Annotated in this window: 55 protein-coding genes and 1 pseudogene (1 of these 56 only partly in view); 28 read left to right on the top strand and 28 right to left on the bottom strand. The window is 66.2% G+C overall.

Annotated elements, in window-relative coordinates; all coding sequences use genetic code 11:
- Nucleotides 1–62 precede the first annotated feature (62 nt).
- Nucleotides 63–2,345, top strand: a complete 2,283-nt coding sequence (locus tag ACHMWQ_RS03385; RefSeq protein WP_354553018.1) for an NADP-dependent malic enzyme — start codon at nt 63–65, stop codon at nt 2,343–2,345.
- Nucleotides 2,346–2,408: 63 nt separating this feature from the next.
- On the opposite strand, the gene pncA is transcribed toward ACHMWQ_RS03385, so the two are convergent.
- On the bottom strand, nt 2,409–3,035 hold the full coding sequence (pncA, locus tag ACHMWQ_RS03380) for a bifunctional nicotinamidase/pyrazinamidase (protein ID WP_396306397.1): 627 nt from the start codon (nt 3,033–3,035) through the stop codon (nt 2,409–2,411).
- A 41-nt stretch (nt 3,036–3,076) separates the two neighbouring features.
- Nucleotides 3,077–3,740 (bottom strand): annotated as a pseudogene (locus tag ACHMWQ_RS03375) (alpha-ketoglutarate-dependent dioxygenase AlkB family protein).
- A gap of 224 nt (nt 3,741–3,964) precedes the next feature.
- Between ACHMWQ_RS03375 and dnaK the strand changes: the two are divergent.
- The 6 genes from dnaK to ACHMWQ_RS03345 all read left to right on the top strand — a co-directional run bounded on the left by dnaK (nt 3,965) and on the right by ACHMWQ_RS03345 (nt 10,216).
- On the top strand, nt 3,965–5,866 hold the full coding sequence (dnaK, locus tag ACHMWQ_RS03370; RefSeq protein ID WP_396306396.1) for a molecular chaperone DnaK: 1,902 nt from the start codon (nt 3,965–3,967) through the stop codon (nt 5,864–5,866).
- A gap of 140 nt (nt 5,867–6,006) precedes the next feature.
- Nucleotides 6,007–7,149 carry a molecular chaperone DnaJ gene (gene dnaJ, locus ACHMWQ_RS03365; RefSeq protein ID WP_396306395.1) on the top strand — a complete coding sequence of 381 codons (1,143 nt, stop codon included), beginning with the start codon at nt 6,007–6,009 and terminating at the stop codon, nt 7,147–7,149.
- Nucleotides 7,150–7,219: 70 nt separating this feature from the next.
- The gene (locus ACHMWQ_RS03360) at nt 7,220–7,816 is read left to right on the top strand and encodes a class I SAM-dependent methyltransferase (protein WP_396306394.1); all 597 of its coding nucleotides are present in this window, start codon (nt 7,220–7,222) and stop codon (nt 7,814–7,816) included.
- 181 nt (nt 7,817–7,997) lie between these two features.
- Nucleotides 7,998–8,705 carry an orotidine-5'-phosphate decarboxylase gene (gene pyrF / locus ACHMWQ_RS03355; RefSeq protein ID WP_266333813.1) on the top strand — a complete coding sequence of 236 codons (708 nt, stop codon included), beginning with the start codon at nt 7,998–8,000 and terminating at the stop codon, nt 8,703–8,705.
- A gap of 57 nt (nt 8,706–8,762) precedes the next feature.
- Nucleotides 8,763–9,575 (top strand): 4-hydroxy-tetrahydrodipicolinate reductase, encoded by an 813-nt coding sequence (gene dapB / locus ACHMWQ_RS03350; RefSeq protein WP_354553009.1) that lies wholly within the window; start codon nt 8,763–8,765, stop codon nt 9,573–9,575.
- Nucleotides 9,576–9,595: 20 nt separating this feature from the next.
- Complete coding sequence (locus ACHMWQ_RS03345) at nt 9,596–10,216, top strand: 2,3-bisphosphoglycerate-dependent phosphoglycerate mutase (RefSeq protein ID WP_396306393.1); 621 nt, start codon at nt 9,596–9,598, stop codon at nt 10,214–10,216.
- A 496-nt stretch (nt 10,217–10,712) separates the two neighbouring features.
- On the opposite strand, the gene queG is transcribed toward ACHMWQ_RS03345, so the two are convergent.
- Together queG and ACHMWQ_RS03335 are read right to left on the bottom strand one after the other, a co-directional pair.
- Nucleotides 10,713–11,846: a tRNA epoxyqueuosine(34) reductase QueG gene (gene queG / locus ACHMWQ_RS03340; protein ID WP_396306392.1), complete on the bottom strand. Its 1,134-nt coding sequence runs from the start codon at nt 11,844–11,846 to the stop codon at nt 10,713–10,715.
- An 11-nt stretch (nt 11,847–11,857) separates the two neighbouring features.
- On the bottom strand, nt 11,858–12,550 hold the full coding sequence (locus ACHMWQ_RS03335) for a glutathione S-transferase family protein (RefSeq protein ID WP_354553004.1): 693 nt from the start codon (nt 12,548–12,550) through the stop codon (nt 11,858–11,860).
- A 155-nt stretch (nt 12,551–12,705) separates the two neighbouring features.
- Here ACHMWQ_RS03335 and ACHMWQ_RS03330 point away from each other — a divergent pair, with 155 nt between their 5' ends.
- The gene (locus ACHMWQ_RS03330) at nt 12,706–13,512 is read left to right on the top strand and encodes an undecaprenyl-diphosphate phosphatase (RefSeq protein WP_396306391.1); all 807 of its coding nucleotides are present in this window, start codon (nt 12,706–12,708) and stop codon (nt 13,510–13,512) included.
- 76 nt (nt 13,513–13,588) lie between these two features.
- On the opposite strand, the gene ACHMWQ_RS03325 is transcribed toward ACHMWQ_RS03330, so the two are convergent.
- Both ACHMWQ_RS03325 and hrcA read right to left on the bottom strand, forming a co-directional pair.
- Nucleotides 13,589–14,560, bottom strand: a complete 972-nt coding sequence (locus ACHMWQ_RS03325; RefSeq protein WP_396306390.1) for a complex I NDUFA9 subunit family protein — start codon at nt 14,558–14,560, stop codon at nt 13,589–13,591.
- Nucleotides 14,561–14,637: 77 nt separating this feature from the next.
- The gene (hrcA, locus tag ACHMWQ_RS03320; protein ID WP_396306389.1) at nt 14,638–15,723 is read right to left on the bottom strand and encodes a heat-inducible transcriptional repressor HrcA; all 1,086 of its coding nucleotides are present in this window, start codon (nt 15,721–15,723) and stop codon (nt 14,638–14,640) included.
- A gap of 134 nt (nt 15,724–15,857) precedes the next feature.
- Here hrcA and rph point away from each other — a divergent pair, with 134 nt between their 5' ends.
- From rph to hemW, 3 genes are read left to right on the top strand one after another with little or no spacing between them, the layout of a single operon-like run.
- Complete coding sequence (gene rph / locus ACHMWQ_RS03315) at nt 15,858–16,574, top strand: ribonuclease PH (protein WP_266333829.1); 717 nt, start codon at nt 15,858–15,860, stop codon at nt 16,572–16,574.
- Nucleotides 16,571–17,221, top strand: coding sequence for a non-canonical purine NTP pyrophosphatase (locus ACHMWQ_RS03310; RefSeq protein ID WP_396306388.1), 651 nt, complete (start codon nt 16,571–16,573; stop codon nt 17,219–17,221). The genes rph and ACHMWQ_RS03310 overlap by 4 nt, the downstream gene beginning before the upstream one ends.
- A gap of 5 nt (nt 17,222–17,226) precedes the next feature.
- On the top strand, nt 17,227–18,384 hold the full coding sequence (gene hemW, locus ACHMWQ_RS03305; protein ID WP_396306387.1) for a radical SAM family heme chaperone HemW: 1,158 nt from the start codon (nt 17,227–17,229) through the stop codon (nt 18,382–18,384).
- A 1,464-nt stretch (nt 18,385–19,848) separates the two neighbouring features.
- On the opposite strand, the gene ACHMWQ_RS03300 is transcribed toward hemW, so the two are convergent.
- Nucleotides 19,849–21,072 (bottom strand): penicillin-binding protein activator, encoded by a 1,224-nt coding sequence (locus tag ACHMWQ_RS03300; protein WP_396306386.1) that lies wholly within the window; start codon nt 21,070–21,072, stop codon nt 19,849–19,851.
- Between the two features lie 130 nt (nt 21,073–21,202).
- Here ACHMWQ_RS03300 and rsmI point away from each other — a divergent pair, with 130 nt between their 5' ends.
- From rsmI to ACHMWQ_RS03275, 5 genes are all read left to right on the top strand, one after another.
- Nucleotides 21,203–22,192: a 16S rRNA (cytidine(1402)-2'-O)-methyltransferase gene (gene rsmI, locus ACHMWQ_RS03295; protein WP_396306385.1), complete on the top strand. Its 990-nt coding sequence runs from the start codon at nt 21,203–21,205 to the stop codon at nt 22,190–22,192.
- The gene (locus ACHMWQ_RS03290; RefSeq protein WP_396306384.1) at nt 22,179–22,547 is read left to right on the top strand and encodes a YraN family protein; all 369 of its coding nucleotides are present in this window, start codon (nt 22,179–22,181) and stop codon (nt 22,545–22,547) included. Before rsmI ends, ACHMWQ_RS03290 begins: the two co-directional genes overlap by 14 nt.
- A 64-nt stretch (nt 22,548–22,611) precedes the next feature.
- Nucleotides 22,612–23,553, top strand: coding sequence for a glutathione synthase (gene gshB / locus ACHMWQ_RS03285; RefSeq protein WP_354552987.1), 942 nt, complete (start codon nt 22,612–22,614; stop codon nt 23,551–23,553).
- Nucleotides 23,554–23,658: 105 nt separating this feature from the next.
- A complete protein-coding gene (locus ACHMWQ_RS03280; RefSeq protein ID WP_396306383.1) occupies nt 23,659–25,191 on the top strand; it encodes a YifB family Mg chelatase-like AAA ATPase in 1,533 nt (510 codons plus the stop codon).
- Between the two features lie 482 nt (nt 25,192–25,673).
- A complete protein-coding gene (locus tag ACHMWQ_RS03275; protein WP_396306382.1) occupies nt 25,674–26,510 on the top strand; it encodes a GNAT family N-acetyltransferase in 837 nt (278 codons plus the stop codon).
- Between the two features lie 96 nt (nt 26,511–26,606).
- Here the strand turns inward: ACHMWQ_RS03275 and ACHMWQ_RS03270 are convergent, their stop codons facing one another.
- The 10 genes from ACHMWQ_RS03270 to hisB form a co-directional block, all read right to left on the bottom strand.
- Complete coding sequence (locus ACHMWQ_RS03270) at nt 26,607–27,245, bottom strand: trimeric intracellular cation channel family protein (protein ID WP_354552981.1); 639 nt, start codon at nt 27,243–27,245, stop codon at nt 26,607–26,609.
- Between the two features lie 13 nt (nt 27,246–27,258).
- Entirely contained in the window at nt 27,259–27,864 is a 606-nt protein-coding gene (grpE, locus tag ACHMWQ_RS03265; RefSeq protein WP_354552979.1) for a nucleotide exchange factor GrpE, read from the bottom strand.
- Between the two features lie 122 nt (nt 27,865–27,986).
- On the bottom strand, nt 27,987–28,886 hold the full coding sequence (locus ACHMWQ_RS03260; RefSeq protein ID WP_354552978.1) for a cation diffusion facilitator family transporter: 900 nt from the start codon (nt 28,884–28,886) through the stop codon (nt 27,987–27,989).
- 120 nt (nt 28,887–29,006) lie between these two features.
- Nucleotides 29,007–29,960, bottom strand: a complete 954-nt coding sequence (gene coaA, locus ACHMWQ_RS03255) for a type I pantothenate kinase (RefSeq protein WP_354552976.1) — start codon at nt 29,958–29,960, stop codon at nt 29,007–29,009.
- A gap of 22 nt (nt 29,961–29,982) precedes the next feature.
- Nucleotides 29,983–30,306 (bottom strand): phosphoribosyl-ATP diphosphatase, encoded by a 324-nt coding sequence (locus ACHMWQ_RS03250; protein WP_354552974.1) that lies wholly within the window; start codon nt 30,304–30,306, stop codon nt 29,983–29,985.
- A 12-nt stretch (nt 30,307–30,318) separates the two neighbouring features.
- Complete coding sequence (gene hisF, locus ACHMWQ_RS03245; protein WP_354552972.1) at nt 30,319–31,107, bottom strand: imidazole glycerol phosphate synthase subunit HisF; 789 nt, start codon at nt 31,105–31,107, stop codon at nt 30,319–30,321.
- Nucleotides 31,107–31,847, bottom strand: coding sequence for a 1-(5-phosphoribosyl)-5-[(5-phosphoribosylamino)methylideneamino]imidazole-4-carboxamide isomerase (gene hisA / locus ACHMWQ_RS03240; protein WP_396306381.1), 741 nt, complete (start codon nt 31,845–31,847; stop codon nt 31,107–31,109). Before hisA ends, hisF begins: the two co-directional genes overlap by 1 nt.
- The gene (hisH, locus tag ACHMWQ_RS03235; RefSeq protein ID WP_396306380.1) at nt 31,847–32,497 is read right to left on the bottom strand and encodes an imidazole glycerol phosphate synthase subunit HisH; all 651 of its coding nucleotides are present in this window, start codon (nt 32,495–32,497) and stop codon (nt 31,847–31,849) included. Before hisH ends, hisA begins: the two co-directional genes overlap by 1 nt.
- Nucleotides 32,494–32,982 carry a DUF2628 domain-containing protein gene (locus tag ACHMWQ_RS03230; RefSeq protein ID WP_396306379.1) on the bottom strand — a complete coding sequence of 163 codons (489 nt, stop codon included), beginning with the start codon at nt 32,980–32,982 and terminating at the stop codon, nt 32,494–32,496. The genes hisH and ACHMWQ_RS03230 overlap by 4 nt, the downstream gene beginning before the upstream one ends.
- A gap of 9 nt (nt 32,983–32,991) precedes the next feature.
- On the bottom strand, nt 32,992–33,585 hold the full coding sequence (gene hisB / locus ACHMWQ_RS03225; protein ID WP_266346186.1) for an imidazoleglycerol-phosphate dehydratase HisB: 594 nt from the start codon (nt 33,583–33,585) through the stop codon (nt 32,992–32,994).
- Between the two features lie 196 nt (nt 33,586–33,781).
- Between hisB and hslV the strand changes: the two genes are divergently transcribed.
- The 3 genes from hslV to ACHMWQ_RS03210 all read left to right on the top strand — a co-directional run bounded on the left by hslV (nt 33,782) and on the right by ACHMWQ_RS03210 (nt 36,810).
- On the top strand, nt 33,782–34,348 hold the full coding sequence (hslV, locus tag ACHMWQ_RS03220) for an ATP-dependent protease subunit HslV (RefSeq protein ID WP_354552965.1): 567 nt from the start codon (nt 33,782–33,784) through the stop codon (nt 34,346–34,348).
- Nucleotides 34,349–34,365: 17 nt separating this feature from the next.
- Nucleotides 34,366–35,670, top strand: coding sequence for an ATP-dependent protease ATPase subunit HslU (gene hslU, locus ACHMWQ_RS03215; RefSeq protein WP_354552963.1), 1,305 nt, complete (start codon nt 34,366–34,368; stop codon nt 35,668–35,670).
- A gap of 192 nt (nt 35,671–35,862) precedes the next feature.
- A complete protein-coding gene (locus ACHMWQ_RS03210; RefSeq protein ID WP_396306378.1) occupies nt 35,863–36,810 on the top strand; it encodes a DUF1402 family protein in 948 nt (315 codons plus the stop codon).
- Between the two features lie 7 nt (nt 36,811–36,817).
- Here ACHMWQ_RS03210 and ACHMWQ_RS03205 read toward each other — a convergent pair whose 3' ends face one another.
- The 4 genes from ACHMWQ_RS03205 to ACHMWQ_RS03190 are packed head-to-tail and all read right to left on the bottom strand — an operon-like array spanning nt 36,818 to nt 39,617.
- Nucleotides 36,818–37,198 (bottom strand): helix-turn-helix domain-containing protein, encoded by a 381-nt coding sequence (locus ACHMWQ_RS03205; RefSeq protein ID WP_354552960.1) that lies wholly within the window; start codon nt 37,196–37,198, stop codon nt 36,818–36,820.
- Nucleotides 37,195–37,785 (bottom strand): Smr/MutS family protein, encoded by a 591-nt coding sequence (locus ACHMWQ_RS03200; protein ID WP_396306377.1) that lies wholly within the window; start codon nt 37,783–37,785, stop codon nt 37,195–37,197. The genes ACHMWQ_RS03205 and ACHMWQ_RS03200 overlap by 4 nt, the downstream gene beginning before the upstream one ends.
- Nucleotides 37,782–38,879, bottom strand: coding sequence for a murein transglycosylase A (locus ACHMWQ_RS03195; RefSeq protein ID WP_396306376.1), 1,098 nt, complete (start codon nt 38,877–38,879; stop codon nt 37,782–37,784). Before ACHMWQ_RS03195 ends, ACHMWQ_RS03200 begins: the two co-directional genes overlap by 4 nt.
- A gap of 15 nt (nt 38,880–38,894) precedes the next feature.
- Nucleotides 38,895–39,617, bottom strand: a complete 723-nt coding sequence (locus ACHMWQ_RS03190; RefSeq protein WP_396306375.1) for a Tim44/TimA family putative adaptor protein — start codon at nt 39,615–39,617, stop codon at nt 38,895–38,897.
- Between the two features lie 247 nt (nt 39,618–39,864).
- Here ACHMWQ_RS03190 and secB point away from each other — a divergent pair, with 247 nt between their 5' ends.
- Nucleotides 39,865–40,350: a protein-export chaperone SecB gene (secB, locus tag ACHMWQ_RS03185; RefSeq protein WP_266333873.1), complete on the top strand. Its 486-nt coding sequence runs from the start codon at nt 39,865–39,867 to the stop codon at nt 40,348–40,350.
- Nucleotides 40,351–40,436: 86 nt separating this feature from the next.
- On the opposite strand, the gene dnaQ is transcribed toward secB, so the two are convergent.
- From dnaQ to ACHMWQ_RS03160, 5 genes are all read right to left on the bottom strand, one after another.
- Nucleotides 40,437–41,156 carry a DNA polymerase III subunit epsilon gene (gene dnaQ / locus ACHMWQ_RS03180; protein ID WP_396306374.1) on the bottom strand — a complete coding sequence of 240 codons (720 nt, stop codon included), beginning with the start codon at nt 41,154–41,156 and terminating at the stop codon, nt 40,437–40,439.
- A 72-nt stretch (nt 41,157–41,228) separates the two neighbouring features.
- Entirely contained in the window at nt 41,229–41,822 is a 594-nt protein-coding gene (gene coaE / locus ACHMWQ_RS03175; RefSeq protein ID WP_396306373.1) for a dephospho-CoA kinase, read from the bottom strand.
- Nucleotides 41,819–42,697 (bottom strand): shikimate dehydrogenase, encoded by an 879-nt coding sequence (locus ACHMWQ_RS03170; RefSeq protein ID WP_396306372.1) that lies wholly within the window; start codon nt 42,695–42,697, stop codon nt 41,819–41,821. Before ACHMWQ_RS03170 ends, coaE begins: the two co-directional genes overlap by 4 nt.
- Before the next feature lie 9 nt (nt 42,698–42,706).
- Nucleotides 42,707–43,294, bottom strand: a complete 588-nt coding sequence (locus ACHMWQ_RS03165; protein WP_396309375.1) for a Maf family protein — start codon at nt 43,292–43,294, stop codon at nt 42,707–42,709.
- On the bottom strand, nt 43,294–44,163 hold the full coding sequence (locus ACHMWQ_RS03160; protein WP_396306371.1) for a pyruvate, water dikinase regulatory protein: 870 nt from the start codon (nt 44,161–44,163) through the stop codon (nt 43,294–43,296). Before ACHMWQ_RS03160 ends, ACHMWQ_RS03165 begins: the two co-directional genes overlap by 1 nt.
- A gap of 434 nt (nt 44,164–44,597) precedes the next feature.
- On the opposite strand from ACHMWQ_RS03160, the gene hemE reads away from it, so the two are divergent.
- The 3 genes from hemE to rho all read left to right on the top strand — a co-directional run bounded on the left by hemE (nt 44,598) and on the right by rho (nt 47,551).
- Complete coding sequence (gene hemE / locus ACHMWQ_RS03155) at nt 44,598–45,620, top strand: uroporphyrinogen decarboxylase (protein ID WP_396306370.1); 1,023 nt, start codon at nt 44,598–44,600, stop codon at nt 45,618–45,620.
- Nucleotides 45,621–45,634: 14 nt separating this feature from the next.
- On the top strand, nt 45,635–46,063 hold the full coding sequence (gene hemJ, locus ACHMWQ_RS03150) for a protoporphyrinogen oxidase HemJ (protein ID WP_396306369.1): 429 nt from the start codon (nt 45,635–45,637) through the stop codon (nt 46,061–46,063).
- Nucleotides 46,064–46,285: 222 nt separating this feature from the next.
- Complete coding sequence (gene rho, locus ACHMWQ_RS03145; RefSeq protein WP_354552940.1) at nt 46,286–47,551, top strand: transcription termination factor Rho; 1,266 nt, start codon at nt 46,286–46,288, stop codon at nt 47,549–47,551.
- A 103-nt stretch (nt 47,552–47,654) separates the two neighbouring features.
- Here rho and ACHMWQ_RS03140 read toward each other — a convergent pair whose 3' ends face one another.
- Nucleotides 47,655–49,673, bottom strand: coding sequence for a thioredoxin domain-containing protein (locus ACHMWQ_RS03140; protein ID WP_396306368.1), 2,019 nt, complete (start codon nt 49,671–49,673; stop codon nt 47,655–47,657).
- Between the two features lie 84 nt (nt 49,674–49,757).
- On the opposite strand from ACHMWQ_RS03140, the gene mnmE reads away from it, so the two are divergent.
- The 5 genes from mnmE (at nt 49,758) to ACHMWQ_RS03115 (ending at nt 55,498) form a co-directional block, all read left to right on the top strand.
- Entirely contained in the window at nt 49,758–51,086 is a 1,329-nt protein-coding gene (mnmE, locus tag ACHMWQ_RS03135) for a tRNA uridine-5-carboxymethylaminomethyl(34) synthesis GTPase MnmE (protein WP_396309374.1), read from the top strand.
- A gap of 95 nt (nt 51,087–51,181) precedes the next feature.
- Nucleotides 51,182–53,062 (top strand): tRNA uridine-5-carboxymethylaminomethyl(34) synthesis enzyme MnmG, encoded by a 1,881-nt coding sequence (gene mnmG, locus ACHMWQ_RS03130; protein ID WP_396306367.1) that lies wholly within the window; start codon nt 51,182–51,184, stop codon nt 53,060–53,062.
- On the top strand, nt 53,059–53,694 hold the full coding sequence (gene rsmG, locus ACHMWQ_RS03125) for a 16S rRNA (guanine(527)-N(7))-methyltransferase RsmG (RefSeq protein WP_396306366.1): 636 nt from the start codon (nt 53,059–53,061) through the stop codon (nt 53,692–53,694). Before mnmG ends, rsmG begins: the two co-directional genes overlap by 4 nt.
- Before the next feature lie 27 nt (nt 53,695–53,721).
- A complete protein-coding gene (locus ACHMWQ_RS03120) occupies nt 53,722–54,570 on the top strand; it encodes a ParA family protein (RefSeq protein ID WP_354552931.1) in 849 nt (282 codons plus the stop codon).
- A gap of 43 nt (nt 54,571–54,613) precedes the next feature.
- Nucleotides 54,614–55,498: a ParB/RepB/Spo0J family partition protein gene (locus ACHMWQ_RS03115; RefSeq protein WP_354552930.1), complete on the top strand. Its 885-nt coding sequence runs from the start codon at nt 54,614–54,616 to the stop codon at nt 55,496–55,498.
- A gap of 40 nt (nt 55,499–55,538) precedes the next feature.
- Here ACHMWQ_RS03115 and holA read toward each other — a convergent pair whose 3' ends face one another.
- On the bottom strand, nt 55,539–55,829 hold the final stretch of the coding sequence (holA, locus tag ACHMWQ_RS03110) for a DNA polymerase III subunit delta (RefSeq protein ID WP_396306365.1). Its footprint extends 741 nt past the window's final position; 291 of the gene's 1,032 nt are visible here — the last part of the coding sequence; the start codon falls outside the window, past its right edge — the gene reads right to left on this strand; its stop codon occupies nt 55,539–55,541.

Below are 55,829 nucleotides of genomic sequence, written 5' to 3'. Positions count from 1 at the left end.
TCCGCATTTTTGAGACGGCGAATGCCGTCCGCCCCGGAAACGCCTGACGCCGAGCCCTCTCCATGACCGAAACCAAACGCCCCGCCAAGAGCGGCCCTGTGCTGACCGACAAGGAGGCGCTGGACTTCCACGCCCAAGGGCGGCCCGGCAAGCTGGAAATCACGCCGACCAAGCCGATGGCGACCCAGCGCGACCTGTCGCTCGCCTATTCGCCCGGCGTCGCCGTGCCGGTGCACGCCATCGCCGCGGATCCCTCCAAGGCGTTCGACTACACGACGCGCGGCAACATGGTCGCCGTCATCTCCAACGGCACCGCCATCCTCGGCCTCGGCAATCTGGGCCCGCTGGCCTCCAAGCCGGTGATGGAAGGCAAGGCGGTGCTGTTCAAGCGCTTCGCCGACGTCGATTCGATCGATCTCGAGATCGATACCGAGGACGTCGACGCCTTCGTCAATTCCGTGCGCTATCTCGGCCCCTCCTTCGGCGGCATCAACCTCGAAGACATCAAGGCGCCGGACTGCTTCATCATCGAAAGCCGCCTGCGCGAGCTGATGGACATCCCGGTCTTCCATGACGACCAGCATGGCACGGCGATCATCGCCGCCGCCGGCATGATCAACGCGCTGCACCTGACCGGCCGCGACATCAAGACGACCAAGCTGGTCTGCAATGGCGCCGGCGCCGCCGGCATCGCCTGCATCGAGCTGGTCAAGGCGATGGGCATGCCGTCGGAAAACGTGCTGCTCTGCGACACCAAGGGCGTCGTCTACCAGGGCCGCACCGAGGGCATGAACCAGTGGAAGACGGCGCATGCCTCGCCGACCGATGCGCGCACGCTGGAAGACGCGATGCAGGGCGCCGACATCTTCTTCGGCGTTTCCGCCAAGGGCGCGCTGACCGCCGACATGGTGCGCGCCATGGCGCCGCGGCCGATCATCTTCGCGATGGCCAATCCCGATCCGGAGATCACGCCGGAGGAAGCGGCCGAAGTCCGCGATGACGTCATCATCGCCACCGGACGCTCGGACTATCCCAACCAGGTCAACAACGTCCTCGGCTTCCCCTACATCTTCCGCGGCGCGCTCGACGTGCGCGCCACCACGATCAACGAAGAGATGAAGATCGCCGCCGCGCAGGCGCTGGCCGCGCTCGCCCGCAAGGACGTGCCGGACGAGGTCGCCGCCGCCTATCAGGGCGTGCGTCCCCGCTTCGGGCCGCATTACATCATCCCGGTGCCATTCGATCCGCGCCTGCTGTCGGAGATCCCGGCGGCTGTCGCCCAGGCGGCGATGGATACCGGCGTCGCGCGCAAGCCGATCGAGGACATGGCGGCCTATAAGATCGAGCTGTCGGCCCGCCGCGACCCGATCGTCGGCACGCTGGCGCGCATCTACGAACGCGTCCGCCGCAATCCGAAGCGCGTCGTCTTCGCCGAGGGCGAGGAGGAGCAGGTGATCCGCGCCGCCGCCAGCTTCGTCGCCCAGGAGCTGGGCACGGCGATCCTGATCGGCCGCGAGGACATCATCCGCGAGACGGCGGCGAATGCCGGCATCGACCTGGTCCCCGGCATGGAGATCCACAATGCGCGGCTCTCCAAGCGCAATCCTGCCTATATCGACTTCCTCTACGCCCGCCTGCAGCGGCAGGGCTATCTGCACCGCGACAGCCAGCGCCTGATCAACACCGACCGCAACTATTTCGGCGCCACCATGGTGGCGCTGGGCGATGCGGACGCGATGGTTTCGGGCGTGACGCGCAACTATTCGACCGTGCTCAGCGATGTGCGCAAGGTCATCGACACCAAGCCCGGCCACCGGGTCATCGGCGTCTCGATCACGCTGGTGCGCGGCCGCACCGTCGTGGTCGCCGACACCGCCGTGCACGACATGCCCTCGGGCGAGGAACTGGCCGACATCGCCGTCGAGGCGGCCGGCGTCGCCAAGCGGCTCGGCTATGAGCCGCGCGTCGCGATGCTCGCCTATTCTACCTTCGGCCAGCCGGAGAGCGAGCGCTCGCGCCATGTGCGCGAGGCGGTGCAGATCCTGGAGAAGCGCCGCGTCAGCTTCGAGTTCGATGGCGAGATGGCGGCCGATGTGGCGCTGAACCCGAAGGCGATGGCGGCCTATCCGTTCTGCCGCCTGTCGGGCCCGGCCAACGTGCTGGTGATGCCGGCGTTCCACTCGGCCTCGATCTCGACCAAGATGCTGCAGGAACTGGGCGGCGCCACGGTGATCGGCCCGCTGCTGGTCGGCCTCGACAAGCCGGTGCAGATCCTGTCGCTCAGCGCGCGCGACAGCGACATCGTCAACATGGCGGCGCTCGCCGCCTTCAATGTCGGCGGCTGAACCTCATCATCGAGGATAGTCCAAACGGCGCGGAGGCCTGAGGGTTTCCGCGCCGTTTTCGTGTCATGCCGCGAGGGCTTCCGAGCGGACCCGGCGCACGCCGGCGCGGTCCATCACGGCGATCGCCTCGGCGAGCGACCCTTCGGTGTCGATGGCGCGGCAGGCATCCTCGATCACCGTCGTCTTGAAGCCATGGGCGCGCGCATCCTGCGCCGTCCAGGACACGCAGAAATCGGTGGCAAGACCGACCACGAAGACTTCCTCGATGCTGCGCTCGAACAGATAGCCGGTGAGGCCGGTCGGCGTCTTGCGGTCGGCCTCGAAGAAGGCCGAATAGCTGTCGGCATGGGCGTGGTAGCCCTTGCGCAGGATCAACTGGGCATGGGGAATGTCGAGGCCCGAGGCGAGCGCCGCGCCCTGCGTGCCCTGGATGCAATGGTCTGGCCAGAGCACCTGCGGGCCGTAGCGCAGGCTGATCGTCTCGAAGGGCTTGCGGCCGGCATGGGCCGAGGCAAACGAGATATGGCCGGCCGTATGCCAATCCTGCGTGATCACAACGTTCTTGAAACGCCGGGCCAGGTCGTTGACCAGCGGGAGGATCGCGTCGCCGTCCGTCACTGCCAGGGCACCGCCCGGCAGAAAGTCGTTCTGGATATCCGTGACGATCAGGACGCTGTTTGAATCAGGCAAGACGTTTCCTTTATTGGCGCAAGAACGTTTGACGGCCTTAGTTAACGAAGAAATCCCGAAGCGGGAATAGCGCCGACCGGTTTCGTGATGCGGCGCAACGTCAGATTGATTCTCCCGCCTTGTGCAAGCAACGTCGAGGTGGCGGGATAGATCCGGTCGACGCCATGAAAGGCGAGCCTTGCCTCGCCGCCCAGCAGCACCACATCTCCGGAAGCGAGACGGATCGACCGGGTCGGATCGCTTCGCCTGGTTCCGCCGATGCGGAACAGGCAGGTGTCCCCGAGCGAGACGGAAAGCACGGGGGCGGCGAACTCTTCTTCGTCGGCATCCTGGTGGAGGCCCAGGCGGGCGTCCGCATCGTAGAAATTGATCAGGCAGGCTTCCGGCGGTTCGGGATAATTGGCCAGTTCCCGCCAGAGGTCGAGCAGCATCGGCGGGATGGCGGGCCAGGGCTCGCCCGTCACCGGATGGGTCGGCTGGTAGCGGTAGCCGGTCTGGTCGGAGACCCAGCCGAGAACGCCGCAATTGGTCATCCGCACCGAAAACGGCTTGCCGGTTCGCGGGCATGCTCGGCCGGTAGAGCGGGGCGGCGACGACGATGGCCCGGATCGCGTCGCGCAGGGCTTCCTGGGCGGAACGATCGAACCTTCCCGGCACGAGCCGGAACCCTTGCAAAGGCGGCGTATGCCGCTCACCTGTGACCATTGCTGGAGAATGTACCTCTGGAACGAAAGATGGGCCTCAATCGCAATGAGAGCCGCCTTGCGGCGGTTTAGGCATCTTCTTATATACGCGCAGAACCTGCGTAGGCCGGCATGCTTTGCCGATACCGCGCAAATCACAGTGTTCATGGGGGCCGTACGGGCACCTGCCCGGCACGGCGGAAGCCTCGAAGAGGGTCCGCACGGCCCGCCAAAAGGAGAGAGAATATGGCTAAGGTCATCGGCATCGACCTCGGAACGACGAATTCCTGCCTCGCCGTCATGGACGGCAAGACGCCCAAGGTCATCGAGAACGCAGAAGGCGCGCGCACGACGCCGTCCATGGTCGCGTTCACGGATGACGGCGAGAAACTGGTCGGCCAGCCGGCGAAGCGCCAGGCGGTCACCAATCCCGAACATACCTTCTTCGCGGTGAAGCGACTGATCGGTCGCCGCTACGACGACCCGATGGTCGAGAAGGACAAGCACCTCGTCCCCTACAACATCGTCAAGGGACCGAACGGCGACGCGTGGGTCGAAGTCGACGGCGAGAAGTACTCGCCGGCGCAGATCTCCGCCTTCATCCTGCAGAAGATGAAGGAAACCGCCGAAGCCTTCCTCGGCACGCCGGTCGAGCAGGCCGTCATCACGGTTCCCGCCTACTTCAACGACGCCCAGCGTCAGGCTACCAAGGACGCCGGCAAGATCGCCGGCCTCGAAGTGCTGCGCATCATCAACGAGCCGACGGCGGCAGCGCTGGCCTACGGCCTCGACAAGAACGACGGCAAGACGATCGCTGTCTATGACCTTGGCGGCGGCACGTTCGACATCTCGATCCTCGAGATCGGCGACGGCGTCTTCGAGGTGAAGTCGACCAATGGCGACACGTTCCTCGGCGGTGAAGACTTCGACATGCGCCTGGTCGGCTACCTCGCCGACGAGTTCAAGCGCGAGCAGGGCATCGACCTGCGTGGCGACAAGCTGGCGCTGCAGCGCCTGAAGGAAGCCGCGGAGAAGGCCAAGATCGAGCTTTCCTCGGCGCAGCAGACCGAAATCAACCTGCCCTTCATCACGGCCGACGCCAAGGGTCCGAAGCACCTTGCGATCAAGCTGACCCGCTCGAAGTTCGAAGCGCTGGTCGACGATCTGGTGCAGCGCACCGTGGCGCCCTGCAAGGCGGCGCTCAAGGATGCCGGCCTTTCGGCAGCCGAGATCGACGAAGTGGTCCTGGTCGGCGGCATGACCCGCATGCCCAAGATCCAGGAGATCGTGAAGCAGTTCTTCGGCAAGGACCCGCACAAGGGCGTCAACCCGGATGAAGTCGTCGCCATGGGCGCCGCGATCCAGGCCGGCGTGCTGCAGGGCGACGTCAAGGACGTTCTGCTGCTCGACGTGACCCCGCTTTCGCTCGGCATCGAGACGCTGGGCGGCGTGTTCACGCGCCTGATCGAACGCAACACGACGATCCCGACGAAGAAGAGCCAGGTGTTCTCGACGGCTGAGGATTCCCAGTCCGCCGTGACCATCCGCGTCTTCCAGGGCGAGCGCGAGATGGCCGCCGACAACAAGATGCTCGGCCAGTTCGACCTGGTTGGCCTGCCGCCGGCGCCGCGGGGCGTGCCGCAGATCGAGGTCACCTTTGACATCGACGCCAACGGCATCGTCAACGTGTCGGCCAAGGACAAGGGCACGGGCAAGGAGCAGCAGATCCGCATCCAGGCCTCGGGCGGCCTTTCCGACGCCGACATCGAGCAGATGGTCAAGGACGCCGAGAGCCACGCGGCCGAAGACAAGAAGCGTCGCGCTGTCGTCGAGGCGAAGAACCAGGGCGAAGCGCTGGTCCATTCGACTGAGAAATCGCTCGGCGAATACGGCTCCAAGATCTCGGCTGCCGACAAGTCGACGATCGAGACGGCCATCGCCGATCTGAAGACCGCGCTCGAGGGCGACGATCCGGAAGCGATCCAGCAGAAGACCAATACGCTGGCCCAGGCTTCGATGAAGCTCGGCGAGGCGATGTATGCCGACGCCGAGAGCCAGAAGAGCGAAGGCAACCCCGAAGCGACCGGCTCCGACGACGTCGTCGACGCCGACTTCGAGGAAGTGGACGACACCAAGAAGTCGTCCTAATCACGCGTCTCGCATGAACCAGGAGGCCCGGCGCAGCGCGCCGGGCCTCTATCCTATCCAGGCACGGCCCCCGCTTGTGCCGTCCACCCTTGAGTTTCGGCTCCGAATTTGAGTTCCGACTCGTTTGCACCACGGGCACCATGGCAAAAGTCGATTATTATGAGTTGCTGGGCGTCGCGCGCGATTGCGACGACAAGGGCCTGAAGGTCGCCTTCCGCAAGCTCGCGATGCAGTATCACCCGGACAAGAACCCGGGCGATCACACCGCCGAGGCCAAGTTCAAGGAAATCAACGAAGCCTACGAGATGCTCAAGGACCCGCAGAAGCGCGCGGCCTATGATCGTTTCGGCCATGCCGCGTTCGAGAATGGCGGCGGCGGTGGTCCGGGCTTCTCCGGCGATTTCTCCTCGTCCATGTCCGATATCTTCGACGACATCTTCGGCGAGTTCATGGGCGGCGGACGTCGCGGCGGCGGCAGTGGCCAGCGTTCTGGCGGCCGCGAGCGCGGCGCCGACCTGCGCTACAACATGGAAATCACGCTCGAGGAAGCCTTCTCCGGCAAGACCGCGGAAGTGCATGTCCCGACCAAGGTCGCCTGCGACGCCTGCAACGGCACCGGCGCCAAGCCGGGCTCGCACCCCAAGGTCTGCACGACCTGCGAGGGCCATGGCCGCGTCCGTGCGGCGCAGGGCTTCTTCTCGATCGAGCGCACCTGCCCGACCTGCCAGGGCCGCGGCGAGATCATCTCCGACCCCTGCGACAAATGCGCCGGTTCCGGCCGCAAGACGCAGGAGCGCACGCTCTCCGTCAACATCCCGGCCGGCATCGAGGACGGCACACGCATCCGCCTGTCCGGCGAGGGCGAGGCCGGCCTGCGCGGCGGCCCGACCGGCGATCTCTACCTGTTCCTGTCGGTCAAGCCGCACAGCCTGTTCCAGCGCGAAGGCGCGGACATCTTCTGCCGCGTGCCGATTTCGCTGACCACGGCGGCCCTTGGCGGCCAGTTCGACGTGCCGACCGTCGATGGCGGCAAGACCCGGGTCAAGGTTCCGGACGGCACCCAGACCGGCAAGCAGTTCCGCCTGAAGAGCAAGGGCATGCCCGTGCTGCGCTCCAGCCAGATGGGCGACATGTACATCCAGGTCGTCGTCGAGACGCCGCGGAACCTGTCGCGCCGGCAGCGAGAGCTGCTCGAGGAATTCGAGAAGGCCTCGTCGGAAGAGACCAATCCCGAATCAGCCGGATTCTTTGCCCGGATCCGAGACTTCTTTGGCGGCACCTGACGCGATAGAGTGCCACAGGATTGCCGCGAACTCTCGCGCATAGTCCGCTCATCAACGATTCGGGTGCTGAATGTCCTCAATCCAGAAGCGGAAGTTCAAGGCGCTTGTGGCGGACGAAGTCCGCTTCTTTCGGAGCTGGATGGGCAAGCCTCTGTCCATGGGCGCGGTCAGTCCTTCCGGCAAGGCGCTGACCAAGCTGATGGCGAGCTTCATCGATCCCGAGGATACCCTGCCCATCATCGAGCTCGGGCCCGGCACCGGGGTCGTCACCAAGGCGCTGCTGGAACGGGGCGTGGCCGCCGATCGGATCACCTCGATCGAATACAGCGCCGATTTCTGCCGGCTGCTGGAAAAGCGGTTCCAGGGCGTGCGGATCATCCAGGGCGACGCCTATGCCTTCGACGAGTCGCTCGCCGGCTGCGTCGATGGCCCGGTCGGCGCGGTGATCTCCAGCCTGCCGCTTTTGACCCAGCCGCCAAACCGCCGCAGCGCGCTGATCAGCGCCGCCTTCGCCCGTCTGCAGCCGGGCCAACCCTTCATCCAGTTCTCCTACGGACTGAACTCCCCCATCCCGCCCGATCCGGATCTGTTCTCCACCTCGCATACCGGCTGGGTGATGAAGAACGTTCCGCCCGCCCGCGTCTGGGTCTATCGGCGCACCCACTGATCCCGCGACATCCGTTTGCCCGCCCTGGATGCCCTGCCCCTTGCCCGAGCCGCCCCGCGGCTTCCGCGTCGCGCGAACGTGCGCAGCGTGACGTGGATCCGAGACTTGCCAACCGGACGTTGCCGCGCGAATTGATCCCGACACGCCGCCGGAAGCGCGGCGGAACCAGAAGGCCCAACCCATGCCCCTGCTCGATATTCGCGACCGCCTGATCGTCGGCCTCGACGTCCCCACCGTGGACGCGGCGCAGGAGATGGTCGCCACCCTTGGCGATACCGTGACCTTCTACAAGGTCGGCCTGCAGCTCTGCTTCGCGGGCGGCCTGACCTTCGCCGAGCGGCTGGTCGACCAGGGCAAGAAGGTATTCCTCGACGTCAAGCTGCTCGACATCGACAACACGGTCGAGCACGCCGTCCAGAACATCGCCAAGCTCGGCATGCATTTCTGCACCATCCACGCCTATCCCAAGGCGATGCGTGCGGCCGTCCAGGGCAAGGGCGATAGCGACCTGCGCCTGCTCGCGGTGACGGTGCTGACCTCGATGGATGAGAGCGACCTCGCCGCCGCCGGCTATGCCGTGGGCCCGGCGGAACTGGTGGCCCGCCGCGCCGCCGACGCCCGCGCCGCCGGCATGAACGGCATCGTCTGCTCGCCGGAAGAAGCCGGAGCCATGCGCGCGGTCGTTGGCGCCGGCATGGCGATCGTCACGCCCGGCATCCGCCCGGCCGGCTCGATCGTCGGCGACCAGAAGCGGATCGCGACGCCCGCCGCCGCCATCCGCGCCGGCGCTGACCACCTGGTGGTCGCCCGCCCGATCCTGGAAGCCGCCGATCCGCGCGCCGCCGCCAAGGCCATTCTCTCCGAAATCGAGGTCGCCTCGGCGATCTAGTCTCCCGCATCGGCCACCGGCCTGCTATATGCGCTCACCAACCGGGGGAAACTCGCCATGACCGATATGGGTCTCGTCATCGTCGGTGCCGCCGGCCGCATGGGCCGGACGCTGATCCGTCTCGTCACCGAGACCGAGGGCGTCACCGTCGCTGGCGCCATCGAACGCGAGGGTTCGCCCTTTGTCGGCCAGGATGCGGGCGTCGTCGCCGGCCTGCCGGCGCTCGGCATCGCCATCTCCGATGATCCGCTGCCGGTCTTCGCCCAGGCGCAGGGCGTGCTCGACTTCACCTCGCCCGCCGCGACGCTGGGCTTTGCCGAAATCGCCGCCCAGGCCCGCATCGTCCATGTCATCGGCACCACCGGCCTGTCGGCCGAGGACCATGCCGCCATCGACGCGGCCGCCCGCCATGCCGCCATCGTGCAGTCCGGCAATATGAGCCTCGGCGTCAACCTGCTCGCCCAGCTGGTGCGCCAGGCCGCGCGCGCGCTGGACGAGGATTTCGACATCGAGGTGCTCGAGATGCACCATCGCCACAAGGTCGATGCGCCGTCCGGCACCGCGCTGCTGCTCGGCCAGGCCGCGGCCGAGGGCCGCGAGATCGACCTCGCCGAGCACGCCGTCCGCGTGCGCGACGGCATCACCGGCCCGCGCCCGCGCGGCGCGATCGGTTTTGCCGCCTTGCGCGGCGGCAGCGTCATCGGCGACCATTCCGTGATGCTCGCCGGCGAGGGCGAGATGATCACGCTGTCGCATCACGCGTCGGATCGCGCCCTTTTCGCCCGTGGCGCCATCAAGGCGGCGCTGTGGGCCCATGGCCGCAAGCCCGGCCGCTATTCCATGGCCGACGTGCTCGGCTTCACCGACTGACCCCAAAAGGAGCCTTCCGTATGGATCGCCTTCTCGTGCTCGTGCGCCATGGCCAGAGTGACTGGAACCTGAAGAACCTCTTCACCGGCTGGCGCGACCCCGAACTGACGGAACAGGGCATCGCCGAGGCGACCGCCGCCGGCAAGCGCCTGAAGGCGCTCGACCTCTCCTTCGGCCTCGCCTTCACCTCCGAGCTCAGCCGCGCCCAGAACACGCTGAAGCTCATTCTCGGCGAGCTCGGCCAGCCCGACCTGCCGACGATCCGCGACCTCGCCCTGAACGAGCGGGACTATGGTGATCTCTCCGGCCTCAACAAGGACGACGCCCGGGCCAAATGGGGCGAGGAGCAGGTCAAGATCTGGCGCCGTTCCTATGACGTGCCGCCGCCCGGCGGCGAGTCGCTCAAGGACACCGGCGCGCGCGTCTGGCCCTATTACATCTTCAACATCCTGCCGCCGGTGATGCGCGGCGAAAAGGTGATCGTGGCCGCGCATGGCAATTCGCTGCGCGCCCTGATCATGGCGCTGGAAGGCCTGACGCCGGCCGAGATCCTCGAACGCGAGCTCGAGACCGGCGTGCCGATCGTCTACCGCCTGAACGCCGACACCACCGTTGCCGAAAAGAAGGTCCTCAAGGGCTGAACCGACGAGCCGGCGGCTGGAACGCATGCGCGAAAATCCGGCCGCCGACGGGGCCCTGGCGGACGTCGGCGCGCTTTGCCGCGAGTTCGACATCCCTTGCGCCCCGCCACGCGGCGGCGGCTCGATGTTCCCGAGTGCAATTTCACTCAACGCCTGTATCCGGAAGGATCTCCAGCTCGACCATCATCCTGAGGTGCCCGGCGCAGCCGGGCCTCGAAGGAGGGTTCAGTAGGCTCCTCTGGCGCTGCAGGCGCCCCAGCGCGAGGATCCGGGCCGTGCTAAAGTTCACTGGACCCTCCTTCGAGGCCTCGCTGCGCGAAGCACCTCAGGATGATGGTCGAGGCGGCGGCGGGTTCGTGGCGACCGTGCCTGACCTTCCGGCTGCATGAGCGACGGCAACACGCCGGAAGAAGCCGTCTCGAACGTCCACGATGCGATCCTCAGCGGGATCGAAGCGGCGGAAGACATGGGCCATGCGGTTCCCGCCCCGCCGTCTTCAGCTCGCCGACGGACAGGCCCATTCGGCCCGCACGCTCTCGTCCGTTTCCGCCGCCATCGCGGCCGAGCGGGACGCCTCGAACTCGACCGAGGCCAGGCGTGAAAATGCCCAGACGGCGGCGCCCCGGACGACCGGGGCCGGATCGTCTAGCAGCGTCCGAACTGAAGGCAGCAGGCCCGCCTCGCCGGAATTGCCGATCGCCACCAGGACATTGCGCACGAAACGGTCGCGCCCGATGCGCTTGACCGGCGAGCCGGAGAAGAATGCCCGGAAGGACGCGTCGTCCAGCGCGACGAGATCCGCGAGCCTCGGCCCCTCATATTCCGGCCGCGCCTTCAGCTTCATTTCCGAAGCGGCCTTGGCGAACTTGTTCCAGGGACAGGCGGCCAGGCAGTCGTCGCAACCATAGATGCGGTTGCCCATGGCGACGCGGAACTCGCGCGGGATCGGCCCGGCATTCTCGATCGTCAGATAGGAAATGCAGCGCCGCGCATCGATCCGGTAGGGCGAGGGAAACGCGTTTGTCGGGCAGGCGTCGAGGCAGGCGCGGCACTTGCCGCAGTGGTCCGTCTCGGGCGGATCGACGGGCAGCTCCAGCGCCGTGAAGATCGAGCCCAGGAAAAGCCAGGAGCCGAATTCGCGCGAGACGAGATTAGTGTGCTTGCCCTGCCAGCCGAGGCCGGCCGCCTCGCCGAGCGGCTTCTCCATCACCGGCGCCGTATCGACGAAGACCTTGACCTCCGCGCCCGTGCGCGAGGCGAGGCGGCCGGCGACCTGCTTCAGCTTGCCCTTGATGATGTCGTGATAGTCACGGTTTCGGGCGTAGACGGAGATGTTGCCGCGATCGCGCGCTTCGAGCAGGGCGCGCGGGTCGTCTTCCGGGCCATAATTGAGGCCGAGCATGATGACGGTGCGAACATCGGGCCAGAGAACCGTCGGATCGGCGCGGCGCGCCGCCGTCTCCTCCATCCAGGCCATGGAGCCATGGTGGCCATCACTCAGGAAGGCGTGCAGGCGTTCCGGCGCGAGCGGGATGGCGTCCGGCCCGGTGACGCGGACGACGCTGAAGCCCTCGGCCAGCGCATCGGCGATCAGCCGCGCCTTCTCGGCGGCGAGCTGCTTTGGCGTCAAGGGATCGGAGGTCAGAAGTCCAGGTCGACGTAATGCGGCGCCGGGGGCACGCCCCGCACCACGTCGTTCAGCAGCGGCCGGAACGACGGCCGCGACTTCACCCGCGCGTACCACGCCTTCGCCGCCTCGTCCGCCTCCCATGGCACCTCGCCGAGATAGTCGATGCAGGAGATTTCCGCCGCCGCCGCGAAATCGGCCAGCGTCAGTTCGCGTCCCGCCAGCCAGTTCCGCCGCGCCGCCAGATAGCCGATATACTGGATATGATAGCGGACATTGGCGCGGGCCGCACGGATCGCGGCCGGATCGGGCGAGGTATTGCCTTCGCCCTGCCGCATCTGCCGCTTGTAGACCTTCTCGGTGACGAGATAGTTCGTCACTTCGCCATGCAGCTTGCCGGAAAACCACTCGACCAGGCGGCGCACTTCGGCGCGGTCGGCGGCATGTTCCGGCATCAGCCGGACCTCGCCCATGCGGGCGCCCTTGGTCTCGACCAGATATTCGGTGATCACCGATCCGCCGGCCACGACCGTCTCGTTGTCATCGATGAAAACCGGCAGGATTCCAGCCGGGTTCAGAGCCAGAAGGGCCGCATTTCGGACCCAAGGCTTCTCTTCGACGAATTCGACGGCTTCGTCATATTCCGACAGGACCAGTCGGGCATAACGCGAAGCGGCGGAAAAGGGATGATGGTGCAGAAGGGACATCGTTACGCAGGTCGGGGGCTGACAAATCGAAGCGATTCTGCGGCGGTGAGTGCAGTTGCGAGAACGGCTCCAGCGCCCGCATATAGGCCGCGATTGTGGCGAGTATCAAGCCGATTCGCCGGTTTCGACCTTCAACGGCATTCGCAGGAGCGATGATGGATATCCCAGGTTTGCTGGATGCGCTTGTCCTCGGCTTGATCGAGGGCCTCACCGAATTCATCCCCGTCTCCTCGACAGGACACCTGCTGCTGGCGGGGCATTTCCTCGGCTTTGACAGTCCCGGGCGCGCCTTCGAGGTGCTGATCCAGCTCGGCGCCATCCTGGCGATCCTGACGGTCTATTTCGGCCGGCTGCTCAAGATCCTGCGCGACATTCCGTCCGACCCGCGCACCCGCCGCTTCGTGCTCGGCATCCTGCTCGCCTTCCTGCCCGCCGCCGTGATCGGCGCCGCCGCGCATGGCTTCATCAAGCAGGTGCTGTTCGAAAGCCCGATGCTGATCTGCATCATGCTGATCGTCGGCGGCTTCATCCTGCTGATCGTCGACCGGCTCGATCTGAGGCCCCGCTATCACGACGCGATGGATTTCTCGCTCGGCATGTATTTCGGCATCGGCGTCGCCCAGTGCCTGGCGATGATCCCCGGCGTCTCGCGCTCGGGTTCGTCAGTCGTCGCCGCCATGCTGTTCGGCAGCGACAAGCGCGCCGCGGCGGAATTCTCGTTCTTCCTCGCCATGCCGACCATGGCCGGCGCCTTCGCCTATGATCTCTACAAGACGCACGACCAGATCACGACGGCCGGCGCCTGGAACATCATCGTCGGCTTCATCGCCGCCTTCATCGCCGGCGTGTTCGTGGTGCGCCGGCTGCTCGATTTCGTCAGCCAGCGCGGTTTTGCGCCCTTCGCCTATTGGCGGATCATCATCGGCGCGATCGGCCTCGCCGCCGTGCTGACCTTCGGCTGATCGCCAACCGCAACAGAAAAGGCCCGCCTCCGTCGCCGGAAGCGGGCCTTTTTCATGTCAGAAATTGAGCGGTCGATCAGGCCGTGCGCTTGTGGTCGAACTGGCCATGCGGCTTGAAGCGCTGCAGGTAGGACGGCAGCACGGTGAGCAGATTGCTCGGATGAATGCCGATGCCGTCCAGCGTGCGGCCTTCCGCCTCGGCGGCGGGCGAAACGACATTGTCCTGCTTCAGCAGGCGAACCTGGTCGACGGTCAGGAGCGGCTTGGGCAGCCACTGCGCGACCGACGCGCCGTAATGCGCGAGCGTCCACGGCACCGGGACCAGCAGCGGCGAACGCTCGATCTCGGTCAGCAACAGCTCCAGGCACTGGCGGAAGGTCTTCACCTCCGGCCCGCCGAGTTCATAGACGGTGCCGCCCGCGAGCTGGCCCTCGACGGCGCGCGCGATCGCCTCCGCGACATCGCCGACGAAAACCGGCTGCAGCCTGGTGGCGCCGCCGCCGATCAGCGGCAGGAAGGGCGAGATGCGGGCCATGTCGCCGAAGCGGTTGAAGAACTGGTCTTCCGGCCCGAACACGATCGAAGGACGCAGGATGACGGCTTCCGGCACGGTCTCGAGCACCGCCGCCTCGCCCAGCGCCTTGGTGCGGGCATAGAGCGATTCCGAATTCGCATCGGCGCCGAGCGCCGACTGGTGCACCAGCGTCTGGATGCCGGCGGCACGGGCCGCCTCGGCCACGGCGCGGGCACCGAAATTATGCAGGACGGAGAAGTTCTGGCGGCCGCTCTCGTTCAGCACGCCGACCAGGTTGACGACGGCATCGGCACCCTCGACGGCGCGGTCGACCGACCAGCGATAGCGCAGATTGGCCTGCACCGGCATGATCTGGCCGACGGAGCCGAGCGGCTGCAGATGGCCGGCGAGATCCGGGCGACGCACCGCGACACGGATGCGCCAGCCGCGCTTCGCCAGCGCGCGCACCACATGACGGCCGATGAAGCCAGAGCCGCCGAAAACCGTGACCAGTTTGTCGGTACCCGTCGCCATGTTCTCGTCTCCATCTATCTTTGAAGCGTTCTCATATCGGCTCGCCGCGGCGCTGTACAGACGCCAGACGGTCGCGCTCAGCCGATCAGCCGGCCAACCAGCTTCGCCGTGTAATCGACCATCGGCACGATGCGCGCATAGTTGAGCCGGGTCGGCCCGATCACCCCCAGCACGCCGACCACGCGGCTCTCGGAATCGCGGTAAGGTGATACCACCAGCGACGAGCCGGACAGTGAGAACAGCTTGTTTTCCGAACCGATGAAGATGCGGACGCCGTCGCCGGCCTCGGCGCTGCCCAAGAGATGCACCAGCTCGCGCTGCGTCTCGATATCGTCGAACAGCAGGCGGATGCGCTCGAGATCCTCGGCGGCGCGCACATCCTCGAGCAGATTGGCCTGGCCGCGGACGATCAGCGTATCCGGCCGAACGCCGGTCGCCTCGACCCAGCTCGCGAGGCCCGCATCGATCAGGCGCGCGGTCAGCTGGTCGAGCTCGGCGCGGACCTGCTGCTGCCGCTGGTTCAGTTCGGCGCGCGCCTCGGCCAGGCTGCGGCCGCGCAGATGCGTGTTGAGATAGTTCGCCGCCTCGACCAGGCTTGAGGGCGTCGTGCCGGGGTCGAGGTCGATCAGCCGGTTCTCGACCGAGCCATCCTCGCCGACCAGCACGACCAGCGCCTTGGTCGGCTCCAGGCGGACGAATTCGATATGCTTCAGCCGCTGGTCGCTCTTGGAGGCCAGCACGACGCCGGCGCCGCGCGACAGGCCCGACAGCATGCGCCCGGCCTCGCTCAGGACGCCATCGACCGTGCGGCTGGCGCCGCCGCCGGCGACCCGGCTTTCAATGTCGCGACGCTCGTCCGAGGTCAGGTCGCCGACCTCCAGCATCGCGTCGACGAACAGGCGCAGCCCGCTTTCCGTCGGCAGCCGTCCGGCCGAGGTATGCGGCGCATAGATCAGGCCCAGACCTTCCAGATCGGCCATGACGTTGCGGACGGAGGCTGGCGACAGCGCCATCGGCAGGATGCGGGCAAGATTGCGCGAGCCGAGCGGCTCTCCCGTCTCCAGATAGCTGTCGACGATGCGCTTGAAGATTTCGCGCGAGCGCTGATCGAGCGCGGAAAGCGCCGACGATGCCGTCTCGGTGGCCGTGCGGTCGGCGGGCAAGACGCGGGATCCTCTCTTCGAAAGCTTCGATCTCTTTGATTAAGTGTCGATTTCGACGCCCGGTTCAAGCAGGGCTTTACGTTTTGAGCCACCGACCTGTACAAGCGGACCAACGAAACAGCCAGGAATATCCCATGCGACCTTCGAAACGCGCCGCGGACGCCCTGCGTGCGGTAACGCTTGAACGCGGCGTTGCCAAGCACGCGGAGGGCTCTTGCCTGGTCAAGTTCGGCGACACGCACGTGCTTTGCACCGCCAGCCTCGAGGACAAGCCGCCATCCTGGCTGCGCGGTTCCGGCAAGGGCTGGGTCACCGCCGAATACGGCATGCTGCCGCGCTCGACGGGCGATCGCATGCGCCGCGAGGCCGCGACCGGCAAGCAGTCCGGCCGGACGCAGGAAATCCAGCGCCTGATCGGCCGCTCGCTGCGCGCCGTGGTCGATCTCGTCCATCTCGGCGAAAAGCAGATCACCATCGATTGCGACGTGCTGCAGGCCGATGGCGGCACCCGCACGGCCTCGGTCACCGGCGCCTGGGTGGCGCTCTATGATTGCGTCGCCTGGATGAAGTCGCGCGACATGGTCGGCCCGAAGGTGATCCGCGACCACGTCGCCGCCGTCTCGGTCGGCATGTATCGCGGCACCCCGGTGCTCGACCTCGATTACGCCGAGGATTCGGAAGCCGAGACGGATGCGAACTTCGTCATGACCGGCACCGGCGGCATCGTCGAGATCCAGGGCACCGCCGAGGGCAAGCCCTTCAACGAAGCCGAACTGACCGCGATGCTGACGCTTGCCAAGAACGGCATCGTCGACCTGGTCGAACTGCAGAAGCTGGCCATTTCCGGATGAACGCCATTTCCCACCGCCTAACCTCCGGCGACACGCTCGTGCTCGCCTCGCATAATGGCGGCAAGCTGCGCGAATTCGCCGGCCTGATGGCGCCGTTCGGGCTCAAGGTCGTCTCGGCCGGCGAACTCGGCCTGCCCGTGCCGGACGAGACCGGCACGACGTTCGAGGAAAACGCCGCGATCAAGGCGCATGCCGCCGCCAAGGCGTCGGGCTTCCCGGCGCTTTCGGACGATTCCGGCGTCTGCGTCGATGCGATTGGCGGCGAGCCCGGCGTCTACTCGGCCGATTGGGCCGCCCCCGACGGCGATTTCGCCCGCGCCATGCGCAATGTCGAGGAGAAGCTGCAGCAGGCCGGCGCCAACACGCCGGAGAGCCGCACCGGCCGCTTCGTCGCCGTGCTCTGCCTCGCCTTCCCCGATGGCACAACGCGCTATTACCGCGGCGAGATCGAAGGCACGCTGGTCTGGCCGCCGCGCGGCGAACTCGGCTTCGGCTACGATCCCGCCTTCCTGCCGGAAGGCCATGAGCGCACCTTCGGCGAGATGGCGGCGGAAGAGAAGCACGGCTGGTCGGCCGGCCGCACCGATGCGCTGTCGCACCGGGCGCGCGCCTTCGCGAAGTTCGCCGAAGCCGAGCTCGGGGCCTGACATCCATGGCCCCCCCGATCGAACCCGGATTTGGCGTCTATGTGCATTGGCCGTTCTGCGCGGCCAAGTGCCCCTATTGCGACTTCAACTCGCATGTCCGCCACCAGGGGGTCGATCAGGAGCGGTTCGCCAAGGCGTTCGTCACCGAGATCAAGACCATGGCGGCCAAGTCGCCGGGCAAGACGGTCGATTCCATCTTCCTCGGCGGCGGCACGCCGTCGCTGATGGACCCGAAGACGGTCGGCACCATTCTCGAGGCCATCGGCGCGGCATGGAACGTCGCGCCGGATGCCGAGATCTCGATGGAGGCCAACCCCTCCAGCGTCGAGGCAGAACGCTTCCGCGGCTATCGCGCCGCCGGCGTCAACCGCGTCTCGCTCGGCGTGCAAGCGCTGAACGACACGGACTTGAGGGCGCTCGGTCGGGTGCACAATGTCGAGGAGGCGATGCGCGCCATCGACATCGCCCGCGCCACGTTTCCACGCCTGTCCTTCGACCTGATCTACGCGCGTCCGGGGCAGACGCCGGACATGTGGCGGGCTGAATTGATGCAGGCGCTGGAGCGCGCTTCCGACCACATGTCGCTCTACCAGCTCACCATCGAGCCCGGCACGATGTTCGAGAAGCTCTACCAGGCCGGCAAGCTCGCCATTCCCGATGAGGACACGGCCGCCACCCTGTTCGAGATCACACAGGAGGTCTGCGACAAGCATGGCCGCCCGGCCTATGAGATCTCCAACCACGCGGTTCCCGGCGGCGAATGCCGGCACAATCTCGTCTATTGGCGCTATGGCGAATATGCCGGCATCGGTCCGGGCGCGCATGGCCGTCTCGTCATCGACGGCCAGCGCCACGCCACCGCGACGACGCTGCTGCCGGAAACCTGGCTCGGCCGGGTCGAATCCTGGGGCGACGGCATCGAAACCGACGACATCCTGACCCCAGAGGAATCCGGCGACGAGATGCTGCTGATGGGGCTTCGCCTGACCGAGGGCATCGACCTGCGCCGCTACAAGGCGATCGCCGGCCGCACGCTCGACCCACGCCGACTGGCCGATCTGATCGAGCATGGCATGGTCGAGCAGATCGACGAAAACCGCATCCGTGCCACCCGCTCCGGCTCGTTCGTGCTGGACGCCGTGGTCGCCGACCTGGCGGCCTGAGCTGCTGCGTTCACCTCTCCCACAGGGAGAGGTCGGACCGAAGGTCCGGGTGAGGGGTTGCGATCTCACCTGTAAGGCCTGATCCCCTCACCCGCCGGCCTGCAGCCGTCGACCTCTCCCCATGGGAGAGGTGAAGAGGGAGCACCCGCCCAAAGCCCTCGCCCGCTTGCGGGAGAGGGTGGGTGAGGGTCTTGCTTCCTTAGCATCCCTCCAAGCCACCACCCGCCGAGCGAATGGCTCCCTTCGCATTCTCCTCGACCATCATCCTGAGGTGCCCGGCAAAGCCGGGCCTCGAAGGAGGGTCCAGGAGACGCCGACCCGATCTCGCAAGCCTGCAAGATGGAGCCCCGCTGGACCCTCCTTCGAGGCTTCGCTGACGCGAAGCGCCTCAGGATGATGGTGGAGCGGGTGGATACGCCCCGAAAGCGCGGGGGAGACGGTCTGGAGCAAGCGACCTTTCGCCGTTCGATCGCCGGCCTTGCCGGATGGTTCCCTGCACCCTCACCCCGCCGGCCTGCGGCCGTGGACCACTCCCCATGGGAGAAGCAAAGCAAGCCCCTGACCCCGGCCCTCTCCCGCGCGCGGGAGAGGGGGCGCCCGCGTCTAGCCAGTCAGCCTGCGCCCGGGAACTCTGCATGCCTGAAGGCCGCCGGCCGAAAGGCCCTCGCCCGCTTGCGCGAGAGGGTGGGGTGAGGGTCTTGCTTGCTTTAACCGGCCTCAAATCATCGCCCGCTGAGCAAGCTGCTCCCCTCGCATTCTCCTCGACCATCATCCTGAGGTGCCCGGCGAAGCCGGGCCTCGAAGGAGGGTCCAGGAAACGCCGGTCCGATCTCCCCGGCCTGCAAGATGGAGCCCCGCTGGACCCTCCTTCGAGGCTTCGCTGACGCGAAGCGCCTCAGGATGATGCGGAGCGGGTGGATAGGCTTGAAGGATCCGAAGCTCGGGAGCCGTGCTGCCCGCGCCGGCTCGTCCGTTCTTGACGCGAGATGGGAGAGGCGAAGGAAGCCCCTCACCCCAGCCCTCTCCCGCGCGCGGTAGAGGGGGCGCCCGCGTCTAACCAGTCAGCCTGCGCCCGGGAACTCTGCATGCCTGAAGGCCGCCGGCCGAAAAGCCCTCGCCCGCTTGCGGGAGAGGGTGCGGTGAGGGTTTTGCTTCCTTAGCATCCCTCCAAGCCACCACCCGCCGAGCGAATGGCTCCCCTAGCATTCTCCTCGACCATCATCCTGAGGTGCCCGGCGAAGCCGGGCCTCGAAGGAGGGTCCAGGAAGCGTCGGTCCGATCTCCCAGGCCTGCAAATGAAACCCGCTGGACCCTCCTTCGAGGCTTCGCTGACACGAAGCGCCTCAGGATGATGGCGGAGCGGGTGGATAGGCTTGAAGGATCCGAAGCTCGGGAGCCGTGCTAGCGAACCCTCACCAGGCGGTTTTCGAACATTGGCCATCCACGATCACGGCCGCCGCCCCCCTACGTCCCCGTGCGGGCAAAGGTCTGCGGGGCGCGGTCGATCATCACCGGCGTGCCGCCGCCGAGCTCGTAGACGGCCAGCTGGCGCTGGTTGGTGCCGTCGGGCAGGAAACGGAAGGCGCCGTCGACGCCGATGAAGCCGTTCGGGTTCGCCAGCGTGTCGGCCGTGAAGCGCTTGTCGCCATAGCGGGCGGCAAGCCCGGCGGCGAGGCTGGTCGCGTCATAGCCGAGCGAGGCGGTGCGCAGCGGCGGCGCACCGAACACGCCCTGGTAGCGCACCGCGAAGGCGGCGTAGCCGGCGCGGTCGGGCGCCGGATACCAGCCGCCGCGAAGCGTCGGCTCGGCGGCGATGCGCGGATCATCCCACTGGCCCGAGCCCAGGAACTTGACCTGCCCGGGCCGGATGCCGCGGGCGGAGAAGATCTGCGCCAGGAAGGGCGCGGCGTCGCCGGCGTCCGGCATGAAGACGGCGTCGACCTGGCCGCTCTGGATCACCGCCGCGATCGCTTCCGCCTTCTGCTGCATGGCGACCCGGTCGAGGCCATAGCGCTCGATCGTGATGATGCGCGCGCCATTGGCGGTGGCGGCGCGCTGGACGGCCGCCTCCATCACCGTGCCATAGCCGTTGTCCGGCAGCAGCGCCGCGATGGAGCGTTTTCCCTGCGAGGCGGCATAGCTGATGATCCGGTCGGCATCCGACTGCGGCAGGAAGCTCAACAGATAGACGTTGCGGGCGGCGATGCTGGTATCGGTCGAGAAGGCGACGATCGGCACGCCGGCCGGCCTTGCGACGGAGGCGGCCGCCGCGACGGACTGGGCGAAGAGCGGCCCGATGATCAGTTCGGCACCCTGCGAGATCGCCTCGGTCGCCGCCTCGCGCGCGCCTTCCGGGGTGCCGCGATCGTCCTTGACCAGGATCTGCAGATTGGCGCCGCCCTGGAATTCGCGCAGCGCCAGATCGGCGGCATTCTTCAGATTGGCGGCGATGACGCCGGCATTGCCGGTAGCCGAGGCCGGCACCAGCAGCGCGACGCGCACCGTGCCCTTGCCGAGCGTCTCGCCATGGGCGGGCTGGGCTCCGGTCACCGCCGGCGCCACGCTGGCGCCCACGCCGGGCCCTCCCACGGTCGAGGCGCAGGCGGCGAGCAGGCCGAGCGCGGCGACGCAGGAAGCGAACGCCCCCACCTTGCCCGCATCCAGCCGTTCGGAACGGAACCAACCCACACGCCTTCTCCTGTTCAATCGCAAGATGTAACTGTACTGGAAAGCCCATGGTTGTTCAGCGGCAAAGAGCGGCGGTTTCGGTGAATTCAGGTCTGGTGTCACATCTCCACAACGTCGGCGCGGGCGCGTCATGAGCGCTCCCGCGAGACCGGTCCATCCGGAAAGCGCCGGCGGCGAGAGCCAGGCTGGCTATCAGATCGACGGCCAGCGCCTGCGGGCGCCGGCGATCGAGCCCGGCCTCTATATCGTCTCGACGCCGATCGGCAACCTGCGCGACATCACCATCCGCGCGCTGGCGACGCTCGCCGCCGCCGATGTGATCGCCTGCGAGGATACGCGCGTCACCCGCGTGCTGACCCGCCATTACGGCATCGAGACCGAGCTGTTCGCCTATCACGAGCACAATGCCGACCGGCAGCGGCCGAAACTGCTGGCGGCCCTCGCGGCCGGCAAGACGATCGCGCTGGTCAGCGACGCCGGCACGCCGCTGGTTTCCGATCCGGGCTTTCGGCTGGTCGGCGACGTGCTGGGCGCCGGGCACCGGGTCATCCCGATCCCCGGCGCCTCGGCGCTGCTCACCGCCCTGGTCGCGGCGGCGCTGCCGACCGACACCTTCCTGTTCGCCGGCTTCCTGCCCAACCGCACCGTCGGCCGCAAGAAGCGGCTCGCGGCGCTGGCCGAGGTGCCGGGAACGCTGATCTTCTATGAATCGCCGCACCGGACAGCGGATTCACTCACCGACATGGCGGAAACGCTGGGCGCCGACCGCCCGGCCGTCGTGGCGCGCGAACTGACCAAGACCTTTGAAACCGTCCGGCGCGGAACGCTGGGATCGCTGGCGGAGGCGTTTGGCAACGAGCCATCGCCCAAGGGCGAGATCGTCATCCTGATCGGCCCGCCGGTCGCCAGCGAGCCCGAAGCCGAGGAAGTCGACTCGCTGCTCGCTCGGCTCCTGGAAAACCATCCGTTGAAGGAAGCGGCGGCGTTGGCCGCCACCGCCACCGGCATGCCGAAGCGCGACCTCTACCAGCGCGCGCTGGAACTGAAAGCGGAAGCGGCCGGCGACGAGGAAGACGAGGACGACGGCGAACCGGACTCCGACGACGATGGCGCGGCCTGACCGCCGCGCCTCCGAACGCCATGGCCGTTTCGCCGAAACGGTCGCAGCCCTTTACCTCAACCTGAAGGGCTATCGCACCGTCGCCCGGCGCTTCCGCAGCCCGCTCGGGGAGATCGACCTCGTCATGCAGCGCGGGCGGACGCTGGTCTTCGTCGAGGTCAAGGCGCGCCGGACTCAGGACGCCGCGATCCTGGCGATCCCGCCCGCGGCGCGCGACCGGCTCATCCGGGCGGCGGAAAGTTTCGTCGCCCGCCACCCGCAGGCGGCCCAGCTGACGCTCCGTTTCGACATCGTCGCCGTGCTGCCGCGCCGGCTGCCGCGCCACATCGTCGATGCTTTTGCGCGGGATCGCTGACAGCGGCATTGCCATTCGGCCCCGCCACACGACATAAGAGGCCTATTCCGCATTGGGGGCCTATATGTCGCTTTCCGTCGCCGTCCAGATGGACCACATCGCCAAGATCAATATCCGTGGCGATTCCACCTTCGCCCTGATGCTGGAAGGCCAGCGACGCGGCCACAAGCTCTATCACTACACGCCCGACCGGCTGTCGCTGAACGACGGTCGGGTCGAGGCGGCGATCGAGGCGGTGACCGTCCGCGACGTGCCGGGCGACCATTTCTCGCTCGGCGAGGCGGAGCGCACCGACCTCTCGACCCTGGACGTGGTGTTCCTGCGCCAGGATCCGCCCTTCGACATGGGCTACATCACGACGACGCACCTGCTCGAGCGCATCCATCCGAAGACGCTGGTGGTCAACGACCCCGCCGAAGTGCGCAACGCGCCGGAAAAGATCTTCGTCACCGAATATCCCAAGCTGATGCCGCCGACGCTGATCTCGCGCGATCCCGAAGAGATCCGCCGCTTCCGCCAGGAGCATGGCGACATCATCATCAAGCCGCTGTTCGGCAATGGCGGCGCCGGCGTGTTCCGCCTGTCGGAGGGCGACCAGAACCTCGCCTCGCTGCTGGAAATCTTCGCCGCCGCCTATCGCGGCGAACCCTATGTCGTGCAGCGCTACCTGCCGGCGGTGCGGGCCGGCGACAAGCGCATCATCCTGGTCGACGGCGTCGCGGTCGGCGCGATCAACCGCGTGCCGGCGGATGGCGAGTCGCGCTCCAACATGCACGTCGGCGGCCGCCCCGAGCCGATCGAGCTGACCCGGCGCGACCGCGAGATCTGCGAGGCGATCGGGCCCGACCTGAAGAAGCGCGGCTTCGTCTTCGTCGGCATCGACGTCATCGGCGACTACCTGACCGAGATCAACGTCACCTCGCCGACCGGCATCCGCGAGGTAAAGCGGTTCGGCGGCGCCGACATCGCCGCGCTGGTCTGGGACGCGGTCGAGTCCAAGCGCTAGGGTTAACAGGGCGCTAACAGGATCGCCCGGCACCACGGATGTTCACGACCTGTTCTTGACTCTCCCGGAGATTGACGTAACGTCATCGTCAAAGGGGGAGCGGGCATGGTCGCGCATGTCACGACGGTGGCTTTTCAGGGCATCGAGGCGGTTCCGGTCGACGTCCAGGTGCAGATCGCGCCCGGCTTCCCCGGCATCATCATCGTCGGCCTGCCGGACAAGGCTGTGGCGGAGAGCCGGGAGCGGGTGCGCGCCGCGCTGCATGCCTCCGGCCTCGCCCTGCCGCCAAAGCGGATCATCATCAACCTGGCGCCGGCCGATCTGCCCAAGGAAGGCAGCCATTACGACCTCCCGATCGCGCTCGGCCTGATGGCCGGGCTCGGCGCGCTTCCCGGCGACCAGCTGACGGATTTCGTCGTGCTCGGCGAACTGGCGCTGGACGGCACCATCGCCACGGTGGCGGGCGTCTTGCCGGCGGCGATCGGCGCCAATGCCATGGGACGCGGGCTGATCTGCCCGGCCGCCTGCGGGCCGGAGGCAGCCTGGGCCGGCGGCGACATGGAAATCCTGGCGCCCCGCAGCCTGATCGCCATCGCCAACCACTTCAAGGGCACGCAGGTGCTGACCCGGCCGACGCCGGCGCTGCAGCGCGACGGCGCCCCCCTCCCCGATCTTGCCGATGTGCGCGGCCAGGAGAGCGCCCGCCGCGCGCTGGAAATCGCCGCCGCCGGCGGCCACAACCTGCTGATGGCCGGGCCGCCCGGCGCCGGCAAGTCGATGCTGGCGAGCCGCCTGCCCTCGATCCTGCCGCCGCTCTCGCCCAAGGAGCTGCTGGAAGTCTCGATGATCGCCTCGATCGGCGGCGAACTCTCGGGCGGCAAGCTGACCGATCGCCGGCCGTTTCGCGCGCCGCATCACTCCGCCTCGATGGCCGCCATGGTCGGCGGCGGCCTGCGCGCCCGGCCGGGCGAGGCGTCGCTTGCCCATCACGGCATTCTCTTTCTGGACGAACTGCCGGAATTCACGCCCCAGGTGCTCGATTCGCTGCGCCAACCGCTCGAAGCCGGCGAGGTGCTGATCGCCCGCGCCAACCACCGCATCCGTTATCCCTCGCGTTTCCAGCTGATCGCCGCCATGAATCCGTGCCGATGCGGCATGGCGGGCGAACCGGGCATGAGCTGCAAGCGCGGCCCGCGCTGCGCCGCCGACTATCAGGCACGGCTTTCCGGGCCTTTCCTCGACCGAATCGACATGCGCATTGAGGTGCCGGCGGTGACCGCCAGCGATCTGATCGGCACGGCCCCCTCCGAAAGCAGCGCCACCGTGGCCGAGCGGGTCGCGGCGGCGCGCGCGCTGCAGGCGGAACGGTTCGAGGCGCTCGGCGTCGACGACATCCGCACCAACGCCCAGTGCGCCAGTTCGCTGATCGAGACGATCGCCGCGCCCGACGAGGCCGGTATCAAGCTGCTCGGCGACGCAGCCGCCGCGCTCAAACTGTCCGCGCGCGGCTACCATCGCGTGCTTAAGGTGGCGCGCACCATCGCCGATCTCGACGGCGCCGAGACCGTCGGCCGCCTGCACCTCGCCGAGGCGCTGCGCTACCGCGTCGCCGGCGATCGTATCCTGGCGGCGGCCTGAACGGCTCGTCGGGGGAACGGATGGCTGGGGAGAAGGATAGATCGGGACCAGCCGCCATCTTCGGCGGGGCGCCAGGACGGACGCGCATCGGCAGTCGGCTGGCTCGTGAGGATCGACGGATCGACCCGCCCCCCTCCTCCAAACAGTCCCATGATCCTAGGCGGAGCCATGCGCCCGGCCGACCCGAACCGTCTGGGATGTGTCGACCGTCCGGGATGAAAGGCCTCAGGACGCGCTTTGCCGGCGAAGCGGCAACGGCGCAGGACGATCCGCGGAAGAGCTTCGTCACCAAACTGTCGGAGAGATGTGATTTCCTCGCCCCGTAGCTCGCGATCTCGGCATGAGAGGGTCGGGCGGAGCAGGAGAACGGTGTGATGGTGAAGCGCGTGAACGCAGCGTCGCAGCAGGTCCAGCGTGTATCGGCGGCGATCATTGCTTTGCCGGCACTATCGCAGCGCGTATTCGGCGGTATAAGACTTCCGATGCCGAAAGCCCTTCGCCCTGCCCTGCCCCTACCTGAGTCGCTCGGACGAATCGGAGCGCTGGAAGTCCGGCTCGCCGTCACCCCGCGCGAGGTGAAAAAGGCGCAGAAGCTGCGCTACAAGGTCTTCTACGAGGAAATGTCGGCCATTCCCGACGTGCAGGCGCAGCTGTCGCGCCGCGATCGCGACGGCTTCGACCGCATCTGCGACCACCTCCTCGTCATCGACCATGATACGCGCACAGCCGCCGGCGAAGCCGCCATTGTCGGCACCTACCGGCTGTTGCGCCAGGAAGTGGCAAGCCGGCATACCGGATTCTATTCGGCCAACGAATTCGACCTCGGCCCGCTGCTGGAGCGCCACGCCGCACTGAATTTCCTGGAACTCGGCCGCTCCTGCGTGCTCAAGCCCTATCGCACCAAGCGCACGGTCGAACTGCTCTGGCACGGCATCTGGAGCTATGTCCGCAGCCATGGCATCGATGTGATGGTCGGCTGCGCGTCGCTTGAAGGCACCAATCCCGACGCCCTGGCGCTGCCCCTCTCCTTCCTGCACCACAATGCCAGCGCGCCGGCCGAATGGTCGGTGAGCGCGCTGCCGCATCGTCGCGTCGCCATGGACCGGCTGCCGGAAGGGGCGATTGACATGAAAGCGGCGCTGAAGACGCTGCCGCCGCTGATCAAGGGCTATCTGCGCCTTGGCGCCTATATTGGCGACGGCGCCGTGGTCGATCGGCAATTCGGCACGACGGACGTGCTGATCGTGCTGCCCGTGGCCTCGATCAACGAGCGCTATGTCAACCACTACGGCGTCGACGCGACCCGCTACGCGGCCTAGCGCGTCTTCGGGCGAAGTGGGTACCGGTTCGCGTGAAGAAAACGCGATCCCAAGGAGTTAGAGCCTTTCTCCGTTTCAGAGAAACGGTGAAAGGCTCTAGCGCGGCGGGAAGGCCCGACCGGCGCGCGAGCGGTAGGTCGGCAAGGTCCAGCCGAAGATCAGGGCGCCGGCGCGTACGATGAAGGCGCAGATCGCGCCGAGGAAGGCCGCCGGCCAGAACGGCAGGCCGAAATGGCTCGCCAGCACGAACAGGGCGGCGCCGACCACCGTCGCCGTGACGTAGATTTCCCTGCGCAGCAGCACGGATGGCTCGCCGGTGACGATATCGCGGATGATGCCGCCGAAGGTGGCGGTGACGACGCCCATCACCACCGCGCCGAACGGGCTGGCGCCTGCATTCAGCGCCCGGGCCGCGCCCATGACGCAATAGCCGGCTATGCCGATCGCGTCGGCCCAGAGCAGCAGCCGGTAGCGGTACTCGACGAAGGGCGCCAGGAAGAAGACGATGACGCCGGTCAGGGCACAGAGCACGACCGGCGCGGGCTGGGTGATCCAGAAAACCGGGGTCGCACCCAGGATCACGTCGCGGATCGTGCCACCGCCGACGCCCGTCATGGCGGCGAGGAAGACGAAGCCGACGAGATCGAGCTGCCGCCTGGAGGCGGCGAGCGCCCCCGTGACGGCGAAGACGAAAACCCCGATGAGGTCGAGGCTGTAGAGCAGGGCAGCGTCCACAGCCTCCCCCGCCTTAGGTCGAACGCGGCGTCGAATCGTCCGCTTCGGTCTTCACTTCCTTCGGCTTCGGCGCGCCCTTGGCGACGCCGACCATGGCCGGACGCAGCACGCGATCACCGATCACGTAGCCGGACTGCATGACCTGCATGACGGTGCCGGCCGGCTGCTCCGTGGTCGGGATCTCGAACACCGCCTGGTGCATGTGCGGATCGAACTTCTGGCCGAGCGGATCGAGCTTGCGGACGCCGTGCTTCTCCAGCGAATTGACCAGATCGCGCTCGGTCATCTCGACGCCGTCGATGAGCAAGTTCAGCGCCTCGCTGCTGCTGCGGGCTTCGTCCGGCACGGCCTCGATCGCGCGGGCGAGATTGTCGCCGGCGGTCAGCATGTCGCGGGCGAAAGCGGCGATCGCATATTGGCGGGCATCGGCGACTTCGCGCTCGGTGCGGCGGCGAAGGTTTTCCATCTCGGCAATGGTTCGCAGCACGCGATCCTTCAACTCGGCCGATTCGGCTTCGAGCGCCGCAATACGAGCCGCCGCGACGTCGCCGTCCACGGCCGCGGCTGCCGCTTCAGCGGCTGCTTCGGTGGGGGATACGGGCTGGGTATCGTCAGACATGGCGAACTCTCTTTTGATCAGAACCAAAGGTAGGCCCGATATCATGAGTTTAGGGCAGAAAATCAAGCGCTGCGCCAGCCTGCCATCGGTCACGACGCCCGCAGAACGACACTAAAGCGCTCCTAGAGGACAATCACGCCGTGATGCAGCGCCTCTGCCTCGGGTTCGACATGGATCAGCACTTCCGATCCCTGGATCGCCTGGTTGAGCGCCGCCTCGATGCGGTCGCAGATGACATGGCCGGCGGCAACCGTCATCGAACCCGGAACCACGAGGTGGAATTCGATGAAGATGACGCGGCCGGCATTGCGGGTCCGGAGGTCATGCACCTCGATGGCGCCCGTCGCCTCGGTCGAGATGATGCCGCGGATTTCGCTTTCCACCTCGCTGGAGACGGCATGATCCATGAGGCCGCCGACCGAATCGCGGATGACGCGCCAGCCCGACCAGAGGATGTTGATGGCGACGATCACCGCCAGCAGCGGATCGAGCACGATCCAGCCCGTCAACGCCACCAGCACGAGGCCGCAGAACACGCCGATCGAACTGATGACGTCGCTGGTCAGATGCCAGGCTTCGGCGATGAAGGCGGGGGAGCGACGGCGGCGGCCGAAGCGGAACAGATACATCGCCCAGGCGCCGTTGATGGCGGTCGCGATCAGGTTGATCGTCAGGCCAAGGCCGGGATTTTCCAGCGCGTGCTGTGCCTCATAGCTGATCCAGGCCTCGCGTAGGATCAGAAGGGCGGCGACGACGATCAGGACGCCTTCCAGCACGGCGGAGAAATATTCGGCCTTGTGATGGCCGAACTGGTGATCGCTGTCTGCCGGCTTGTGGCTGACGCGGATGGCCCAGAACGCCGCCACGGCGGTCGCCAGATTGACGATGCTCTCCAGCGCGTCGGAATAGAGCGCCACGCTGCCCGTCTGCAGATAGGCGGCATATTTCAGCGCCATCACGACCAGCGCGATGACGATCGAGCTGAGCGCGACAAGCGTTATCCTGTCGTTCCATTTCGGCATGATCGTCCTCGGCATATCGGCGGTTTCGGCGCATTAGCACCGCCTCGAGGACGCTTCAACGGCTATCTTCGCAACTGCGAACGAGTGGCAATCGAACCTGCCGAAAACCCAGCAAACGCCTCAAAGACGGCGTAGCGCGACCTGCTCGATCAAATGACTTTCCCCTTTGCTGAGGATAAGATCAGCGCGCGGCCGGGTCGGGCGGATGTTCTCGTCGAGATTGACCCGGTTGATGCGCGACCACAGCCGCTCGGCGATCGCCAGCGCCTCGTCGTCCGGCACCATCGCATAGCGATGGAAGTAGGAATTGGGGTCGCGGAAGGCGGTCTCGCGCAGGCGCTGGAACCGCTCGACATACCAGCGCCGGATATCCGCCTCGTCGGCATCGATATAGATCGAGAAATCGAAGAAATCGGAGACGAAGGGCACCGCCGTGCCGTCGCGCGGCAGGCGCGGCGCCTGCAGGACGTTGATGCCCTCGACGATCAGGATGTCGGGGCGGTCGATGGTGATCCGCTCGCTCGGCACGATGTCGTAGACGAGATGCGAATAGACCGGCGCGGAGACGCTGCCGAGGCCCGCCTTGATGTCGGACAGGAAGGCGAGCAGCGCCGGCAGGTCGTAGCTCTCGGGGAAGCCCTTGCGCTCCATCAGCCCTTCGCGCTCGAGCACGGCGTTGGGATAGAGGAAGCCATCCGTGGTGATCAGGTCGACCTTCGGCGTGTTGGTCCAGCGGGCGAGCAGCGCCTTCAGCACGCGCGCCGTGGTCGACTTGCCGACGGCGACCGAGCCGCCAATGCCGATGATGAAGGGCGTCTTGCCTTCATTGGCGCCGAGAAAGGTGCGGGTCGCGTTGTAGAGGCCCTGGGTGGCGGCGACATAGAGGCTGAGCAGGCGCGACAGCGGCAGGTAGATCGTCACGACCTCGTCGATCGAGATCGGGTCGTTCAGGCTGCGCAGGCGGGAAAGGTCGTCCTCGGTCAAGGTCAGCGGCATGTCGGCCCGGAGGCTTGCCCATTCCTTGCGGCCGAAGATGCGATGCGGGGCGTGCTCGATCCGCGCGGACTTGTCCATGGTCATTCTCCCGGGCCGCGGATCACTCCGCCGGCCGCGACGCCTTTTCCTGCAGCCCGGTCTGCCGGGTGCGGCCTTCGAGCTCCGCCATGACCGCGTCGAGCGGCACGGCGGAGGCTTCCAGCATGACCAGCAGATGATAGAGCACGTCGGCCGCCTCCGCCGTCAGTTCGGCCGGGTTGCGCTCGGTCGCGGCGATGACGGCCTCGACCGCCTCCTCGCCGAACTTCTTGGCACAGCGCGACGGCCCCTTGGCCACCAGCTTGGCCGTGTAGGAGCCGGGATCGCCGGAATGGGCGCGATCGCGGACGATGGCGGCGAGATCGGAAAGCGTGAAATCGGACATGCCCTGCCCTCCTCAGCCGTCGAGCCGGACGGGAATGCCAGCCGCCGCCATATGGGTCTTGACCTCGCCAATGGTGAACTGGCCGAAGTGGAACACGGATGCCGCCAGCACCGCGCTGGCATGGCCCTCGATCACGCCATCGACGAAATGATCGAGCGCGCCGACGCCGCCCGATGCGATCACTGGGATCGGCACCGCATCGGCGATGGCGCGGGTGAGCGCGAGGTCGAAGCCGTCGCGCGTGCCGTCGCGGTCCATCGAGGTCAGAAGGATCTCGCCGGCGCCGAGCGCCGCGACCTCGATCGCATATTCGATCGCGTCGATGCCGGTTGCCTTGCGGCCGCCATGGGTGAAGATCTCCCAGCGGTCGTGATGATCGCCGCTCATGCCGCGCCGCTTGGTCTGCTTGGCGTCGATGGCGACGACGATCGCCTGGGCGCCGAACTTTTCCGCCGCGCGGGCGACGATCATGCGGTCCGTCACGGCGGCGGAGTTGATCGCCACCTTGTCGGCGCCGGCCAGCATCAGGGCGCGGATGTCTTCCACCGCGCGGACGCCGCCGCCGACCGTCACCGGCATGAAGCAGGCTTCCGCCGTGCGCGCCACGACATCGAGGATGGTGCCGCGGTTTTCGTGCGTCGCGGTGATGTCGAGGAAGCAGAGCTCGTCGGCGCCGGCCGCGTCATAGGCTTTTGCCGCCTCGACGGGGTCGCCGGCGTCGATCAGGTCGACGAACTGCACGCCCTTGACGACTCGGCCGTCATGCACGTCGAGGCAGGGAATGATGCGGGTCTTCAGCATCAGGCATTCTCCCGCGCTTCGCGGATCAGCTTCAGCGCCTCGGCCGGGTCGAGCCGGCCATCATAGAGCGCGCGGCCGGAGATTGCGCCTTCGAGGATGGCGCAATCGGGCTGCAGCAGCCGCTTGACGTCGTCGAGCGAGGCGAGGCCGCCAGAGGCGATCACTGGGATCTCGACGGCGCGGGCGAGCGCCAGGGTCGATTCGATGTTGAGACCCTTCAGCACGCCGTCGCGATCGATGTCGGTGAAGACGATCGCCGCGACGCCGGCATCCTCGAACCGGCGCGCCAGTTCGATGGTGGTCAGCTCTGAGGTCTCGGCCCAGCCCTCGACCGCGACCTTGCCTCCGCGCGCGTCGATGCCGACGGCGACCTGGCCCGGATGGGCCTTGCAGGCCTCGCGGACGAGGTCGGGATCGCGCACCGCGATGGTGCCGAGAATGACGCGGGCAATGCCCTTGTCGAGCCAGGCTTCGACGCCGGCGCGGTCGCGGATGCCGCCACCGAGCTGGACCGGCATCTTCACGGTCTTCAGGATCGCCTCGACCGCCGCGCCATTGACCGGCTGGCCGGCAAAGGCACCGTTCAGGTCGACGACGTGCAGATATTCAAAACCCTGCGTCTCGAATTCATGCGCCTGGGCGGCGGGATCGGTGTTGAACACCGTCGCCTGCTCCATGTCGCCGAGCTTCAGGCGGACACAGGCGCCGTCCTTCAAATCGATGGCCGGGAAAAGGATCATCAGGGCTTCCACTTCAGGAAGTTGGCGAGAAGGGCGAGACCGAGCTTCTGGCTCTTCTCGGGATGAAACTGCGTGCCGGCGATGTTGCCGGTGGTGACGATCGCGGTGATCGGACCGCCATAATCGGCCGTCGCCACGACGTCGCCGGCGTGCTCGGCATAGAACTGGTAGCCATGCAGGAAATAGGCGTGCCAACCATCGTCGCCCAGCGCGATGCCGTCGAGCAGCGGGTGCGGACCGGAGGCATTGAGCGTGTTCCAGCCCATATGCGGGATCTTCAGACGCGGATCGCTCGGCTCGATGCGGCGGACCTCGCCCTGGATGCGGCCAAGGCCCTTGGTCACGCCATATTCGATGCCGCGCGTGGCGAGCAGCTGCATGCCGACGCAGATGCCAAGGAACGGCCGGCCGCGCGCGTCGATCGCCTCGTTGATCGCCTCGATCATGCCGTCGACGCTGTCGAGGCTGGTGCGGCAATCGGCAAAGGCGCCGTCGCCGGGCAGCACGATGTGATCGGCCTTGGCAACGACCTCCGGATCGGCGGTGACGACGACGGGCGCCGTCGAGCCGTTGCGCGAAGCGGCAAGCTCCAGCGCCTTGGCGGCCGAGCGAAGATTGCCGGCGCCGTAGTCAATGATGGCAATGGTCATCGGGTCGTTCCCGGGGTCGGAAAGAGGCCGACAATGTCGGTCGAAAAACTGGGTCGTGCGGCAGGGCCCGCGGCCGCGCCGGCAGCGGCCTTGTCAACCTCGGACGCCGCACTTGCCGGACGATGGAAGAAGCGGATCTCCGCCTCCGCGATCGAACGGCCGTCGACGACGGCGCGCTCGGCAAAGCCGCGCCGCGCCAGCGTCCAGCGCCGCAACGTGTTGCCTTCGACGCCGAGATAGAGCGCGCCGAGAATGCCGAGCGCGGTCGCCGTGGGCGCGCCGAGAAAGCGGCCGGCGAGCTCGATCGCGACCGCAAACAGGGCATAGAAGCAGAGCACGATCCACATGCGGCGATACAGCATCCAGATCACCGGGATGATCAAGGCGGGCCAGCAGAAGCTGTCCTTGACGAAGATCATCCGGTCGGCCTCGCTCGCTCCGCCGGTCGCGGAAACAGGCGGTGCGTGAACGGTATAGGTCGTCATGACGCCCTCTCAGTCGCCCAGCTTGCCCTTGGTCGACGGCACGCGATCGGCCTGGCGCGGGTCGATCGACGCGGCCACCCGAAGCGTCCGCGCGACCGCCTTGAAGCAGGTCTCGGCAATATGGTGGTTGTTGTCACCATAGAGATTTTCGATGTGCAGCGTGATGCCGGCGTTCTGGGCGAAGGCCTGGAAGAATTCCTTGAACAGCTCGGTGTCGAAATCGCCGACCTTGTCGCGCGAGAACTCGACCTTCCAGACCAGGTAGGGCCGGCCGGAAACGTCGATGGCGCAGCGGGTCAGCGCTTCGTCCATGGCGAGGTGCGTGTCGGCATAGCGCGTGATGCCGCGCATCTCGCCCAGCGCCTTCTTGAGCGCCTGGCCGATGGCGATGCCGACATCCTCCACCGTGTGATGCTGGTCGATATGCAGGTCGCCCTTGCACCGGATGGTCAGGTCCATCAGGCCATGGCGGGCCAGTTGATCGAGCATATGGTCGAAGAAACCGACGCCCGTGGCGATGTCGGCGCGGCCGGTGCCGTCGAGATCCAGCGTCACCGCGATCTCGGTTTCCTTCGTCTTGCGCTCGATCGTGGCGCTACGCATATCTGCTTTCCTTCTTAGTCCCGCTCGGCCCAATTTAGCCCAGGACAGCCGGCTTTTATCAGGCGTTTCCTTGTAACGCCATAAGGTTGAGCAAGCCTTTGCATCGCCGGGCGGCGCGCCTACATATGACGCTCTAGCCAAACAGGGATCGCCGCGGGGCCTCAGGGACCAAGGCGATCCGCCACGAAAGCAGATCATGACACATTCCCAGAATGACAGCCCCTATGCGGCTTGGCACGGGACGACGATCATCACCGTTCGCAAGGGCGACAAGGTGGTCATCGCCGGCGACGGCCAGGTGTCGCTCGGCCAGACGGTGATCAAGCACACCGCCCGCAAGGTTCGCCCGCTCGGCAAGGGCGGCGTCATCGCCGGTTTCGCCGGCTCGACCGCCGACGCCTTCACCCTGTTCGAGCGGCTGGAAGCCAAGCTTGAGCAATATCCCGGACAACTGACGCGCGCCTGCGTCGAACTCGCCAAGGACTGGCGCACCGACCGCTATCTGCGCCATCTCGAGGCGATGATGCTGGTCGCCGACAAGACCACCAGCCTGGTCCTCACCGGCAATGGCGACGTGCTGGAGCCCGAAGGCGGCGTGATGGGCATCGGTTCCGGCGGCAATTACGCGCTCGCCGCCGCCCGCGCCCTGATGGACAGCGATTTGACCGCCGAACAGATCGCCCGCAAGGCGATGGCGATCGCCGCCGACATCTGCGTCTACACCAACACCAGTGTCACGCTCGAGCAGCTCGACGCAGCCTAGGGCGGACAGGAAACCTCATGACCAATTTCTCTCCCCGCGAGATCGTCTCCGAGCTCGACCGCTACATCATTGGCCAGAACGACGCCAAGCGCGCCGTCGCCATCGCCCTGCGCAACCGCTGGCGCCGCCAGCAGCTCGAAGGCACGATGCGCGAAGAGGTTCTGCCGAAGAACATCCTGATGATCGGGCCGACCGGCGTCGGCAAGACGGAGATCTCGCGCCGCTTGGCCAAGCTCGCCGGCGCGCCCTTCCTCAAGGTCGAGGCGACCAAGTTCACCGAAGTCGGCTATGTCGGCCGCGACGTCGAGCAGATCATCCGCGACCTTGTCGAGATCGGCATCGGCCTGACCCGCGAGAAGAAGCGCAAGGATGTCGAGGCCAAGGCCCACCTTTCGGCCGAGGAGCGCGTACTGAACGCCCTCGTCGGTGAATCGGCCAGCCCCGCGACGCGCGAAAGCTTCCGCAAGAAGCTGCGCGCCAACGAGCTGGACGACAAGGAGATCGAGATCCAGGTGCGCGACCAGTCGGGCGGCATGCCGCAGTTCGACGTTCCCGGCATGCCCGGCGCCTCGATCGGCGTGATGAACATCGGCGACATGCTCGGCAAGGCCTTTGGCGGCAAGACCAAGACGCGTCGCGTCACGGTCAAGGACAGCTACAAGGTGCTGATCGACGAGGAATCCGACAAGCTTCTCGACGACGACGCGCTGACGGCCGAGGCGATCAGCGTCGTCGAGAATGACGGCATCGTCTTCCTGGACGAGATCGACAAGATCTGCGCCCGCGAAGGCCGCTCCGGCGACGTCTCGCGCGAAGGCGTGCAGCGCGACCTGCTGCCGCTGATCGAGGGCACGACGGTCGCGACCAAATACGGGCCGGTGAAGACGGACCATATCCTGTTCATCGCGTCCGGCGCCTTCCACATCGCCAAGCCATCAGACCTGCTGCCGGAATTGCAGGGCCGCCTGCCGATCCGCGTCGAGCTCCAGGCCCTGACCCAGTCCGATTTCCGCCAGATCCTGACGGAGCCGGAATCGAGCCTGATCAAGCAGTATGTCGCGCTGATGCAGACCGAAGGCGTCAACCTGGTCATCGCCGAGGACGGCATCGACGCGATCGCCCGCATCGCCGTCGAGGTCAACAGCTCGGTCGAGAACATCGGCGCGCGCCGGCTGCAGACCGTGATGGAGCGGATCCTCGACGACATCAGCTTCGCGGCCCCCGATCGCTCCGGCGAGACGGTGACCATCGACGCTGCCTATATCGAGGCGCATATCGGCGATCTCTCGCGCAACATCGACCTGTCGCGCTACATCCTCTGATCGCCCTGCCCTGACAAGCCTGACCGGCCCCCTCGACCTGACGTCGGCGGGGCCGGTTTGCCATTGGAGGGCTTTATCCGGCCACTGTGGCAGGGATGCCGTTTTCGAGCCCGGTTTTCCGATGCTATAAGGCGCGGATCGGCCGATCCGTGACGGGTGCGGTCATTCCCTCGACCGAGCGACGGATCCCCCATGCGTCTTCTGCGCAGTGCCCTGCTTGCTTCCATCGTCGTTGCGACGATCCTGCCCGCCTGGGCGCTCGTCGCCGTGCCGCCGGGCAACCGGTCGAAGGAACAGCCGGCGATCGACATGAGCTCGATCAAGCGCGCCGGCGAAACCCGCGAGAGCTTCGAGGCCAAGTACAATCGCATCTATGCGCTGCTGAAGCGCGACAAGAGCCTGATGCGGTCGATCAAGCGCGCCGCCGCCACCTATGGCGTCGACCCGGTGCACCTGATCGGCGCGATTGTCGGCGAGCACACCTACAATGTCGGCGGCCTCGACAGCGCCCAGTCCTACTACGTCAAGGCGCTGGCCTATCTCGGCACCACCGACCTCGCCTTCGGCTATCAGGGTGAATCCGTCAGCCAGTTCGTATCGCGGCCGCAGTTCGACGCCTGTGACGGGCTCAAATCCGCCTATGACCTGTGGACCTGCCGCGAAGACGTCTGGGACAAGGACTTCCGCGGCAAGAAGGTCGACGGCAAGTCGTTCCCGCGCGACCGCTTTTCGAAGGTTTTCTTCCAGCCACTCTATGCCGGTCAGACCTTCGGCCTCGGCCAGATCAATCCGCTGACCGCGCTGACGGTGACCGACATCGTGCACCGCAAGAGCGGCCTGCCCCTGCTCGACGCGGAGCGCGCGCCGCAGCTCTACCAGGCGATCATGGATCCCAACATGTCGCTCGACTACATGGCGGCGATCATCCGCCTGTCGATCGATGTCTATCGCGACACGGCCGGCGTCGACATTTCCAACAATCCCGGCATCACCTCGACGCTGTACAATGTCGGCGACGTCAAAGTGCGCGCCCGCATGCTCGCCGCCGAGCGCAAGCGCAACAAGAACGCCATGCCGCAGGAAAACTACTATGGCTGGCTGGTGAACGACCGGATCGACGATCTGCGCAAGCTGCTCTGACCGGCGCTCAGGCGCCGTCGACATGATCGCGAGCCGCCGCGTCGCGAACCGCTTTCTTGAGATCCCTCAGGGATTTGGCGCTGAGACCGCCGATCTTCGCCGCCAGCAGATGCGCCAGCTCGGTCGCCGCCGGATCGAGGCCGGCCGTGTCGACGATGACGCGCGGATGCGAGGTTTCGGCCAGCCGCTGCAGCTCCTCGGCCTCGTCCCAGATCACGTTGAAATAGGCGATGATGCGCTGGACCATGAACCAGCTCGGACTGCCGCGCCGGCCGTGCTCCAGGGCCGAGAGATAGGAACTGGAAACCCCCAGGGCCTCGGCCATCGTCTTCAGCGACAGGCCGCGCTCGTCGCGCATCGCGCGCAGACGCTGGCCGAATGGGGTCACGCCCCGCCCGCCTTGTGCACCGTCCGCTTCTTGCGGATCCGGACATAGAGCGCGCCGCCGCCGCCATGGCTGCGATGCGCCTCCTCGAAGCCGATGACGATGTTGCGCAGCCCAGGCTCCGCCAGCCATTGCGGCACGCGACGCCGCAGGATGCCGCGCTCGTTCATGCCATAGGGATCCTCGGCGCCGACCTTGCCCTTGCCGGTAATCACGATCACCAGCTTGGAACCGCGCGACTGGGCATCATGCAGGAAGCCCCGCAGCCGATCGTGCGCGTCGAGCTGAGTGAGGCCATGCAGGTCGATGCGGCCGTCGATCTCGATGGTGCCGCGCGCGACACGGGTCAGCGTGCGGCGCTCGATCGGGTGCAGCGGCGGAGGCGGGGGTGGCACGGCCTTGCCCAGCTTGCCGGTCTTGGCAGGCGTCCCCGTCCCTTTTGCAGCAACGGAGACAGAGGGTGGCGTCTCGACCACCGGCGGCGGTGGTGGCGGAATGGTATCTTCCGGCCGCAGGGGCGCTACGGTGCGCGCGACGGTGGCCCAGAGCGTCCGTTCCTCGCCGGAAAGGCTTCGCTTGCGGCGCGTCATGGAGCGCTCCGCGGCGCCAGGACGACAAAGCCGCCGGCAGCCTGCATGCGCCCCGCGATCCGGCCGGCTTCATCGCCCGAGCCGAAGAAGATATCCCCTCGCGCCGGACCGAGAATGGCCGAGCCGGTATCCTGCGCCATCATCAGGCGACGGAAGGCACCGCCCCCCTCGGCCTGCGGCAGCACCGTGTCGATCCAGACCGGCGCGTGAAACGTGTGCAGCGTGCGGTCGACGGCAAGGCTGCGCCCGGCCGTCAGCGGCACCTTGGCGGCGGCGATCGGACCCAGCGTCGAATCCTGCACCGCCGCTTCGCGGAAGAAGATGTAGGAGCGATTCTGCCAGATCATCTCGGAGGCCTGCACGGGGTGATCGGCGAGCCAGGCGCGGATCGACTGCATGCTGACGCCGCCCTTGGGCAGCGCCTGCCGGTCGAGCAGCACCTTGCCGACCGATGTATAGGCATGGCCCGACTTCGCGGCGTAGGTGACACGCAGCATCTCGCCATCCGGCAGGCGCAGGCGCGCCGCCCCCTGGATGTGCACGAACAGCGCATCGACGCGATCGGCGAGAAAAGCGAGTTCCAGCCCGCGCCCGTCCAGCGCGCCGCGGTCAATCTCGCCCCGGTCGAAGAACGGTTCGAATCCGCCCTCCGTCCGGCGGGCGAAACGCATGCCAGGCTCAAGACCGGGTGGCGGATTGTGCTCGTCGACTTCCACCAGTTCGGCCGGCGGCGCCAGGAGCGGCACGGTGAAGCCATCCGTCCGGGTTCGCGACGCGGCGACTTCCGGCTCGTAGAAGCCCGTGAAAAAGCCGCGCGCCGGTTCGGCGACAACCTTCATCGGCTGGAAATGCGTCTCGAAGAACGCCCTGGCCTCGTCGCGACCGAGTTCAGCCGGCAGGGCGGCGGCGATCCGGGCGATGCGGGCGAGGTCGGCCCCGTCTATGCCAAGCGCGCGGGTCTTCGGTTCGTGTTCGGCGGCGTAGACGGCGCTCAGACGATAGGCGCGCCAAGCCTCGGCATGATCATCGTCATGCCAGCCATCAAGCGCGCCGAACGGCACGGGCACAGGCCGGGCGTTTCCATCCGTCGACACGAGCGATTTTCCCGGTCATTCAACGGTTTCGGTGGCGACGAGCAACCAGTTCGGATCGCGGGAGGAGACATCGCGCGCAAAGGTCCAGATGTCCGTGACATCGGCGATATGCACGGGATCGCCGTCGACGATCTCGCCGGCCTTGTCGCGCGTCGCCGAGATCAGCTTGGAGACGAACTTGACGGAGACCTGGGCATTGCCGCCCTTCAGGGCCGCATCAACCATCTCGACCTTCTCGAAGCCGACGAAGTTGAACTCGACCGTCTCGCCGCGCGCTTCGCGTTCAGTGATGGCGCTGGAAAAGCCGTCGAACACTTCACGGCCGAGCAGCGGCTTCAAGGCCTTCTGGTCGCCCTTGGCGAAGGACGTGACAATCATCTCATAGGCGGTGCGCGCGCCGTCGATGAACTGCTGCGGGTCAAAGCTGCGATCGGCCGCCATGATCTCGCCGACGGCGGCGGCAAGCGGCGTGCCGGGGGTCGCGACGGCCGAGATGCGGTGGTCGACATCCTGGGCGGCAATCGTCGCGGCCGAGACATCCTCACTGGGGCGGCGGGGCAGGGTGACGACCTTGCCATCATTCGCCGCTTCCGGCTCATCCGCCTTGCGGCGGGTGAACGGATCAAAGGGGGGACGCTCATTGCCGGTACGCTGACCGAGCACGCCGCGCAGCTTGAAGAAGATCACCACCGCGAGGACGAGGAAGATCAGCGTATAGATATCGACGAAGCCGTTCATGCCGAAGGCGTCCTGTCCTATTCTGGGGTGTCCATGAGGCCGATTGCGCACGTTCGAGCGATCATAGACCCAATGTGGTAATCGTTGGGCGTCGATCCAAGTCCGTCAAGGACACAATGCCATCCGTGGCGCGCGCATGTCTCCGACGAGCTTGGTACAGCCGCTTGTATCACCGAGACGGAAGTGTTAGCGAGCCCACTTGTTAAGATCAGGCCATTCGGCCGATTGTTCCAGGGGAGCCGCCTTCATGGCCGATGACAACGAAAACGGCGCGGGTCAGCTCGCCCAGCCGAACCTTTCGATCCTGTTGCAATATGTGAAGGATTTGTCCTTCGAAAACCCCGGCGCGCCGCGCTCGCTGGGTCCGCGCCGTGCCGCGCCGCAGATCAACATCGGCATCAATGTCGGCGCCAATCCGCTGGAAGGCGACGACTACGAGATCGAGCTGCGCCTGGAAGGCCGCGCCACGGACGGTGACCAGACCCTGTTCGTCGCCGAGCTGGTCTATGCCGGCGTCTTCCGCGTCTCGAACGTGCCGCAGGAAAACCTGGCGCCGATCCTGATGATCGAATGCCCGCGCCTGCTGTTCCCCTTCGCGCGCCAGATCCTGGCCGACATGACCCGCAATGGCGGCTTCCCGCCGCTGCTGGTCGATCCCGTCGATTTCACCCAGCTCTACCGTCAGCGCCTGATGGAAATGGCCGCCGCCCAGCAGGGTTCGCGTCCGAGCTGATCGCCTCCGCGAAAGCTTGCATGAAAAAAGCTCCTGAACCGGTGGTTCAGGAGCTTTTTTATTGGGCGCTAGCTCGCGAGCCGAATTCAGGCCGGCTCGGCCTCTTGCGGCAGATAAGCGTTCCAGAGCGCGCTCTCGCCCATCTTGCCGATGAAGGCGCGATGCGCGGCCTGCTCTTCCGGCGTGACGCGGAACAGGCGCGGCACCGGGCGCTGCTGCGGCGCCGATACGATGATCAAGCCGCCATCGTCATTCACCTCGGCGACCGTATCCGGAACCAGCACGAGATCCGGCTGCCGCCCGCCGATCAGTTCGAGATAGACATCGGCCAGCAGCACGGAGTCGATGAGACCGCCATGCACGGTGCGCGAGCTGGTATCGACGCCGTAGCGCGAGCAGAGCGCGTCGAGCGTATTGGCGGCCTTGGGATGCTTGCGCCGTGCCAGGGCGAGCGTGTCGATCACCCGGTCCGGCGGAATCGGCGGCTTGCCGAGCCGGGCAAACTCGGCGTTCAGGAAGCCGATGTCGAAATTGGCGTTGTGGGCGATAAGGGTCGCGTCGCCGATGAAGTCGAGGAATTCGTCGACGACGGCGCTGAACAGCGGCTTGTCGGCGAGAAACTCGGTCGAGAGCCCGTGCACGCGAAACGCCTCGTCCGGCATTGCGCGTTCGGGATTGATGTAGACGTGATAGTGGCGGCCGGTCGGCAGATGGTTGAACAGCTCGACCGCGCCGATTTCCACCAGCCGGTCGCCCTTCAGGGGCTCAAGTCCGGTCGTTTCCGTATCGAAGACGATTTCGCGCAAAGATCTGCTCCCGTTCGATCCGCTTTTATCGCGGTGCAGGCTGGCGGCGCAAGAATTTCGCGACCGGAGACGTCAGGTCGCGGCCTTCGCCGCCAGCGCCCGCACGATGTCGGCCACGGCATGCGCCGCCGCTTCCTTGCTGCCGCCGGTATCGACGATGAAATGCGCGCGCCGCCGCTTTTCCGCATCCGGCATCTGCCGCGCGAGGATCGCCTCGAGCCGCGCCGGCGTCATGCCGGGACGCTCCAGCACCCGCGCCGCCTGGATCTCGGCCGGGGCGCTGGCGACGACGACCACGTCGACGCGCCGTTCGGCCCCGGTCTCGAGCAGCAGCGGCACGTCGACGACGAACATCGCCCGCCCCTCGCGACGCGCCGCTTCCATCCGCTCCGCTTCGACGGCCTGCACCATCGGATGCACGATCGCCTCCAGCGCCGCGAGGCCGGTCGGATCGGCGGCCAGCAGGTTCGACAGCCTGCCACGGTCGATCGTGTCGTCCAGAATCGCATCGGGAAACCGTTCGGCGACCCGCGGCACGGCGGCGCCGCGATAGAGCGCATGCACGACCGCGTCGGCATCATGCAGGACCGCGCCATGCGCGGCGAACAGCCGGGCTGTGGTCGACTTGCCCATGCCGATCGATCCGGTGACGCCGATGACGATCACGCTGCCGCACCCGCTTCGACGATGCCCATATCGGCCAGGATCAGGCGGCGCAGCTCGGGCGTGACGACCGGCCGGGGGCCGAACCAGCGTTCAAAGCCCGGAACCGCCTGGTGCAGCAGCATGCCGAGACCGTCGACCGTCTGGAGCCCGCGCGACCGCGCCGCCTTCAGCAGCGGCGTTTCGAGCGGGATGTAGACGATATCGGTGACGAGCACGTCATCGCGCGCCGCTGCGAGGTCGATGGTCAGCGGCGGCTGGCCTTCCATGCCGAGCGAGGTGGTGTTCACCAGCAATCCCGCTTGCGGCAGCAGGGCAGGGAGGTCGTTCCAGCCGGCCGGCCGGATATCCGGACCGAAACGCTCGGCCATCGCCTCGGCGCGGTCGCGAGTGCGGTTGACGACATGGATCGGCGCAAAGCCGCGCGCCTGCAGGGCCCAGATCACGGCCCTCGCGGCACCGCCCGCGCCCAGCACGATCGCCGCGCCCGGATTGGCATCGAAGCCCTGCGCCAGCTGATCGAGATTGGCAATGAAGCCCTCGGCGTCGGTGTTGGAGCCCATCAATCGGCCGTCTTCGAGCCACACCGTGTTGACCGCGCCCAACGCAGTGGCGACGGCATCGGCATGCGCAACCGAGGCGAAGGCCACTTCCTTGTGCGGGACGGTGACGTTGCAGCCGATGAACGGGCCGCCGGCGAAATTCGCGAAAAAATCCGCGGCATGTTCCGGCTCAACCGGATGGCGAACATAGTCGCCCGTGAGGCCAAGCTCCGCGAGCCAATGGCGATGGATGATCGGCGAACGCGAATGCTTGACCGGCCAGCCGATGACGCAGGCGGTCGGCACGGCAGAAGCCTGGAGCGAAGAAGGGGTCATGGCGCCTCGTCAGGACGGAAGGACGCCGCGCTGGCGCAGGATTTCGAGAAGCGGCAGCAGCGGCAGGCCGAGAATGCTGAAATAATCGCCCTCGATGGCGGAGAACAACTGGATTCCGACACCCTCGAGCAGATATGCGCCGACGGACCACAGAGCCGAATCTCCGGCCGCGTCGAGATAGCGCTCAATTTGCCCTTCATCGAGCGGCCGCATCGTGAGGCTGGCCGTGGTGACGAGTTCCCAGATGATCTCGCCGTCGGCAGCCAGAACGACGGCTGTCCGCAACCGGTGCGTTTTGCCGGCAAGCCTGGCGATCTGGCGCGCGGCGTCGGCGCGATCGGCCGGCTTGACGAAACGCTCGCCATCGAGATCGAGAACCTGGTCACCGCCCAGCACGAGCGCGCCGGGGCCATCGATCGCCAAAGCCTTGGCGCGCGCCAGAGCCAGCGCGATCTCGGTTGGCGACGCGCCGGCTGCGAGCAGCGGCGCTTCCAGCGCGCGTTCATCGATACCCGGTGACACCGCTTCGAAGGGAATACCGGCATTTCGGAGCAGCGCGAGGCGGGTCGCGCTGGTCGAAGCGAGGATCAGCTTCATCATGCGGGCTCGTCCCGGCCCACGACATCCTTGCCAAGCTTGCCGGTAGTGCCCTGCTTGCTGCGCAGAGCGAGAATGGCGGCGGCGGTTTCCTCGATCGACCGGCGCGTCACGTCGATAACCGGCCAGCCATTGCGGGCGCAGATCTTGCGCGTCGCGGCGATCTCGTTGGCAACGGCGGCGCGGTCGACATAGGGATCATCCTCGCCAAAGCTCGAATTGGAAAGCACGCGGTTCTCGCGCATCTGCACGATGCGGTCCGGCGTCGCCACCAGAGCGACGATCAGCGGTCGGGTGGCCGATTCCAGCTCGACGGGCAGGCCGATGCCCGGAACGATTGGGATGTTGGCGGTGCGCACGCCGCGATTGGCCAGGTAGATGCTGGTCGGCGTCTTCGAGGTGCGGCTGACCCCGATGATGACGATCTCGGCGAGGTCGAGATCCTCCGGCAACTGGCCATCATCATGCATCATGGTGAAGGTGAGGGCCTCGATGCGGCGGAAATAATCGCCATCCAGCGAGTGCTGCGCGCCGACCCGACCCTGGCTGGGTGCGCCGAGATAGGACTGGAATACCTGAAGCACCGGATCCAGCACGGAGAAGCACGGCACGCCAATGTCGCGGCAGCCCTGCTCCAGCATGGTCGCCATCGATCGGTCCACGAGCGTGAACAGGACGATGCCGGGTTCCTGCCCGATTTCGGCAACCAGCCTTTCGATCTGTTTCGGCGCGCGAACCATGGAATGCATGTGTTCGATCACTTCCACGCCGGGATACTGCGCCGAAGCAGCCCTACCCACGGTCAGCAACGTCTCGCCCGTGGCATCTGAAATCAGATGAAGGTGCAGGTGTCGGGCCTCGTTCTTCACACTGTAATCCCCAGGGCTGTGGACAGAACGGGGATAAACTCCCGGTCCGGTCTCGCACGCCCGTCTTTTCCCCGATGGCCGGAAAATCATCAACAGCGGCTGGGCCTGGGGACAAAGATTCAGGGCTGTCGAGGGAATTGCGCGTTAAGAAGTTATTAACCAATACCTTAACGACATATGAACAGCCGAATCCAGATAGCGAAAATTGTAGGCATCGAAAAAATCGAAAATGACTCAAGGAGATAGTGCGAAACAATCGCGCTTGCTCCCCAAATGGATTCACAGCCGGCTGGAATTGGACCTGTTTGCAGCCGGCGTCTCGGTCGCATTGTGGACAGCGCTGAATGACGGTAATCCACCGTCTAAAAAAAGAAGAAACTACAGATAGATCTCTTTCTTTGGTGATGGTGGTGCAGAACAGTTCGACGGCATTGATGACGAAGGCGCGCTTGCTGCGCGTGCTGGATGGCGAGGCCATTGCCCAGCCGCCCATGTGGCTGATGCGGCAAGCAGGGCGCTATCTGCCGGAATATCGTGCGCTGCGGACCAAGGCCGGATCCTTCCTCGATCTCTGCTACACGCCGGAGCTGGCGACGGAAGTCACGCTGCAGCCGATCCGCCGCTTCGGCTTCGATGCGGCGATCCTGTTCTCCGACATTCTCGTGATCCCGCATGCGCTCGGTCGCGATGTCCGCTTCGTCGAAGGCGAGGGCCCGCGCCTGGATCCCATCGATGTCGCCGATATCGAGCAGCTGACGACCCATGCCGTCCTCGAACGACTGGCGCCCGTGCTGGAGACCGTCAGTGCGGTTCGCCTTGAGCTGGCTCCGGACAAGGCCCTGATCGGCTTCTGCGGGGCTCCCTGGACAGTTGCGACCTACATGATCGCCGGCAAGGGGACTCCGGATCAGGCACCCTCTCGTCTTCTGGCGGCACGCGATCCGCAGGCGCTGGACCGGCTGATCGACAAGCTGGTGCAGGCGTCGATCGTCTATCTGGTGGCGCAGCTTCGCGCCGGCGCTGATGCGGTGCAAATTTTCGACAGCTGGTCGCGTGTGCTTTCGCCGGCCGGCTTCGAGCGCTGGTCGGCCGGACCGATCGCCCGGATCGTGGCCGGCGTTCGCGCCGAAATCCCGGATGCGCGCTTCATTGGGTTTCCCAAGGGCGCGGATCGCGGTCTCGTCTCGTTCGTCGAAACCACGGGGGTCAACGCGGTCGGCGTCGACTGGACCGTGCCGCTGGTAACCGTCCGCCAGGAAATCGCCGATCGCGCGGCCATCCAGGGCAATCTGGATCCGATGGTCCTGGTTGCCGGCGGAACCCGGCTCGACGATGCCGTCGATGAAATTCTCGAGGCGATGCGTGGCGCGCGACTGATTTTCAATCTTGGTCACGGAATCGTGCCACAAACGCCGATCGAGCATGTCGAGCGTCTCGTTGAACGCGTGCGACGCTAGGGCAGGGAAAGCACATGGCCTATTACGATTGGATCAAGGCGCTGCACGTTATCTCGGTGATTGCATGGATGGCGGGGATCTTCTATCTGCCGCGCCTTTTCGTCTATCACACCGGCGCGGCGGTCGGCTCCGACAAGTCCGAGACGTTCAAGGTGATGGAAGCCAAGCTGCTGCGACTGATCATGAATCCGGCGATGATCCTGACCTGGATCACCGGCCTCACCATCGTGCGGCTCGGCGGCTGGGAACAGCAGCCCTGGTTCATGGCGAAGTTCGTGCTTGTCATCGTCATGTCGGCTTTCCACATGTGGCTTGCGTCGTGCCGCAAGGCCTTCGCCGCCGATCGGAACACCCGTTCGGAGCGGGCCTATCGCCTCGCCAACGAGATTCCGACGGTACTGATGATGCTGATCGTCATCCTGGTCGTGGTCAAGCCGTTCTAGATTTCTGCGAAATTGCGACGTTTCTGCCGCTTGCCGTGGAACCGGCGAGCGATTATGGTGCGCCATCTTGTCGAAGCAGACGGATGCCGGTTGACCTGCCAGGGACGACCGAAGCATCGCGCCGGCGGGCATAGCTCCCGCCAGGCTGAAGTTCTGCCAATCCCCTTTTTCGATACTCTTCGATCCATCCTTTCCTGAATCCCAACGAGATTCACAAAACCCATGCGTGAAATGAAACTACAGGACCTCAAGGCGAAGTCCCCGACGGAGCTGCTGGCCTTCGCCGAGGAACTTGAGGTCGAGAATGCGAGCACCCTGCGCAAGCAGGAGCTGATGTTCGCGATCCTGAAGCAGCTGGCCGACAACGACGTCGAGATCGTCGGGCAGGGCGTTGTCGAAGTGCTGCAGGACGGCTTCGGCTTCCTGCGCTCGCCCGACGCCAACTATCTCGCCGGACCCGACGATATCTATGTCTCTCCCTCGCAGATCCGCCGCTTTTCGCTGCGGACCGGCGATACGGTCGAGGGCTATATCCGCAGTCCCAAGGATGGCGAGCGCTATTTCGCCCTGCTCAAGGTCTCGACGATCAATTTCGAGGACCCGGACAAGGCGCGCCACAAGGTTCACTTCGACAATCTGACGCCGCTCTACCCGAACGAGCGCTTCAAGATGGAGCTCGAGGTTCAGCACGGCAAGGACATGACGCCCCGGATCATCGATCTGGTCGCGCCGCTCGGCAAGGGCCAGCGCGCGCTCGTCACCGCGCCGCCGCGCACCGGTAAGACGGTGTTCCTGCAGAACATCGCCCATTCGATCGCCGAAAATCATCCCGAGTGCTATCTCATCGTCCTGCTGATCGATGAGCGTCCGGAAGAAGTCACGGACATGCAGCGTTCGGTGAAGGGCGAAGTCATTTCCTCGACTTTCGATGAGCCGGCCACCCGCCACGTCGCCGTCGCCGAGATGGTCATCGAAAAGGCCAAGCGCCTGGTCGAACATGGCCGCGACGTCGTCATTCTGCTGGATTCGATCACCCGCCTCGGCCGCGCCTACAACACCGTCGTGCCGTCCTCCGGCAAGGTCTTGACCGGTGGTGTCGACGCCAACGCGCTGCAGCGGCCGAAGCGCTTCTTCGGCGCCGCCCGCAATATCGAGGAAGGCGGCTCGCTGACCATCATCGCGACGGCGTTGATTGATACCGGCAGCCGCATGGACGAAGTCATCTTCGAAGAGTTCAAGGGCACCGGTAACTCGGAAATCATCCTGGACCGCAAGGTGGCCGACAAGCGGACCTTCCCGGCGATCGACATCACCCGGTCGGGCACGCGCAAGGAAGAGCTGCTGGTTCCGCCGGACGTGCTCAAGAAGATGTATGTGCTGCGCCGCATCCTCATGCCGATGGGCACGGTCGACGCGATCGAGTTCCTGCTCGACAAGCTCAAGCAGACGAAACACAACTCCGATTTCTTCGATCAGATGAACACCTGATCGATCGGTTCGCGGCTCCTCGGAGCGCGCCTTCGACACAAAAATGGCCGGGCTCTTGCCCGGCCATTTTCGTTTCCGCTGTTAGCGCCGTGGTAACCAACCGTTAGCCATCCGCGCGAAGCAGGGCGACCAGCGCGTCCGGTTCGGTGATTGGCAGCGAGCAACTCCCTTCGCGACAGACATAGGCGGTCGCCGTCCCGCCCGTCACCGTCTTGCCATGCGCCGGGTGGCTCGCCGGCAGGGCGCGATCTTCGGGCCGGACGTCGAGCACGAAAGTCGGCCGCCAGTGGTCGAGCACGGCGTGCCGGAGACTCGCGCCGTCGTCGTCGGCGGACGTCAGGATCACGATGGTCCGGACCGCGAGGCGGAGGTCGAGGCCGGAGAGCAGGCTCGCCGTGCCGAAGACGTTGCGGTTGATGAAGGGCGAGGCGCCTTCGAGCACCGCGTCGGCACGGTCGCGGTAGCGATCCTCCCCGGTCAGCGCCCAGAGCCGCACCAGGCTGTCGACGGCGAGGCCATGCGGATTGGGGGCTGCGTCGTCGATCCGCTCGGCCTTGCGCAGGATCAGCGCCTCGGCGTCGTCGGCTGTGAAGAAATAGCCGCCCTCGCCGTCGCTGTGATGCGCCTCCAACTGGTCTAGGAAGCGGATCGCCGGGTCGAGCCAGGCGGGATCCTGCGTCGCCTGATGCAGTGCGATCGCGGCCTTGGCCATGGCGGCGAGGTCGGACGAGAAGCCGGGGAACACCATCTGCCCATGCCGCGCCGCATGGCCGAGCCGCCCCTCGCGCGAGACCGATTCGGCTATGAAACGAAAAGCCTGCGCCGCGAGATCGATCCAGCCGGGCCGGTGCATCAGCATGCCGGCCGTGGCGAGGCCCGCTATGGCGTAGCCGTTCCAGTCGACCAGGATCTTGTTGTCGAGGCCGGGCCGGACCCGCATTGCGCGCCGTTCCAGCATGCGGCCGAGCAACTTGTCCATGCGCGCCTGCTGCGCGGCCTCCAGCGGCTCGGGGCTGGGCAATCGATTCGGGATCGAAACGCCTTCCCAATTGCCTTCCGGCCGGATGTCATAGTGGTCAGCAACGAAGGCGGCGTCTTCCCGACCCAGCAATTCGTCAAGCTCGTTCCGGCTCCAGACATAGAACCGGCCTTCATGGCCCTCGCTGTCGGCATCGAGGCTGGCCGAGAACGCGCCGCCGGCGGTCTTCATTTCGCGCTGCATCCAGCCGATCGTCGTCTCGACCCGGCTGCGATAGATCGCGCCGGCGCTGCTGATGCCGGAAAGCAGGCTCAACTGCTCGATCAGCAGCCCGTTGTCGGAAAGCATCTTCTCGAAATGCGGCACCAGCCAGTCGGCATCCGTGCTGTAGCGGGCGAAGCCGCCGCCGACGTGATCAAAGATGCCGCCATTGCTCATGCCGAGCAGGGCGGCGTCCACGGCGCGGGCGAAATTGCCGTTGCCGGTGCGATGGGCGCTGCGGGCGAGGTACTCGAGCGCGGCGGTGTTGGGAAATTTCGGCGCGCCCTTCGTACCGCCGCGCTCCAGATCCATGATCGACAGGATCGATCGCGCCGCCTCGTCGAGCAATGTCCGGTCGAGCGCAGGCCCGGCGCTCTCCCGGCGCGGCTGCAGATGTGCGGCGATGCGGTCGGCCTGGGCAAGGATCTCGTCGCGGTCGTCGGCATAGAAGGCCGAGATCTGCGTCAGCACGTCGGTAAAGCCGGGGCGGCCATAGCGCGATGTCTTCGGAAAATAGGTGCCGCCCCAGATCGGCTTGCCGTCCGGCGTCAGGAACATGGTCAGCGGCCAGCCGCCCTGGTCGCCCAACGCATGCAGCGCGGCCATGTAGATCTGGTCGATATCCGGCCGCTCCTCGCGATCGACCTTGATGTTGACGAACAGACGGTTCATCACCGCGGCCGTCGCCGGATCCTCGAACGATTCATGCGCCATGACATGGCACCAGTGGCAGGCGGCATAGCCGATAGACAGCAGGATCGGCACATCGCGGTCGCGCGCTTCCTGCAAGGCGGCTGCGTTCCAGCCGCGCCAGTGCACGGGATTGTCCTGATGCTGCAGCAGATAGGGGCTGGTCTCGAAGCGCAGCAGGTTTTCGGTCATGAGGCTCTCTGGCTTTCCAGGCTTCGGGGCTTCTAGGGTAGGGCGGTGCGCGCGGCGCGCCTAGGGCAACGAATTGGATTGGCAATGAGCTCCGAACGCGACGACACGATCTTCGCCCTTTCCAGCGGGGCGGCCCCTTCCGGAGTGGCCGTAATCCGGTTATCCGGCAAGGGTGTTCGATTCGGACTCGAAACGTTGATCGGCGAAGTGCCGGCGCCGCGCTTGGCGACTTTGCGCACGCTGCGTGCCCCGGAGACGGCGGAAATCCTCGATCGCGGACTCGTTCTGTTCTTCGCGGGGCCCGCGAGCTTTACTGGCGAGGATGTCGCGGAGCTGCAGGTGCATGGCGGCCGCGCGGTGATCGCCAGCGTGCTGAAGGCGTTGGGTACCCTGCAGGGATACCGCCATGCTGAGGCCGGCGAATTCACCCGCCGCGCCTTCGAGAATGGGCGGGCCGATCTGACCGAGATCGAGGGATTGGCCGATCTGGTTGCGGCCGAGACCGAGATGCAGCGTCGCCTCGCCATCCGACAAGCCGAAGGCGGTCTGCGCAAGCTCTATGAGGATTGGCGCCACCGGCTGATCCGCGCCCGCGCGCTGATCGAAGCGGGGCTCGATTTCGTCGACGAGGAAGACGTGCCCGACGATGTGATGGCGCCAGCCTGGAGCGAGGCCTCCGGCGTGGCGCGCGAAATGGCGGCCCATCTGGACGACCAGCATTTCGGCGAACGCGTGCGTGACGGCTTTGAGGTCGTGCTGCTTGGACCGCCCAATGCCGGCAAGTCGAGCCTGATGAATGCACTCGTCCGGCGCGAGGCGGCGATCGTTACGCCCGAGCCCGGCACCACGCGCGACCTGATCGAGGTCTCGCTGGATATCGCCGGGCATGCCGTGACGCTGGTCGATACCGCGGGATTGCGGGAGACCGAAAGCGTCGTCGAGCGTGAAGGCATTGCCCGGGCCCGGCGTCGGGCGGGAACGGCCGATCTGGTCCTGGCGCTTTCCGACAACGACTCCTGGACCGAAACGATTCCCGAGGGCGCTGCCTCTTTGCGGGTCCGGACCAAGATCGACCTTCTCGATTCGGACTCGAAACGAGTCTCGGGCGAAGCCGATATCCGCGTTTCCGCGCGCGATGGCTTGGGATTGGATACGCTTGTCCGCGCGATTGGTGAGGCGCTCGATCTGGTCCGGCCGATGCCGACGACGTTGATCACCCGCTCGCGCCAACGCGAGGGGATCGCTAAGTCCCTAGGCTTCCTGCAGGAGCTGGCACGGGACGGCAACCGGGCGGTCGAGGTCAAGGCGGAGCTGCTGCGTAGTGCGGCCGATGCGCTCGGGCGTGTCACCGGCAAGGTCGATGTCGAGGACCTGCTGGATGTGATCTTCGCTGAGTTCTGCATCGGTAAATAGGATCGTTTCGGGGGCGTGTTCCACGTGAAACAGTTTTCGCCTTTGACGTGGTTCCGGCGAGCGATTACGAAGACCCGATCAACAGGATCGGAAGCATGACCACCGCAGCAGATGCGAGCTTTGACGTCGTCGTGATTGGCGGCGGACACGCTGGAACCGAAGCGGCCGCCGCCTCGGCGCGGCTTGGCGCGCGCACCGCCCTCGTTACCCATTCGCGCGACACTATCGGCGTCATGTCCTGCAACCCGGCCATTGGCGGGCTCGGCAAGGGTCATCTCGTCCGCGAGGTCGATGCGCTGGATGGCCTGATGGCTCGGGTCGCCGACGCCGGCGGCATCCAGTTCCGCATGCTCAATCGGCGCAAGGGTCCGGCGGTGCGAGGGCCGCGCGCGCAGGCGGATCGCAAGCTCTATCGCGAAGCCATGCAGGCCGAGATCGCGTCGACGCCGGGTCTTACAGTTGTCGAAGGCGAGGCGGACGACCTGACCGTGATCGATGGCCGCATTGCCGGCGTGGTGTTGGCCGATGGCCGCCGCATCCCCTGCGGCGCTGTGGTCATCACCACCGGCACCTTCCTGCGCGGCCTGATTCATATTGGCGAGATCAAGATCCCGGCCGGTCGGGTTGGCGAAAAGCCGGCGATGGGGCTTTCCGCCGCGCTTGAGCGGCACGCCTTCAGCCTGGCGCGGTTGAAGACCGGCACGCCGGCGCGACTGGATGGCCGCACCATCAACTTCTCTATCCTCGAGCGGCAGTCGGGCGACGACCAGCCCGAGCCGTTCTCGACGCTGACGGCGAAGATCGAGCGGCAGCAGGTCGATTGCTTCATCACCCGGACGACCGAGGCGACGCGCGAGGTGATCCGCGCCAATCTGCATCGCTCGCCCATGTATTCCGGCCAGATCGAAAGCCGCGGTCCGCGTTACTGCCCGAGCATCGAGGACAAGATCGTCCGCTTTGCCGATCGCGAATCGCACCAGATCTTTCTGGAGCCGGAAGGCCTCGACGATCCGACGATCTATCCAAATGGCATTTCTACCTCGCTTCCCGAGGATGTGCAGAAGGCTCTCATCGCCACCATTCCCGGTCTGGAAAATGCCGTCATCCTGCGTCCTGGCTATGCGATCGAATATGATCATGTCGATCCGCGCGAGCTGACCGCGTCGCTCGAGACCAAGAAGGTCGAGGGCCTGTTCCTGGCTGGCCAGATCAACGGGACCACTGGCTATGAAGAGGCCGCAGCGCAGGGTGTCGTCGCCGGTCTGAACGCGGCGCGCCGCGCCGGCGGCCAGGATGGCGTCGGCTTCAGCCGTTCCGACAGCTATATCGGCGTGATGATCGACGATCTGATCACGCGCGGCGTCACCGAACCCTATCGCATGTTCACCTCGCGTGCCGAATACCGGCTGTCGCTGCGGGCCGACAATGCCGATCAGCGCCTGACGCCGTTCGGCCTCGCGCTCGGCGCGGTTGGCGCACGGCGTGAGGCGGCGTTCACGGCCAAGCTCGGACAGCTGTCCGAAGCACGTGAGGCTTTTGCCGAGCGCAAGCTGACGCCAAATGAGGCGGTGAAAGTCGGGCTAGGGGTCAATCAGGACGGCGTGCGTCGCTCGGCCTTCGAGCTGCTGGCCTATCCGGATATTGACGCGGCGCGGCTTGTCCAAATCTGGCCGGAACTCGGCAGCTTTGCGCCGGCCATCCTCGACCAGATCGAGGCAGACGCGAAATATGCCGTCTATTTGAATCGGCAGCAAAACGATATCGAATCGGTCAAGCGCGATGAGGCGGTAGCGCTCGACGATATCAATTACGCCAGCATTGACGGGCTCTCGAACGAATTGCGCCAGCGCCTGATCCTGGTGTGTCCGGCAACGCTTGGCCAAGCCGGGCGTATCGAAGGCATGACGCCCGCCGCTTTGGCGCTACTCCTGACCACGGCGCGTCGTCGCCCTCAAGCCATCCGGACCGTTGCATGACCGATACGATCGCGGCCGTCGAGGCCATTCTCCCCGTTTCACGTGAAACACGAGAACGGCTGGAGCGCTATGTCGCGCTGCTGCGCAAATGGCAGCCGGCCCAGAATCTCGTCTCGCCGAATACGCTGGGCCAGATCTGGACGCGACATGTCGCCGATTGCGCGCAGCTGGTGGCGATGTTTCCGGATACGCGCAAGTGGCTGGATCTGGGCAGCGGCGCGGGCCTGCCGGGACTGATCACCGGTATCCTGTTGGCCGATCAGGAGGGCGCCGTCGTCCACTGCGTCGAGGCGAATCAGCGCAAATGTGCGTTCCTCCGCACGGTGATTCGCGAGACCGGCGCCAAGGCCGTCGTGCATGAAGGGCGGATCGAATCGGTTCTGAAACAATGGAACGAGCCGGTCGAGCGCATCAGCGCCCGTGCGCTCGCCTCGTTGACGGCGCTGCTCGATCTGTCGGCGCCGGTTCTGGCCGCCGGTGCCACAGGAACCTTTCATAAAGGTGAAGATTTCGAGGGGGAACTGGCCGAAGCCTCTAAATCTTGGTCCCTCGATCTGATAAGACACAAGAGCATGATCGATGATCGCAGTTCGATCGTCGAGATTTGTCGGGCAGAGCGCCGGACCGTCTGATCGCGCGCTCCATCGAAGAGGCTGTCCATGTCCCACGCCGACACGTTTTCGCCGCCGTCGCTGCTGCCACCCTTGCCGCGCGTCATTGCGCTGGCCAATCAGAAGGGTGGCGTCGGCAAGACGACGACGGCGATCAACCTCGGCACGGCGCTGGCCGCGATCGGTGAGGAAGTGCTGATCGTCGACCTGGATCCGCAGGGCAATGCCTCGACCGGCCTGGGCATCGACCGCAAGAGCCGGTTGCGCTCGACCTATGACGTGCTGGTCGGCGAATCCTCGCTGGCCGAGATCGTGATGGAAACTGCGGTGCCGCGTTTATCGGTGGCGCCCTCGACCATGGATCTGCTCGGCGTCGAGCTGGAAATCGCAGGCCGGTCCGATCGAGCGTTCAAGCTACGCAGGGCGATCGCCAGCCACATGCAGCGGCCGGAATCGATTCGAGTCCGAAACTACACCTATGTGCTGGTGGACTGCCCGCCTTCGCTCAATCTCCTGACCATCAATGCGCTGTCGGCGGCCCATTCGATCCTGGTGCCGCTGCAGTGCGAGTTCTTCGCGCTGGAGGGGCTGAGCCAGCTGCTGCAGACGGTGGATCAGGTCAAGCACGCGCTGAACCCGGAACTGTCGATCCATGGCATCGTGCTGACCATGTTCGACAGCCGCAACAACCTCGCCAGCCAGGTCGTGGCTGATGTGCGTGCGCATATGGGCGATGCCGTCTATGACACGGTGATCCCGCGCAATGTGCGCATCTCGGAAGCGCCGTCGCATGGCAAGCCCGTGCTGCTCTACGATTTCAAGAGCACCGGCAGCCAGGCCTATCTCCGGCTCGCCTCGGAAATCATTCAACGTGAAAAGCGCCTGCGAGCAGCCTGATTTTGGCGCCGCGGCGGTTATTGGATTTGCAGGAGTGGACGCTATGAGCATGGAAGACGGATCGCGCCGCAGGCTGGGCCGTGGACTGGCCGCTCTCATCGGCGATGTCGGCCAGGAAAGCGTTGTCACGGATCGCTCGCGAAATTCGCGCCGCGTGCCGATCGAATTCCTGCGGCCCAATCCGCGCAACCCGCGCAAGGCGTTCGAGGAAGACGACCTGGCGGATCTCACCGCCTCGGTGCGCGAGAAGGGGATCATGCAGCCGATCCTCGTCCGCCCCGTTCCGGGTGGCCCGGCCGACGCTTACGAGATCATCGCCGGCGAGCGGCGATGGCGCGCGGCGCAGCGGGCCGCGCTGCACGACGTGCCGATCATCATCCACGACGTCAATGACAAGGAAGCGCTCGAGCTCGCCATCATCGAGAATGTGCAGCGCGCCGATCTCAACGCGCTCGAGGAAGCGCTGGGCTACCAGCAGCTGATCGACGAATTCGATTACAGCCAGACGGCGCTCGCGGACGTCATCGGCAAGAGCCGCCCGCATGTCGCCAATACGCTGCGGCTGCTGAAGCTGCCGCCGGCGGTGCAGACCTATCTGCGCGACGGCAAGCTGACCGCTGGCCACGCCCGCGCGCTCGTCACGGTCGACAATCCGGAAGCGGTGGCGCAGCGCATCGTCGATATGGGCCTGACGGTCCGCGACGCGGAGGCGCTGACGCAGAACGAGCCGAAGAAGGGTGGCGCCCAGCGCGCCGCCAGCAAGGCCGAGAAGGATGCCGATACTCGGGCGCTGGAAAAGCTGCTCGGCGACAGCCTCGGCCTGATGGTGACGATCGACCACAAGTCGAACGGCAGCGGCGAGCTGAAGATCCGCTACAAGTCGCTCGAACAGCTCGATGAAATCTGCCGGCTGTTGAAGCGCGAGTAGGGCTGTCCTGGCTCGTCCGATTCGATTAGCCGGCGTAGCATTATCGCCTCACGCGGGCCATCATCGCGACGGAAAGCAAGGCCTGGCCGATGACTTCGTCGGCTATGTTTGACTTGAGCCGGCTATCGAAAATCGCCCGATCGAGCCGGTCGAGCGCCGCCATCAGCCGGTCAGCCGGCCAGATGCGGAGCTGCTGTTCCAGCTTGCCCTTGCGCTGGAAGAAGATGCCGCCGGCATTGCGCTCGATCGCGGTCGAGGCCGGGACGCCGTCTTCGATCGCCGTCTTGATCCGGTGCAGCAGCTGGAAATGGCGCAGCGCCGCATTGGCGAC

It is taken from the genome of Kaistia sp. UC242_56 (genome assembly GCF_044452255.1).
Classification (GTDB): domain Bacteria; phylum Pseudomonadota; class Alphaproteobacteria; order Rhizobiales; family Kaistiaceae; genus Kaistia; species Kaistia defluvii_A.
Note: the sequence above shows the minus strand (reverse complement) of the source record. Positions and strands in the feature narration are given on the sequence as shown.

Coding starts and splice junctions, on each gene's coding strand:
- ACHMWQ_RS03385 (WP_354553018.1), top strand. CDS start 63: ATGACCGAAACCAAACGCCCCGCCAAGAGCGGCCCTGTGCTGACCGAC.
- dnaK (WP_396306396.1), top strand. CDS start 3,965: ATGGCTAAGGTCATCGGCATCGACCTCGGAACGACGAATTCCTGCCTC.
- dnaJ (WP_396306395.1), top strand. CDS start 6,007: ATGGCAAAAGTCGATTATTATGAGTTGCTGGGCGTCGCGCGCGATTGC.
- ACHMWQ_RS03360 (WP_396306394.1), top strand. CDS start 7,220: ATGTCCTCAATCCAGAAGCGGAAGTTCAAGGCGCTTGTGGCGGACGAA.
- pyrF (WP_266333813.1), top strand. CDS start 7,998: ATGCCCCTGCTCGATATTCGCGACCGCCTGATCGTCGGCCTCGACGTC.
- dapB (WP_354553009.1), top strand. CDS start 8,763: ATGACCGATATGGGTCTCGTCATCGTCGGTGCCGCCGGCCGCATGGGC.
- ACHMWQ_RS03345 (WP_396306393.1), top strand. CDS start 9,596: ATGGATCGCCTTCTCGTGCTCGTGCGCCATGGCCAGAGTGACTGGAAC.
- ACHMWQ_RS03335 (WP_354553004.1), bottom strand. CDS start 12,550: ATGTCCCTTCTGCACCATCATCCCTTTTCCGCCGCTTCGCGTTATGCC.
- ACHMWQ_RS03330 (WP_396306391.1), top strand. CDS start 12,706: ATGGATATCCCAGGTTTGCTGGATGCGCTTGTCCTCGGCTTGATCGAG.
- ACHMWQ_RS03325 (WP_396306390.1), bottom strand. CDS start 14,560: ATGGCGACGGGTACCGACAAACTGGTCACGGTTTTCGGCGGCTCTGGC.
- rph (WP_266333829.1), top strand. CDS start 15,858: ATGCGACCTTCGAAACGCGCCGCGGACGCCCTGCGTGCGGTAACGCTT.
- ACHMWQ_RS03310 (WP_396306388.1), top strand. CDS start 16,571: ATGAACGCCATTTCCCACCGCCTAACCTCCGGCGACACGCTCGTGCTC.
- hemW (WP_396306387.1), top strand. CDS start 17,227: ATGGCCCCCCCGATCGAACCCGGATTTGGCGTCTATGTGCATTGGCCG.
- rsmI (WP_396306385.1), top strand. CDS start 21,203: ATGAGCGCTCCCGCGAGACCGGTCCATCCGGAAAGCGCCGGCGGCGAG.
- ACHMWQ_RS03290 (WP_396306384.1), top strand. CDS start 22,179: ATGGCGCGGCCTGACCGCCGCGCCTCCGAACGCCATGGCCGTTTCGCC.
- gshB (WP_354552987.1), top strand. CDS start 22,612: ATGTCGCTTTCCGTCGCCGTCCAGATGGACCACATCGCCAAGATCAAT.
- ACHMWQ_RS03280 (WP_396306383.1), top strand. CDS start 23,659: ATGGTCGCGCATGTCACGACGGTGGCTTTTCAGGGCATCGAGGCGGTT.
- ACHMWQ_RS03275 (WP_396306382.1), top strand. CDS start 25,674: ATGCCGAAAGCCCTTCGCCCTGCCCTGCCCCTACCTGAGTCGCTCGGA.
- grpE (WP_354552979.1), bottom strand. CDS start 27,864: ATGTCTGACGATACCCAGCCCGTATCCCCCACCGAAGCAGCCGCTGAA.
- ACHMWQ_RS03260 (WP_354552978.1), bottom strand. CDS start 28,886: ATGCCGAAATGGAACGACAGGATAACGCTTGTCGCGCTCAGCTCGATC.
- coaA (WP_354552976.1), bottom strand. CDS start 29,960: ATGGACAAGTCCGCGCGGATCGAGCACGCCCCGCATCGCATCTTCGGC.
- ACHMWQ_RS03250 (WP_354552974.1), bottom strand. CDS start 30,306: ATGTCCGATTTCACGCTTTCCGATCTCGCCGCCATCGTCCGCGATCGC.
- hisF (WP_354552972.1), bottom strand. CDS start 31,107: ATGCTGAAGACCCGCATCATTCCCTGCCTCGACGTGCATGACGGCCGA.
- hisA (WP_396306381.1), bottom strand. CDS start 31,847: ATGATCCTTTTCCCGGCCATCGATTTGAAGGACGGCGCCTGTGTCCGC.
- hisH (WP_396306380.1), bottom strand. CDS start 32,497: ATGACCATTGCCATCATTGACTACGGCGCCGGCAATCTTCGCTCGGCC.
- ACHMWQ_RS03230 (WP_396306379.1), bottom strand. CDS start 32,982: ATGACGACCTATACCGTTCACGCACCGCCTGTTTCCGCGACCGGCGGA.
- hisB (WP_266346186.1), bottom strand. CDS start 33,585: ATGCGTAGCGCCACGATCGAGCGCAAGACGAAGGAAACCGAGATCGCG.
- hslV (WP_354552965.1), top strand. CDS start 33,782: ATGACACATTCCCAGAATGACAGCCCCTATGCGGCTTGGCACGGGACG.
- hslU (WP_354552963.1), top strand. CDS start 34,366: ATGACCAATTTCTCTCCCCGCGAGATCGTCTCCGAGCTCGACCGCTAC.
- ACHMWQ_RS03210 (WP_396306378.1), top strand. CDS start 35,863: ATGCGTCTTCTGCGCAGTGCCCTGCTTGCTTCCATCGTCGTTGCGACG.
- ACHMWQ_RS03200 (WP_396306377.1), bottom strand. CDS start 37,785: ATGACGCGCCGCAAGCGAAGCCTTTCCGGCGAGGAACGGACGCTCTGG.
- ACHMWQ_RS03190 (WP_396306375.1), bottom strand. CDS start 39,617: ATGAACGGCTTCGTCGATATCTATACGCTGATCTTCCTCGTCCTCGCG.
- secB (WP_266333873.1), top strand. CDS start 39,865: ATGGCCGATGACAACGAAAACGGCGCGGGTCAGCTCGCCCAGCCGAAC.
- ACHMWQ_RS03170 (WP_396306372.1), bottom strand. CDS start 42,697: ATGACCCCTTCTTCGCTCCAGGCTTCTGCCGTGCCGACCGCCTGCGTC.
- ACHMWQ_RS03165 (WP_396309375.1), bottom strand. CDS start 43,294: ATGAAGCTGATCCTCGCTTCGACCAGCGCGACCCGCCTCGCGCTGCTC.
- hemE (WP_396306370.1), top strand. CDS start 44,598: ATGACGAAGGCGCGCTTGCTGCGCGTGCTGGATGGCGAGGCCATTGCC.
- hemJ (WP_396306369.1), top strand. CDS start 45,635: ATGGCCTATTACGATTGGATCAAGGCGCTGCACGTTATCTCGGTGATT.
- rho (WP_354552940.1), top strand. CDS start 46,286: ATGCGTGAAATGAAACTACAGGACCTCAAGGCGAAGTCCCCGACGGAG.
- ACHMWQ_RS03140 (WP_396306368.1), bottom strand. CDS start 49,673: ATGACCGAAAACCTGCTGCGCTTCGAGACCAGCCCCTATCTGCTGCAG.
- mnmE (WP_396309374.1), top strand. CDS start 49,758: ATGAGCTCCGAACGCGACGACACGATCTTCGCCCTTTCCAGCGGGGCG.
- mnmG (WP_396306367.1), top strand. CDS start 51,182: ATGACCACCGCAGCAGATGCGAGCTTTGACGTCGTCGTGATTGGCGGC.
- rsmG (WP_396306366.1), top strand. CDS start 53,059: ATGACCGATACGATCGCGGCCGTCGAGGCCATTCTCCCCGTTTCACGT.
- ACHMWQ_RS03120 (WP_354552931.1), top strand. CDS start 53,722: ATGTCCCACGCCGACACGTTTTCGCCGCCGTCGCTGCTGCCACCCTTG.
- ACHMWQ_RS03115 (WP_354552930.1), top strand. CDS start 54,614: ATGAGCATGGAAGACGGATCGCGCCGCAGGCTGGGCCGTGGACTGGCC.